Source organism: Kutzneria sp. NPDC051319, from assembly GCF_040682195.1.
In the GTDB taxonomy this organism is placed as follows: domain Bacteria; phylum Actinomycetota; class Actinomycetes; order Mycobacteriales; family Pseudonocardiaceae; genus Kutzneria.
Map to the genome: position 1 here is coordinate 1 of NZ_JBFBAM010000064.1, position 52,133 is coordinate 52,133.

The 52,133-nt window shown below is 69.8% G+C and carries 57 protein-coding genes and 1 pseudogene; 34 read left to right on the forward strand and 24 right to left on the reverse strand.

Going from position 1 to position 52,133, the window contains the following annotated elements; translation table 11 throughout:
- Positions 1–32: 32 nt before the first annotated feature.
- Both AB0M73_RS38590 and AB0M73_RS38595 read right to left on the reverse strand, forming a co-directional pair.
- On the reverse strand, positions 33–1,133 hold the full coding sequence (locus AB0M73_RS38590) for an RICIN domain-containing protein (protein ID WP_363902071.1): 1,101 nt from the start codon (positions 1,131–1,133) through the stop codon (positions 33–35).
- Between the two features lie 94 nt (positions 1,134–1,227).
- Positions 1,228–1,989 (reverse strand): glycoside hydrolase, encoded by a 762-nt coding sequence (locus AB0M73_RS38595; protein ID WP_363902074.1) that lies wholly within the window; start codon positions 1,987–1,989, stop codon positions 1,228–1,230.
- A gap of 487 nt (positions 1,990–2,476) precedes the next feature.
- On the opposite strand from AB0M73_RS38595, the gene AB0M73_RS38600 reads away from it, so the two are divergent.
- Positions 2,477–4,339: a glycoside hydrolase family 44 protein gene (locus AB0M73_RS38600; RefSeq protein ID WP_363902077.1), complete on the forward strand. Its 1,863-nt coding sequence runs from the start codon at positions 2,477–2,479 to the stop codon at positions 4,337–4,339.
- A gap of 99 nt (positions 4,340–4,438) precedes the next feature.
- Here AB0M73_RS38600 and AB0M73_RS38605 read toward each other — a convergent pair whose 3' ends face one another.
- Positions 4,439–5,530 (reverse strand): glycosyl hydrolase, encoded by a 1,092-nt coding sequence (locus tag AB0M73_RS38605; protein WP_363902080.1) that lies wholly within the window; start codon positions 5,528–5,530, stop codon positions 4,439–4,441.
- 92 nt (positions 5,531–5,622) lie between these two features.
- Complete coding sequence (locus AB0M73_RS38610; RefSeq protein ID WP_363902083.1) at positions 5,623–6,939, reverse strand: cellulose binding domain-containing protein; 1,317 nt, start codon at positions 6,937–6,939, stop codon at positions 5,623–5,625.
- 284 nt (positions 6,940–7,223) lie between these two features.
- Here AB0M73_RS38610 and AB0M73_RS38615 point away from each other — a divergent pair, with 284 nt between their 5' ends.
- Positions 7,224–8,555 (forward strand): RICIN domain-containing protein, encoded by a 1,332-nt coding sequence (locus AB0M73_RS38615; protein WP_363902086.1) that lies wholly within the window; start codon positions 7,224–7,226, stop codon positions 8,553–8,555.
- Between the two features lie 64 nt (positions 8,556–8,619).
- A complete protein-coding gene (locus AB0M73_RS38620) occupies positions 8,620–9,639 on the forward strand; it encodes a YncE family protein (protein ID WP_363902089.1) in 1,020 nt (339 codons plus the stop codon).
- Between the two features lie 102 nt (positions 9,640–9,741).
- Here the strand turns inward: AB0M73_RS38620 and AB0M73_RS38625 are convergent, their stop codons facing one another.
- The 3 genes from AB0M73_RS38625 to AB0M73_RS38635 all read right to left on the reverse strand — a co-directional run bounded on the left by AB0M73_RS38625 (position 9,742) and on the right by AB0M73_RS38635 (position 12,699).
- Positions 9,742–10,287, reverse strand: coding sequence for a TetR/AcrR family transcriptional regulator (locus tag AB0M73_RS38625; RefSeq protein WP_363902092.1), 546 nt, complete (start codon positions 10,285–10,287; stop codon positions 9,742–9,744).
- Positions 10,280–11,293: an agarase gene (locus tag AB0M73_RS38630; protein WP_363902095.1), complete on the reverse strand. Its 1,014-nt coding sequence runs from the start codon at positions 11,291–11,293 to the stop codon at positions 10,280–10,282. The genes AB0M73_RS38625 and AB0M73_RS38630 overlap by 8 nt, the downstream gene beginning before the upstream one ends.
- A gap of 131 nt (positions 11,294–11,424) precedes the next feature.
- Complete coding sequence (locus tag AB0M73_RS38635; protein WP_363902098.1) at positions 11,425–12,699, reverse strand: PHB depolymerase family esterase; 1,275 nt, start codon at positions 12,697–12,699, stop codon at positions 11,425–11,427.
- A gap of 193 nt (positions 12,700–12,892) precedes the next feature.
- Between AB0M73_RS38635 and AB0M73_RS38640 the strand changes: the two genes are divergently transcribed.
- From AB0M73_RS38640 to AB0M73_RS38720, 17 genes and pseudogenes are all read left to right on the forward strand, one after another.
- Complete coding sequence (locus AB0M73_RS38640; protein ID WP_363902101.1) at positions 12,893–13,717, forward strand: PaaX family transcriptional regulator C-terminal domain-containing protein; 825 nt, start codon at positions 12,893–12,895, stop codon at positions 13,715–13,717.
- Positions 13,718–13,849: 132 nt separating this feature from the next.
- A complete protein-coding gene (locus tag AB0M73_RS38645; protein ID WP_363902104.1) occupies positions 13,850–15,712 on the forward strand; it encodes an ABC transporter ATP-binding protein in 1,863 nt (620 codons plus the stop codon).
- Entirely contained in the window at positions 15,705–17,543 is a 1,839-nt protein-coding gene (locus AB0M73_RS38650; protein ID WP_363902107.1) for an ABC transporter ATP-binding protein, read from the forward strand. Before AB0M73_RS38645 ends, AB0M73_RS38650 begins: the two co-directional genes overlap by 8 nt.
- Positions 17,544–17,643: 100 nt before the next feature.
- Complete coding sequence (locus AB0M73_RS38655; RefSeq protein ID WP_363902110.1) at positions 17,644–18,207, forward strand: hypothetical protein; 564 nt, start codon at positions 17,644–17,646, stop codon at positions 18,205–18,207.
- Positions 18,207–18,440 carry a helix-turn-helix transcriptional regulator gene (locus AB0M73_RS38660; RefSeq protein WP_363902113.1) on the forward strand — a complete coding sequence of 78 codons (234 nt, stop codon included), beginning with the start codon at positions 18,207–18,209 and terminating at the stop codon, positions 18,438–18,440. The genes AB0M73_RS38655 and AB0M73_RS38660 overlap by 1 nt, the downstream gene beginning before the upstream one ends.
- A 128-nt stretch (positions 18,441–18,568) precedes the next feature.
- On the forward strand, positions 18,569–19,438 hold the full coding sequence (locus tag AB0M73_RS38665) for a class II glutamine amidotransferase (RefSeq protein ID WP_363902116.1): 870 nt from the start codon (positions 18,569–18,571) through the stop codon (positions 19,436–19,438).
- Positions 19,439–19,684: 246 nt separating this feature from the next.
- Entirely contained in the window at positions 19,685–19,960 is a 276-nt protein-coding gene (gvpO, locus tag AB0M73_RS38670) for a gas vesicle protein GvpO (RefSeq protein WP_363902119.1), read from the forward strand.
- A complete protein-coding gene (locus AB0M73_RS38675) occupies positions 19,957–20,211 on the forward strand; it encodes a gas vesicle protein (protein ID WP_363902122.1) in 255 nt (84 codons plus the stop codon). The genes gvpO and AB0M73_RS38675 overlap by 4 nt, the downstream gene beginning before the upstream one ends.
- Entirely contained in the window at positions 20,150–20,827 is a 678-nt protein-coding gene (locus AB0M73_RS38680; RefSeq protein WP_363902125.1) for a GvpL/GvpF family gas vesicle protein, read from the forward strand. The genes AB0M73_RS38675 and AB0M73_RS38680 overlap by 62 nt, the downstream gene beginning before the upstream one ends.
- The gene (gvpJ, locus tag AB0M73_RS38685; protein WP_363902128.1) at positions 20,824–20,979 is read left to right on the forward strand and encodes a gas vesicle protein GvpJ; all 156 of its coding nucleotides are present in this window, start codon (positions 20,824–20,826) and stop codon (positions 20,977–20,979) included. The genes AB0M73_RS38680 and gvpJ (AB0M73_RS38685) overlap by 4 nt, the downstream gene beginning before the upstream one ends.
- A complete protein-coding gene (locus tag AB0M73_RS38690) occupies positions 20,976–21,206 on the forward strand; it encodes a gas vesicle protein K (RefSeq protein ID WP_363902131.1) in 231 nt (76 codons plus the stop codon). The genes gvpJ (AB0M73_RS38685) and AB0M73_RS38690 overlap by 4 nt, the downstream gene beginning before the upstream one ends.
- Positions 21,203–21,400: pseudogene (gene gvpJ, locus AB0M73_RS38695) on the forward strand (gas vesicle protein GvpJ); the annotation flags it as partial. The gene AB0M73_RS38690 and the pseudogene gvpJ (AB0M73_RS38695), both read left to right, overlap by 4 nt.
- Before the next feature lie 98 nt (positions 21,401–21,498).
- Positions 21,499–22,179, forward strand: a complete 681-nt coding sequence (locus AB0M73_RS38700) for a GvpL/GvpF family gas vesicle protein (protein WP_363902134.1) — start codon at positions 21,499–21,501, stop codon at positions 22,177–22,179.
- A gap of 252 nt (positions 22,180–22,431) precedes the next feature.
- Positions 22,432–22,803: a metalloregulator ArsR/SmtB family transcription factor gene (locus AB0M73_RS38705; protein WP_363902137.1), complete on the forward strand. Its 372-nt coding sequence runs from the start codon at positions 22,432–22,434 to the stop codon at positions 22,801–22,803.
- Between the two features lie 36 nt (positions 22,804–22,839).
- The gene (locus tag AB0M73_RS38710) at positions 22,840–23,049 is read left to right on the forward strand and encodes a hypothetical protein (protein WP_363902140.1); all 210 of its coding nucleotides are present in this window, start codon (positions 22,840–22,842) and stop codon (positions 23,047–23,049) included.
- 5 nt (positions 23,050–23,054) lie between these two features.
- A complete protein-coding gene (locus AB0M73_RS38715) occupies positions 23,055–23,795 on the forward strand; it encodes a hypothetical protein (RefSeq protein WP_363902143.1) in 741 nt (246 codons plus the stop codon).
- Positions 23,796–24,101: 306 nt separating this feature from the next.
- Positions 24,102–24,431: a hypothetical protein gene (locus AB0M73_RS38720; RefSeq protein WP_363902145.1), complete on the forward strand. Its 330-nt coding sequence runs from the start codon at positions 24,102–24,104 to the stop codon at positions 24,429–24,431.
- A 96-nt stretch (positions 24,432–24,527) separates the two neighbouring features.
- Here AB0M73_RS38720 and AB0M73_RS38725 read toward each other — a convergent pair whose 3' ends face one another.
- The 5 genes from AB0M73_RS38725 to AB0M73_RS38745 all read right to left on the reverse strand — a co-directional run bounded on the left by AB0M73_RS38725 (position 24,528) and on the right by AB0M73_RS38745 (position 28,225).
- Positions 24,528–25,478: an NADP-dependent oxidoreductase gene (locus AB0M73_RS38725; RefSeq protein ID WP_363902148.1), complete on the reverse strand. Its 951-nt coding sequence runs from the start codon at positions 25,476–25,478 to the stop codon at positions 24,528–24,530.
- Positions 25,479–25,594: 116 nt separating this feature from the next.
- Positions 25,595–26,083, reverse strand: a complete 489-nt coding sequence (locus tag AB0M73_RS38730; protein ID WP_363902151.1) for a hypothetical protein — start codon at positions 26,081–26,083, stop codon at positions 25,595–25,597.
- Between the two features lie 105 nt (positions 26,084–26,188).
- Positions 26,189–27,022, reverse strand: a complete 834-nt coding sequence (locus tag AB0M73_RS38735; protein ID WP_363902154.1) for a helix-turn-helix transcriptional regulator — start codon at positions 27,020–27,022, stop codon at positions 26,189–26,191.
- Between the two features lie 14 nt (positions 27,023–27,036).
- Entirely contained in the window at positions 27,037–27,543 is a 507-nt protein-coding gene (locus AB0M73_RS38740) for a MarR family transcriptional regulator (RefSeq protein ID WP_363902157.1), read from the reverse strand.
- 163 nt (positions 27,544–27,706) lie between these two features.
- Positions 27,707–28,225 carry a DinB family protein gene (locus AB0M73_RS38745; RefSeq protein ID WP_363902160.1) on the reverse strand — a complete coding sequence of 173 codons (519 nt, stop codon included), beginning with the start codon at positions 28,223–28,225 and terminating at the stop codon, positions 27,707–27,709.
- Positions 28,226–28,424: 199 nt separating this feature from the next.
- Here AB0M73_RS38745 and AB0M73_RS38750 point away from each other — a divergent pair, with 199 nt between their 5' ends.
- The 5 genes from AB0M73_RS38750 to AB0M73_RS38770 are packed head-to-tail and all read left to right on the forward strand — an operon-like array spanning position 28,425 to position 33,289.
- Positions 28,425–29,249, forward strand: coding sequence for an SDR family oxidoreductase (locus AB0M73_RS38750; RefSeq protein ID WP_363902163.1), 825 nt, complete (start codon positions 28,425–28,427; stop codon positions 29,247–29,249).
- Positions 29,249–30,454: an aminotransferase class I/II-fold pyridoxal phosphate-dependent enzyme gene (locus AB0M73_RS38755; protein ID WP_363902166.1), complete on the forward strand. Its 1,206-nt coding sequence runs from the start codon at positions 29,249–29,251 to the stop codon at positions 30,452–30,454. Before AB0M73_RS38750 ends, AB0M73_RS38755 begins: the two co-directional genes overlap by 1 nt.
- Before the next feature lie 8 nt (positions 30,455–30,462).
- On the forward strand, positions 30,463–31,383 hold the full coding sequence (locus AB0M73_RS38760; protein ID WP_363902169.1) for a diiron oxygenase: 921 nt from the start codon (positions 30,463–30,465) through the stop codon (positions 31,381–31,383).
- Positions 31,383–32,132, forward strand: a complete 750-nt coding sequence (locus AB0M73_RS38765; RefSeq protein WP_363902172.1) for a tryptophan 2,3-dioxygenase family protein — start codon at positions 31,383–31,385, stop codon at positions 32,130–32,132. Before AB0M73_RS38760 ends, AB0M73_RS38765 begins: the two co-directional genes overlap by 1 nt.
- Complete coding sequence (locus AB0M73_RS38770) at positions 32,129–33,289, forward strand: RNA polymerase subunit sigma-70 (protein WP_363902175.1); 1,161 nt, start codon at positions 32,129–32,131, stop codon at positions 33,287–33,289. Before AB0M73_RS38765 ends, AB0M73_RS38770 begins: the two co-directional genes overlap by 4 nt.
- A 75-nt stretch (positions 33,290–33,364) precedes the next feature.
- Here the strand turns inward: AB0M73_RS38770 and AB0M73_RS38775 are convergent, their stop codons facing one another.
- Complete coding sequence (locus AB0M73_RS38775; protein ID WP_363902178.1) at positions 33,365–33,931, reverse strand: dihydrofolate reductase family protein; 567 nt, start codon at positions 33,929–33,931, stop codon at positions 33,365–33,367.
- 1 nt (position 33,932) lies between these two features.
- Between AB0M73_RS38775 and AB0M73_RS38780 the strand changes: the two genes are divergently transcribed.
- Positions 33,933–34,085: a hypothetical protein gene (locus AB0M73_RS38780; protein WP_363902181.1), complete on the forward strand. Its 153-nt coding sequence runs from the start codon at positions 33,933–33,935 to the stop codon at positions 34,083–34,085.
- 27 nt (positions 34,086–34,112) lie between these two features.
- Here AB0M73_RS38780 and AB0M73_RS38785 read toward each other — a convergent pair whose 3' ends face one another.
- Both AB0M73_RS38785 and AB0M73_RS38790 read right to left on the reverse strand, forming a co-directional pair.
- Positions 34,113–34,589, reverse strand: coding sequence for an ATP-binding protein (locus AB0M73_RS38785; protein WP_363902184.1), 477 nt, complete (start codon positions 34,587–34,589; stop codon positions 34,113–34,115).
- A 189-nt stretch (positions 34,590–34,778) separates the two neighbouring features.
- Positions 34,779–35,777: a WYL domain-containing protein gene (locus tag AB0M73_RS38790; RefSeq protein WP_363902186.1), complete on the reverse strand. Its 999-nt coding sequence runs from the start codon at positions 35,775–35,777 to the stop codon at positions 34,779–34,781.
- A gap of 187 nt (positions 35,778–35,964) precedes the next feature.
- Here AB0M73_RS38790 and AB0M73_RS38795 point away from each other — a divergent pair, with 187 nt between their 5' ends.
- A complete protein-coding gene (locus AB0M73_RS38795; protein WP_363902189.1) occupies positions 35,965–36,336 on the forward strand; it encodes a nuclear transport factor 2 family protein in 372 nt (123 codons plus the stop codon).
- 97 nt (positions 36,337–36,433) lie between these two features.
- Here AB0M73_RS38795 and AB0M73_RS38800 read toward each other — a convergent pair whose 3' ends face one another.
- Genes AB0M73_RS38800 through AB0M73_RS38810 form a run of 3 tightly spaced genes read right to left on the reverse strand, consistent with a single transcriptional unit; the run spans position 36,434 to position 39,799 of the window.
- Positions 36,434–37,732 carry an FAD-dependent oxidoreductase gene (locus AB0M73_RS38800; protein ID WP_363902192.1) on the reverse strand — a complete coding sequence of 433 codons (1,299 nt, stop codon included), beginning with the start codon at positions 37,730–37,732 and terminating at the stop codon, positions 36,434–36,436.
- Positions 37,722–38,576, reverse strand: coding sequence for an alpha/beta hydrolase-fold protein (locus AB0M73_RS38805; RefSeq protein WP_363902195.1), 855 nt, complete (start codon positions 38,574–38,576; stop codon positions 37,722–37,724). Before AB0M73_RS38805 ends, AB0M73_RS38800 begins: the two co-directional genes overlap by 11 nt.
- Entirely contained in the window at positions 38,573–39,799 is a 1,227-nt protein-coding gene (locus tag AB0M73_RS38810; RefSeq protein WP_363902198.1) for an amidohydrolase family protein, read from the reverse strand. Before AB0M73_RS38810 ends, AB0M73_RS38805 begins: the two co-directional genes overlap by 4 nt.
- Before the next feature lie 81 nt (positions 39,800–39,880).
- Between AB0M73_RS38810 and AB0M73_RS38815 the strand changes: the two genes are divergently transcribed.
- A complete protein-coding gene (locus tag AB0M73_RS38815) occupies positions 39,881–40,477 on the forward strand; it encodes a TetR/AcrR family transcriptional regulator (protein WP_363902201.1) in 597 nt (198 codons plus the stop codon).
- Between the two features lie 97 nt (positions 40,478–40,574).
- On the opposite strand, the gene AB0M73_RS38820 is transcribed toward AB0M73_RS38815, so the two are convergent.
- Both AB0M73_RS38820 and AB0M73_RS38825 read right to left on the reverse strand, forming a co-directional pair.
- On the reverse strand, positions 40,575–41,147 hold the full coding sequence (locus AB0M73_RS38820; protein WP_363902204.1) for a GNAT family protein: 573 nt from the start codon (positions 41,145–41,147) through the stop codon (positions 40,575–40,577).
- Positions 41,148–41,329: 182 nt separating this feature from the next.
- Positions 41,330–42,328 (reverse strand): sigma-70 family RNA polymerase sigma factor, encoded by a 999-nt coding sequence (locus AB0M73_RS38825; protein WP_363902207.1) that lies wholly within the window; start codon positions 42,326–42,328, stop codon positions 41,330–41,332.
- 107 nt (positions 42,329–42,435) lie between these two features.
- Between AB0M73_RS38825 and AB0M73_RS38830 the strand changes: the two genes are divergently transcribed.
- Positions 42,436–43,884 carry a DHA2 family efflux MFS transporter permease subunit gene (locus tag AB0M73_RS38830; protein WP_363902232.1) on the forward strand — a complete coding sequence of 483 codons (1,449 nt, stop codon included), beginning with the start codon at positions 42,436–42,438 and terminating at the stop codon, positions 43,882–43,884.
- 3 nt (positions 43,885–43,887) lie between these two features.
- Here AB0M73_RS38830 and AB0M73_RS38835 read toward each other — a convergent pair whose 3' ends face one another.
- From AB0M73_RS38835 to AB0M73_RS38845, 3 genes are all read right to left on the reverse strand, one after another.
- Complete coding sequence (locus AB0M73_RS38835; RefSeq protein ID WP_363902210.1) at positions 43,888–45,495, reverse strand: GMC family oxidoreductase N-terminal domain-containing protein; 1,608 nt, start codon at positions 45,493–45,495, stop codon at positions 43,888–43,890.
- A 142-nt stretch (positions 45,496–45,637) separates the two neighbouring features.
- Entirely contained in the window at positions 45,638–46,651 is a 1,014-nt protein-coding gene (locus tag AB0M73_RS38840) for an NAD-dependent epimerase/dehydratase family protein (RefSeq protein WP_363902213.1), read from the reverse strand.
- A 44-nt stretch (positions 46,652–46,695) separates the two neighbouring features.
- Positions 46,696–47,529: a DUF998 domain-containing protein gene (locus tag AB0M73_RS38845; RefSeq protein WP_363902216.1), complete on the reverse strand. Its 834-nt coding sequence runs from the start codon at positions 47,527–47,529 to the stop codon at positions 46,696–46,698.
- A gap of 58 nt (positions 47,530–47,587) precedes the next feature.
- On the opposite strand from AB0M73_RS38845, the gene AB0M73_RS38850 reads away from it, so the two are divergent.
- Positions 47,588–48,172, forward strand: a complete 585-nt coding sequence (locus tag AB0M73_RS38850; RefSeq protein WP_043714533.1) for a TetR/AcrR family transcriptional regulator — start codon at positions 47,588–47,590, stop codon at positions 48,170–48,172.
- Positions 48,173–48,477: 305 nt separating this feature from the next.
- Here AB0M73_RS38850 and AB0M73_RS38855 read toward each other — a convergent pair whose 3' ends face one another.
- Positions 48,478–48,636: a colicin D domain-containing protein gene (locus AB0M73_RS38855; RefSeq protein WP_363902220.1), complete on the reverse strand. Its 159-nt coding sequence runs from the start codon at positions 48,634–48,636 to the stop codon at positions 48,478–48,480.
- Positions 48,637–48,779: 143 nt separating this feature from the next.
- Here AB0M73_RS38855 and AB0M73_RS38860 point away from each other — a divergent pair, with 143 nt between their 5' ends.
- The 4 genes from AB0M73_RS38860 (at position 48,780) to AB0M73_RS38875 (ending at position 51,944) form a co-directional block, all read left to right on the forward strand.
- A complete protein-coding gene (locus AB0M73_RS38860) occupies positions 48,780–49,523 on the forward strand; it encodes a DinB family protein (protein WP_363902235.1) in 744 nt (247 codons plus the stop codon).
- A gap of 143 nt (positions 49,524–49,666) precedes the next feature.
- Complete coding sequence (locus AB0M73_RS38865; RefSeq protein ID WP_363902223.1) at positions 49,667–50,095, forward strand: hypothetical protein; 429 nt, start codon at positions 49,667–49,669, stop codon at positions 50,093–50,095.
- 1,024 nt (positions 50,096–51,119) lie between these two features.
- Entirely contained in the window at positions 51,120–51,449 is a 330-nt protein-coding gene (locus AB0M73_RS38870) for a helix-turn-helix domain-containing protein (protein WP_363902226.1), read from the forward strand.
- A gap of 321 nt (positions 51,450–51,770) precedes the next feature.
- Entirely contained in the window at positions 51,771–51,944 is a 174-nt protein-coding gene (locus AB0M73_RS38875; protein ID WP_363902229.1) for a hypothetical protein, read from the forward strand.
- Positions 51,945–52,133: the final 189 nt, after the last annotated feature.

Below are 52,133 nucleotides of genomic sequence, written 5' to 3' on the forward strand. Positions count from 1 at the left end.
CACGAGCCCGTGATGCCGGCGGCCGAGGCCGGTCAGAACGCCGATGGTTGCGTCCACCGCTGGTTGGCCTGGCCGTTGCACGACCACAGGATGATCTTCGTGCCGTTCGCGGTGCCCTGTCCCGACGCGTCGAGGCAGAGTCCGGACTGGACGCCGCTGATGGTGCCGCTGGAGTTGACCCGCCATTGCTGGTTGGGCTGCCCGTTGCAGTCCCACACGACGACCTGGGTGCCGTTGGCGGTGCCCTGGCCGTAGGCGTCAAGGCACTTGCTCCCGTAGACCGACAGCTGCCCGCTGGACGTGACCGTCCACAGTTGACTCGCCCGGTTGGCGCAGTCGGCCAACTGCGCCTGTGCGCCATTGGTGTCCTGCACGTCCACGCACCGGCCCGACTGGGCGCCGACGAGCTCCCGGCCCGATGGCACGACGGGATCGCCGATGCTGCCGGGCACCGAGCGCAGCGCGGTGAACCAGACCGTGGCCATCTTGTCGTAGCCGGCGGCGGTGGGGTGGATGCCGTCGACGAGGTCCGCGGCGGTCAACGCCGAGTGCATGTCCACCAGGTGCACGTGCTTGCCCGCGGCCGCCTTGCTCTGCACGATGCCCGGGATCGCGGCGTTGTACCTCTGGACGGCCTGCTCCTGCCCGGAGTTGGCGAGCGGGATGATCGTCGCGACGAACACCTCGGCCGTCGGTGCCGTCGCGGTGATGTGGTCGATCAGCCCGGACAAGCGGTTGGGTGCGTTGGCCACGTCGTCGTTCTGGAGGATGTCGTTGGTGCCGATGTGCAGCAGCACGCTGTGCGGGGTGGTGTTGCGCAGCCAGGTGACGATGTTCGCGTCGATCTGGTCGATGCGCCACCCCGAGTGGCCCTCGTGGTCGTGGTCGCCGAGGGAGGCCGGGCCGTTGGACAGCGACCCGACGAAGTCCTCCCGGTAGCCGGCGGCCACGAACCGCTGCCAGAGTCCGATCCGGTAGCCGCCGGGGGTCTGGACGCCGTCGGTGATGGAGTCGCCCAGCGGCATGATCCGGACCCCGCCGTTGGATTCGGCGGCGGCGGTGCCGAAACCGAGCAACGCGCTGGTGGCCAGGGCCACCAGCGCCGCGGCCAGCAATCTGAGCCCTGTTCGCATTGTTTGTCCCCTCGGTGGTCACGAGATGACGTTGGTGGATCCGATGGTCCGGATGGCCGTCGTGGACGGCGAGCCGACCCGGACCCGTGGTGGGTCAGCTAACCGAGGTGCTGAAGGACTGCACACCGAGGCCGGCGCCGCCCTGCCAGGGCTCGAAGCCGAACTGGATGCTGGTGAGGTACCAGGACCGGCTGATCTTGCCTCGCCCCACCGAGTCCGAGGTGAACGCGCCGATGTCGACGTTCAGCGAGGTCGTGGGCGAGGTGCGGACGTAGCTGATGACGTTCCAGCCGGTGTTGCCGAACCAGACGTCCCAGTTCGCGCCGCCGATCGACACGGTGGCGATCTTGGAGCCGACCGGCTGCGGAGCGCCCTGGTGGTTGCCCCAGATCATCAGCTCGGCGCCGGTGTTCTGCCCCGACGGGTTCGAGTTCGGGTCGAACCAGATGTCGTACGCCGCATCCCACTGTCCGCCCGCGACGGTGTAGGCGACGGAGGAGCGCACCGAGTGGAAGTTGGCCACCTGGCGGGGAAGCCCGCTGCCGCTGGTGCAGTTGCCGTAGTGACAGCCGGCGTAGACGGACGGGTAGGACGCGGGTGCGCCGTTGGTCGGCTTGTTGTGGTTGGCCGTGGTGACCGTGAACCCGTCGTCACGGACGGAAAGGCACTGCGTGGTGTCGTCGCCCCACTCGTTGTTCTGCACGATGTAGCGGCCGCCCGACACCCGGACGGATCCGTACTTGTCGCAGAGCTGGGTGTCGGCACCGGCGGCTGACGTGGTCGTCAGGGTGGTCGCACCGGCAAGCAGGGCGGCCGCCCCGAGCACGACCGTCGTCCTCCACAGCCTTGACAACATCAACACTCCCTTGTGGTGGCGAGCAGGTATGGAAGCGCTTCCACACGGAGCGTGCCCAACCGTGGACGGTTCGTCAACCGGTCGAGCCGCACCACGACGACGGCGCCGCGCGATCGTTGCCGGCTAACGGCTTCCCCCGTGAAAGTTTCAGAGTCGGCACGTCCGACCGGCCGGCAGCCGAATCGGCCACCACGGCGAAACGACCTCACCGCCGTGCCCGGCGGGAAGGCGGCGCGTGGTGCGGTTGGCCTGCCCCTCTACGGCGACGGCTGCGGCGAAAGACACTGACACGCCGACGCGGCAACGGTTTTTCGATGGGGACGGTGGTCGTCGGCGACTTGACGGATGTCGCATGCGCTCAAGCATCCTGTCGCCAAGTCAACAATGTCCGCGCACAGGACCGGGTGGAGGCGTCGTGGTGGGTACTCGGCGATGGCGGAGGCGACAACCGGTGACGGCCGTCGGCCTGGCGACTGCTGTCCTGGCAATGATGTTCACGGCCCCGGCGGCAACGAACGCCGCGGCGGCCACCGGGCCCGCGCTGTCGATGGACGTCTCCGTCGCCCGGCACGCGATCAGCCCCGACATCTACGGCCTCAACGGCGGCGATCCGGCGTTCAGCGCCGAGATCGGCCAGTCGGTGGCGCGCTGGGGCGGCAACGCGGCCACCCGCTACAACTTCAAGAACCACACCTACAACACCGGCAGCGACTGGTACTTCGAGAACATCGTCGCCGACGACCAACACTCCGTCGAGGGCGTGGTCAAGTCCAACCTCGACCGGGGCATCAAGCCGGTCGTCACGGTGCCCCTGATCGGCTGGGTGGCCAAGGACTCGCCGGCGTCACACCCGTTCGCCTGCGGCTTTCCGGCGACCCGGTTCCCGCAGCAGGACGGTTTCGACCAGTGGGACCCGAACTGCGGCAACGGCCAGCTCAACCAACAGAAGCTCACCGGCGTGCCCACCGACACCTCGATCCCGCAGGACGCGTCGTTCGACGGCGAGATGGTGTCGCACCTGGTGAGCCAGTTCGGCACGGCGGCGCAGGGCGGCGTGCCGATCTACGAGCTCGACAACGAGCCGGTGCTGTGGTCCAGCACGCATCGCGACGTGCATCCCGAGGCGGTCTCGGACGACGAACTGGGCAACAAGGGCACCGCGGCCGCCGCGGCGATCAAGGCCGCCGACCCGAGCGCCGCGGTGCTCGGCCCGTCCGGCTGGGGATACTGCGAGTGGGTCGCGTCCGGGGTGGACGGCTGCGGTCCGGGCGCCGACTCGGCCGCGCACGGCGGGCTCAACCTTTCCCAGTGGTACCTCAAGAACATGAAGGACTACAGCGACGCCCACGGCCGGCGCTACCTGGACTACTTCGACCAGCACTACTACCCGCAGATCAGCGGCGACAAGGACCCCGCGTCCGACGCGTTGCGGCTGCGCTCCACCCGGTCGCTGTGGGACCCGACCTACGTCGACGAGTCCTGGATCGGGCCCAGCGGGGTCAACGCGCCGCCGCTGCAGTTCATCCGCACCATGAAGTCCTGGGTCGCCCAGTACAACCCGGGCACCAAGACCGCCATCACCGAGTACAACTGGGGCGCGCTGGACGACATCAACGGCGCGCTGGCCGAGGCCGACGTCCTGGGCATCTTCGGCCGTGAGGGCCTGGACCTGGCCACGTTGTGGGGCGAGCCCAAGCCGACCGATCCGGCGGCCTACGCGTTCCGGATGTACCGCGACTACGACGGCGCGGGCAGCCGGTTCGGCGACGTCAGCGTGTCGTCGAGCTCGGCCGACCAGGGGCAACTGGCGGTGTACGCGGCGCAGCGCTCGGCCGACAAGGCGGTGACCGTCATGGTCGTCAACAAGACCGGCGGCGACCTGACCTCGCCGTTGTCGGTGGCCGGGTTCGACAACGCCGGCACGGCGCAGCGGTTCACCTACAGTCCGGGCAATCTGGGCGCCATCGTGCGCGGCGGCGATCTCCAGGTGAGCAATGGTCACGTCGACGCGACGTACCCGGCGAACTCCATCACGCTGTTGGTCCTGCCGGCGGCCGGGTGCTCGGCGAGCCTGCACGTCAACGGCGACTGGAACACCGGACACGTGGCGACGGTGACCGTCACCAACGACCGTCGCACGGCGGTGACCGGATGGCGGGTCAGCTGGACGTGGCCCGGCGACCAGCAGGTCACCAACTCGTGGAACACCAGCCTGACGCAGAACGGCGCCACCGTGGTCGCCAAGGACGCCGGGTGGAACGGCTCGATCGGTGCCGGCGGCAGCACGACGTTCGGGATCCAGGCCACGGGGCCGGCGGCATCGCCGACGCTGACCTGCACCCCCACCTGAGCCGACCCACGCAGCGGCTCAGGTCCTGGCCACGGGACCGTGTCGGAGGGCCGCCGGCGCACAACGCCGGCGGCCTTCCGGCATGACGCGGGAGAAGGACTACTCGGGCAGTGGCCGGAAGGTGCGTGGCACCGCGGCCGCCGCACAGCCGGCCGCGGTCGCCCATCGCCGGTGGTCGCCGGAGCCGAGGAGCTCCCGGAGCCCGGGCAGCCCCGGGGTGAGCGACCAGCGTTCCTCCTTGTCGATGTCGAACCAGGTGAGCAGGCGCAGGTTGGGGAACCGGCCGGCGGTCAGCTCGGCGATCATCGCGGCGACCCAGTCGCGCTTGCTGCCGCCGTCCTCGCTGCTGGCGAACTCGGGCAGCATCACCGGTTTGCCGGGATCGATGGCGCGGGCCCGGGCGTAGGCCGCGGCGAAGGTGTCGACGAAGCTGGCCCAGTGGTCGACGTTCGGGTCCCAGGACGGGCCGAAACCCCAGTTGTAGCCGTCGATCCCGATCCAGTCCACGTATGCGCCGCCGGGATAGGCGAGCGCCTCGTCGTTCCAGTCGGCGGCGGGGCTTGCCCCGTTGTTGTAGGCCCAGCACCACTGGACGTTGTGCGCGCCCTGGGCACGCACGATGTCGTGCACGCGCCGGTAGGCCCGCACGAAGGCCCGCGGATCCTGGTTGTTGGTGGCGACCGCCCACGGATACCAGTTGCCGTTGAACTCGTGGCCCCAGCGCACGATCAGTGGTTTGCCGTACCGTGCGAACTCGCGGCCGCGCGCGGCGACGTAGTCGTCCCACTGCCCACTTGTGATGGCTGCCAACGTGATCTGCTTGGGGTCGGTCAGCGCGAGTGTCGGATCCCAGGGCTCCCAGGTGAAGTGCGGAAGCACGTTGCGCCGCCAGAGCGCCTCGGCCGTGGCCACGGGGAACGCGGCCCGACGGCCCCAGTTGTCGAACCACATGACGCTGGCGGGCACGGCGCCGTAGTCGGCGAACGCGCTGGCCGGCACGGTCGACTGGTCGGCTACTTCCCGGAACAGGCCGAAGTAGCGCTGTTGGTCAGGCAGCGGGCCGGCGACGGGACCGCGACTCGGCGCGGCGGCGTTGGCCACCGCCTCGGTGCCGGCGGCAGCCATGAGCGCGGTGATCGACGCCGTGCGGAGAAGTGCGCGTCGAGACAGGGGAAAGCCTGGTTCGGGCATCGGATCTCCGTTGCTCGGGGACGGCTGTGGGAGCGCTTCCATATATACCCCGAGCGGCTTCGTTCGGACAACGTTCGGGCGCCGGACAGGGCTCAGGCCGCCCGGCACGTCAGGTTGGTCAGCGCCTGATCGGCGCCGTTGACGGTCATGCCCCAGCTCGTGCTGCCGCCGGCCGCGATCGTGCCGTTGTAGCCGGCGTTCCTGGCGCTCAGCCGCGCACCGGACTGGGTGACGGTGGCGTTCCACGAGTTGACCAGGGTCTGGCTGCCGGGGAAGGCGCCGTCGACGGTCCAGGAGGTGGTCGGCGTCGTCCCGGTGTTGGTGACGGTGACGGCGGCCTGGAAACCGCCGGACCAGGTGCTGGTGATCGACTCGGTCGCCGTGCAACCGCCGGGCGGCGGCGTGGTGGACGAGGGCGGGGGAGTGGTCGTCGTGGTGCCACCACCGCCGTCGCCGGTGGTGTAGCTGACCTGTGTGTACGGTGCGGAACACTGCCCGGAGCAGGATGCCGGCAGCGAGAACGTGTACACCCGGCCGTTGTTGACCAGCGTGTCGTCGGCGTCCAGCACACGGATCTGGAACTGGCTGCCGCCGGAGGTGGTGGGGGACAGGACGTACGCCTGCCCCATGTCACCGTCCATCGCGGCGTTGGTCCACGCGCCGTTGGCGTAGTACTGCACGCCGTGGATGCCGTTGGGCAGGTGGGAGATCGCGGTCGCGCCCCACCAGGTCTGCGCGCCCTGCAGGAAACCGATCTGGATGTCGCCGGTGTAGTTCGGCGTCGGCACGAACTGCCAGGAGATGTGCCGGTTGTTCCAGTGGTCGGCCAGCCCGCTGCCGACCGGGGCGCCGTTCGACACGAACCGGCTCAGCGAGTCCTGGTGCAGGTCCAGGTGGTGCGGATCGTCGCGGCACCACGCGTTGGAGTCGGCGCAGCTGTCCGCGACCAGCATGGTCAGCGTGGCCCCGTTGTACCGGTCGCCGACCCAGGAGCCGTTGCGGCAGAACGGTTGGCTCTGCGCGCCGTCGTTGGTGCCGGTGCAGTAGTCGCCGATCGTGACCTGGACGTACCGGTCGCAGTTGAGGCCGTTGTCGAACATGCCCAGGATGCCGGACTGCGACGCCGGCACCGGGCGCGGGTGCGTGGCGTAGTCGCCGGGCGTGTTGAACACGTTGAGCGCCACGAAGTCCTGGCTGTCCAGGTTGGCCTGCGGCACCCCGCAACCGCCGTACGGCGCGCCGAGTCCGCTGAAGTAGGTGGCGTTGCCGGTGACCGGCGATGGCGTGCCGGTGACGTCGAGTGCGGCGGCGGGTGTCTGGAACAGCAGCAGTCCGACGACGGCCGCGAACGCCGTCGCCGGCAGCACCCTCGCGCCGAGCACGAGTCTGGTCCCGCGCGACCTGCCCATGATCACCCCTTCCGAACGTTGCTCGTCGGCGTTCATTGCGCGGCGCGGCCCCGGCGGATGTCAACGGCCGGGCGCCGTCGCCACGAAGAATCCCGGCTCACCGATGAAACTTTCCGGAACGACGCCGGTGGCCGGGGGCGATGGCGGCCGCGTCGAACGGATCGAAACCGGCGAGTGGCCAGCGGCGATCCGCGGCGGCGCCTCGCGCCGGTCGGCCGGCGTCGTTGATGTCGCGCAGGCGGTTTGTCACGCTCGGGGGAATGTCCGCGGCGGTGGAGGCGATCGTGCGAGGAAGCAGGAAGACGAGCCGGGTGACCGCGATCGTCGTGGCGGTCCTGGCCGTGGCGACCACACTGGCCGCGGGCGTGCTCGCGGCGCGGCCCGCCCTCGCCCAGGCACGGCACGTCACGGTCGGCAATCCGTACCAGCGGGGCCCCGATCCGACGGTGGCGATGATCGAGGCCAGGACCGGACCGTTCGCGACGGCGTCGGCGAGCGTGCCGGCGGGCTACGGGTTCAACGGCGGAATGGTGTACTACCCGACCGACACCAGCCTGGGCACCTGGGGTGCGCTGGCGATCGTGCCCGGCTATTCCGCGCTGTTCGCCAACGAGGAAGCGTGGATGGGGCCGTGGTTGGCCTCGTTCGGGTTCGTGGTGATCGGCGTGGAGACGACCACCCGCACCGACAGCGCCGACGCCCGCGGCACGGAACTGTTGTCCGCGTTGAACTATCTGACCACGCAGAGCCCGGTGCGCGACCGGGTCGACCCGAATCGGCTGTCGGTGCTCGGCCATTCCGCGGGCGGCGCCGGGGCGATGCTCGCGGCGCAGCGGCAGCCCACGCTGAAGGCCGCGGTCGGCCTCGCGCCCGGCTCGCCGGTCGGAAACCTGTCGCTGGCCACGGACACGGTGCCGACGATGGTGATCGGCGGCCAGAACGACAGCGTCGTCACGCCGTCCTACCTCAGCGGCCTCTACGCCACCATGCCCGCCTCGACCCAGAGCGCCTTCGCCCAGATCGCCGGCGCCGACCACGTCTACTACACGCGTCCCAACAACGTCGAGACGAAACTGCTGATCCCCTGGCTGAAAACCTTCCTGGACAACGACACCCGGTACGTGCCGTTCCTGTGCCCGGCGCCGCCCGATCCCAGCTCCCTGTCGATGTACGTCCCGAAGTGCCCGTACGTGCCCGGCGGCAGCGGACCGGGCGGCGGCGGGAACACCGGTGCGCTGCACGCCGTGGGCGCGGCCAAGTGCCTTGCCGCGCCGTCGTCCGGCACACCGGGCACGCAGCTGACCATCGGCACGTGCGACGGGCAGGCCCGGCAGACCTGGACGCGAACCGCCACCGACCAGCTGACCGTCACGACGGCCGGCGCCACGCTGTGCCTGGACGCCAGCGGCCAGGGCGGCAGTCCCGGCACCAAGGCGATCGTCTGGTCCTGCAACGGCCAGGCCAACCAGCACTGGAACGTCAATTCCAACGGCACCGTCACCAGTGCGCAGTCCGGGCTGTGCCTGGATGTCACCGGCGGCTCCGCCGCCGAGGGCGCGCCGGTCGAGCTGTGGACCTGCAACGGTGGCGGCAACCAGCAGTGGCATCTCGGCTGACGCCGGCCGCAGCCGGCGCACCGGACAGTTTCACAGCCCGTCGGCCCATTCCAACCATTACCGATTGCTTACCCGTTCGGCTGATCCACCGCCGGAGAGGGCAGGGTGGCGGGATGCGACGCGTGGTGGCTGGACTTGCCGTGACTGTGCTGCTCGCCGGCTGCTCGACGCCGGGCAACGGCAGTCGGCCGCGGAGCCGGCCGCCGCGCCCACGACCGACCGGCCACCGGCCGGCCGCGTCGTGCACGTCGGCGACCAGGCCGAGGGCATCGTGGCCGATGCGACGACACACGTGGTGGCGGTGGCCACCAGGAATCCGTACGAGCTGGTCCTGCTGGACGCGAACAGCGGCGACGTCGTGCACCGGACACCGCTGCCGGGCCAGCTGCGGCACCTCCAGCTGAAGGCCCAGGGCGGTCCGGTGCTGGTCCCGGACGAGGGCGCGGGGCGGCTGATCGAGGTCGCGCTGCCCGGTGGCGACGTCACCGCGAGCGTGCCGGTCGGCACCTTTCCGCACGACGCGACCGCCGCCGCCAACGGCACCGTGTTCGTCTCCAACGAGCACGGCCACAGCGTGGCGGCTGTGCGTGGCGGCAAGGTCGTGCAGACGTTCACCATGCCCGAGCAGCCTGGCGGCATCGAGACGATCGGCAATACCGTGGCTATGGTCGATGTCCGGGACGCGACGTTGACGGCCTACGACGCCGACAAGCTCACGCAGCTCGGCTCCGTGCCGGCCGGTGACGGCCCCACTCATATCGTCGCCGACAACGAGGGCCGTTTTGTTGTCGTGGACACGCGGGGCAACGCCCTGCTGGCCTTCAAGGATCTCAAGCCGGTCGGCTCGCTTGCGTTGCCTGGCACCCCGTACGGCGCGGCGTTCGACCGGGTCCGTGACCGGATGTGGGTGACGTTGACTGGCGCCAACGAGGTGGTCGGTGTCGATCTGGCCGGCGCGCAGCCGAAGGTCGCGGCGCGGTTCCCGACGGTCCGCCAGCCCAACACGGTCGCCGTGGACAGCGGCACCGGCCGGGTTTTCGTGGCCGGGGCCGCCGACGGTGTCGTGGAGATCATCGATCCGTGACAACCGCTCGCATGGGCCTGCTGGCGGCGTCTGCGGCAAACACCATCTAATCACTTAAGGGCACGGTATCCCGCTGCCGGTTCCGACCTGTGCAGGGTGCGCCTACCCGGCTGGATGTGCCAGTAGCGCTGCCGTCACGACCTTGTCGGCGAAGGCGTGGTCCACCTCGGCGTGGCCGGTGAGCAGGCGGTAGTGCAGGGGTGCGAAGACCAGGTCCAGCACCAGGTCCGGGTCGCCGGTGGTGATCAACGCTCGGAGGGGTTCGCGGCGGGGCAGGAACCAGTGCTCGCGCAGCGAGGCGGCGAGGTCGGGGTCGCTCTGGGCGGCGCCGAGGAGCTCGCACAGCAGGGCGCCGAGCCTCGTGCCGACGTAGAGGTCGACGAAGTGCCGGGCATGGGCGCGGAGTGTCTCGGCGAGGCCGGCGGGGGACCCGGGCGGCGGGGTGCTGCGGGCTCGGGCGAGGAAGGCCTCCAGGGCGACGGCGTTCTTGCCGGGCCACCAGCGGTAGATGGTGCGCTTGCCGACGCCGGCCTTCGCGGCGATGGCATCCACGCTGACGGCCGCCCAGCCGCCGGTCACGAGAAGTTCCCACGTGGCGTCGAGAACGGCCTGGTGCACCTGGGGATTGCGACGGGACTGGTCAGGCACGGCGGTTCACCTGCGTGACCCGCTCCACGAGCTCGGCGTACGGCTCGTCCCACGGATCCTTCAAACCGAAGCCCCGCTGGGGATTCTCCACGTAACCGCACCAGTGCCAGCCGAGTATCCAGTCCTCGGCGGCGAACGTCGTCGCCAGCAGCTCGTACGCCTCGGCGCGGGCCGCCTGGTCGGGTTCGCTGCCGGTCCGATGTGGACTCATCGTGGTCGGGCACCAGTTGCCGGTGTCGGCCACGAGCACCGGCAGGCCGGTCCGGTCGTGCCAGCGGGAGATGGTCGTCATGGCGGAATCCACCGCCCGGCCGGGAAAGGTCTGCACGGACAGCACGTCCACGTGCTCTGCCATGGCGTCTAACACCGGGTCCGGCGCGCCGGCACGCGTTCCGTAGCGATCCCCGAGGATCAGGTGGTTCGGGTCGTGCCGGCGGATCGCCTCGGTCGCCACCCGGTAGTAGGCGCGGGCGCTGTCCTCCAGCGGGCCGTCCCAGCCGGCCCCGGTCGAATGCCCCGACCACGCCGGGCCGTCGACCAGGAAGTACCCCAGCAGCAACGGGTCGTCCGGGCGGCAGGTCGTGCGGGCCAGGTGGTCGCAGTACTCGGCGAAATCCCGCGACCGCGGGTCCCGGTAGGCCGGATATCCGTTCCAGCTCTCGATTTCCGCCACCCGCAACGCCAGCGTGTACGGCATGCCGGCGTCGGCGAGGGCCTCGCCCGGGATGCCCGCCGAGTGCGGCAGGTCGACCGGCGCGCCCGAGGTGCCCAGGCCCGTGCCGCTGATGTACTCCGGGGTCCAGCCGATGGTGGTGAAGCCCCACGCCCGCAGGTCCGGCACGAGCCCCTCCCGCAGCCACCGCCGCCGCGAGCCGCCGTAGCGCGAGCGCCAGATCTGCCGGTTGTGCGGGTAGCGCAGGTTGGTGTCGTCGGCGTGCGAGATGCCGATGGATCGGAACGGCCGGCCGTCCGGCGAGGTCAGCCGTCCGTCGGTGAGCCTGAACATGGTCTGAGGATACGATCCGGTTCGTCTCTCTCGCAACTCGCGCCGGACCTCCGGACGCGGGCGTCACCCGGTGCTGAGCGCGCTAGGGGGCTGCCGGGCGGTGCGCCCGGCAGCCCCGCGTCTGGGACGGTTCAGGCGGCGGTGCAGGACATGCCGTTGAGGGTGAACGAAGCGGGTTTGCCGGTATCGCCGGTGTGGGTGGCCTGGAAGCCGATGGTGGTCGAGGTGTTCGGCGCGATCATCGCGTTCTGCGTGGCGTCACGCGCCGTCACCTGGCCCGATGATGGCGAGTAGGTGGCGTTCCAGCCGGATGTGATGGCCTGTCCGTTGGGCAGCGTGAAGACCAGGGACCAGCCGTTGATCGGGCTGGCGCCGGTGTTCGTGATGGTGATGTTCTCGGTCAGACCGGTGTTCCAGGCGTTCACCGTGTCCGTGACGCGACAGGTGCCGGACCCGGGTGGCGGAGTGCCGGAACCGGTCAGACCGAAGAACGCCACGGCGTAGGCCGCCATGCCGGCCGCCGGCAGGCTGTGCCCGGCGCCCTGGATGCTGTACGCCTCCACCTGGACGGCGCCGGCGGAGTCGGCGTAGCGACGGCGGTCCCAGCCGGACTGCGGGCTGTCCGTGGACGTCGGTGTCTGGCTCAGCCCGAACACATTGGTCCACTGCTTGATTTCCTCCTGCAGCAGTGAGTACGGCACGAGCGGGTCGGCGGTGCCGTGCCACAGCTGCATTCGCGGCCGGGGACCGGTGTAGCCGGGATACGCCTGCCGGACCGCGTCGCCCCACTGCTGTGGGGTCCGGTTCATGCTGCCGCCGGTGCACTTGCTGCTGCCGGGCGGAAAGTCGGCGGCGTTGGCGAAGCAGTTGAAGGGCACGCCCATGAACGCGGCGCCGGCCTTGAACACGTCCGGGTAGAGGGCGAGCATCTCGTTGGTCATCATGCCGCCGGAGGACGATCCGGTGGCGAAGACCCGGTTCGGGTCGCCGCCGTAGTGCTGCTCGACGTAGGTCACCATCGAGACGATGGAGACGGGGTCGCTGCCGCCGCCGCGGTGCTTGGCCGCGTCCGACCAGGTGTCGAAGCAGTTCCCGAAGCCGGCCTGCTGCTCGGCGCTCGGGTAGATGACGACGAAGCCGTACCGGTCGGCCAGCGCGGCGAACTCGCTGCTGGCGTAGAAGCCGGGTCCGGAGCCGCCGCAACCGTGCATGGCGACCACGACCGCCGGTGTGGCCGGGTGCGGGTTCGGCACGTAGACGTGCATGCGCATGCCGCCCGGGTTGCTGCCGAAGTTGGTCACCTCCAGCAGGGACGCGGCCGCCGCCCGTGGAGCGAGGGCAACGCCGGTGAGGGTGATCAGCAGGGCACTGACGAGCGTCACGAGCGCGGTTCTGGTTCCAGTCATCGTGGGCCCTCCGTCGGGGACTCGTCGCCGGGGACGTTAGGCACGGCGTTGACGGCCGTCAACGAAGTGCCGAACGTTGCCGCTGTGCCGCAGGCATTTCCCTGGTACTTCGCCGATCGTGCGCGGTAACTTTCATTGCCCGGCCCGGTGATGATCGCCGGCCCGCGGCGAACGGCAGGCGAGAGGAGTGGCGATGGTGGCGGCCGTTGCTCCTTCCGGCGGCGCGGCCGTGCGGCCGGAGGCACTGCTGCTCACCTTGTTCGGGGACTACGTCCTGGATCGCGGCATCGCCGTGTCGACCGGCGGTGTCATCGCCGTGCTCGGGCGCCTCGGCGTGAGCGAACGCGCGACCCGGGCGACGCTGAGTCGGATGAGCCGCCGTGGCCTGCTTCGGACGATTCGTCAAGGCCGGCAAGCGTTTCTCGGCCTGGCTGCGCACGGCGCCGCGGTGCTGCGCGACGGGCAGCGCAAGCTCGACGGCGACATCGTCGAGCGGCACTGGGACGGCCGGTGGACCCTGCTGACGTTCTCGCTGCCGGAAAGCCGCCGCGCCGATCGGCATGCCCTGCGGACCCGGCTGGGCTGGTTCGGCTTCGGACCGCTGCGCAGTGGCCTGTGGGTCTCGCCCTCGGCCGAGGACATCTCGGTGGCGCTGGCCGAGCTCGACCTCCTGGCGCACACCGAGGTGTTCCGGGCGGAGGCGTTCATGTGGACCGATCCGGCCCGCATCGCCCGGGAAGCCTGGGACCTGCCCGAGATCGCCGCCGGATACGACCGGTTCCGCCGGCGGTGGACCGACACGGCCGCCGAGGAGTTCGACGAACTGGCCCGACGGGTCCGGCTGGGCGCGGAGTGGTTGCTGCTGATCCGCCGCGATCCGGTGCTGCCAGCGGCTCTGCTGCCGGCGGACTGGCCGGGAGTGCGTGCCGCGGCTGTGTTCCGCACCCTGCGCCAGCAGTGGGCGGGTCCGGCCGACAGCCTGGCCCGAGCGATACTCACGGCAGTAGTGGACGAATGACGTCGCCGGGCCGGACGTGCGACGGGACTCCTGCGGTCTCGGCGCGAAAAAGCCGTTGCTCTTCGATTTCCTTCGATGCAAGCCTCGGTCCGTCCTGACCTCGCGATCGAAGTGCTTCGATAGGAATTCCCCTTGCCTGTCCGTGCCCGCCGCATCCGTCTGCTCCGCGCCCTGGGCGCCGCCCGACCACCGCTCATCGCGACCCTCTGCGCCGTCACCGTCCTCAACGCCCTGATCCCGGCGGCGACCGCGATCGCCACCGCGTTCCTCGTCTCCAGGATCAGCGGCCACGCGCCCTCGGGTCTGCTCGCGGCGGCCACCGTGCCGCTGCTCCTGTTCGCCGTCGTCATGGTGGCCGGCCATGCCGCCGAGGCGGTGGCCGTGCCGCTGGAGTTCCTGGCCAAGGCCCGGATCGACGGTGCGCACCGCGTCGATCTCGCGCAGTTGGCGGCGGGCGGTCCGACCGTCGACCGGCTGGAGAGCCCGCGAGTTCAGCAGCTCATCAGGATCGCGCGAGCCGATCCGAGCAACTGGACCGAGCGGACGCCCGGCGACGGGGCGGTCGGGCAGCTCCACTGGCTCATCGGGCTGGTCGGCGCGGCCGCCTCGTGTGGCGTGCTGGCCGGTTACGCGTGGTGGCTCGTGCCCGCGCTGCTCGTCCCCGCTGCCCTGAACGGTTTTCTCGGCAACAGGATGCATGGACGGTTCGTCGAGGCCTGGCGATCCGGAATCCCGCAAGGTGTGCACGGCGCCGCGTGGGAGGACGCCCTGGCCTCGACCGGCGAGGGCAAGGACATCCGCCTGTTCGGCCTCGAAGAATGGACCGTCGCGCAGATCAGGCGCCATCTGCGCGGGCTGCTGGAACCCGTGTGGCGCCTCGGCGCGAAGGCCTGGCGTGCGGACCTACGACGCTTCCTGTTGATCGCCGTCCCGTTGGCCGGCGTGTACGCGGCAGTGGCCGGCGGCACGGCGCACGGAGACGCGACCGTCGCCGTCGAGACCGCGGTGCTGGCGACCGGCTGGTCGCTGTTCCAGGCGTTCGGACTCGGCGAGGACGCCCGCAACATGAGCGCCGCGCTGGAGACGCTCGACGCCTACGACGAGGTGAGGGAGGCGCTGCGGCGAGACGAGCCCGACGAGGCCCGTGCGTCAGCCGGGCCGACGACCGGCCGCGCCACCGTCGTCCGCTTCGACGACGTCTGTTTCACCTACCCGGGCACGAATCGCCGGGTCATCGACCATCTCGACCTCGAGATCCGCCCGAACGAGCTCCTCGCGGTCGTCGGCCTCAACGGCGCCGGGAAGTCGACGCTGATCAAGCTGTTGTCCGGCCTCTACGAACCGACTGCCGGCCGGGTCACCGCCGACGGCGTCGACATCCGGCAGCTCGGCGCCGAGCGGTGGCGGCAGCGCATATCCGTCGTGTTCCAGGACTTCGTCCGCTATCACCTCACCGTCGCCCAGAACGTCGCGCTCGGCTGCGGCGACGTGCCGCTCGACCGTGACGCCCTCGAAGCCGCCGCGCGGGACGCCGGGCTCGGCGACGTCCTCGACCGTCTCCCGGACGGCTGGGACACGCCGCTGTCCCGGACGCGGACCGGCGGTGTCGACCTGTCCGGCGGCCAGTGGCAGCAGGTGGTGCTGGCGCGGGCGCTCTACGCGGTCCGCACCGGCGCGCGACTGCTCGTGCTCGACGAGCCGACCGCGCACCTCGACGTCCGCACCGAGTTCGAGGTCTTCGACCGGCTCGCGGCGCGCCGCGGCGAGACCAGCGTGGTGCTCATCTCGCACCGCCTGTCCACGGTGCGCCAGGCCGATCGCATCGTCCTGCTCGAGAACGGGCGCATCACCGAGTCAGGCACCCATGACGAGCTCGTCGCGGCCGGCGGCGCCTACGCCGCGATGTTCGCGATCCAGGCCGAGCGCTTCCAGCGCGGCTACGACGACGTGAGCGGAGCCGACGTGGACTCCGAGGAAGCGACTACTCATGGCTGACACCACGGGATCCTCGATCCCGACCACGCGCTACCCGATGCGGCGCTGGGCCGCGCTCTGGCGAGAACTGTTCGGCCTGGCCTGGCAGCGCATGCCCGGCATGGTCGTCTTCTACTTCGCGGCCAACATCGTCGTGCTCGGCGGCGTCGCGGGCACCGCACTGGCCCTGCGATGGACCATCGACGCGACGATCCGTGGCGACGCGGGCTCGGCCGCCCTGGCCGCGGCGCTCGCCGCCCTCGCCTACGCCGTCAACGTCGTCCTCGCCGACCTGGTCGCGACCCCGATCCCGCTCATCGACCAGCCCGCGATCCTCGGCCTGCTCCCGCGCGTCCTCAGCGACCTCGCGGCGATCGAGACCCTTGACCACCTGGAACGCAGCGACGTCCTCGATCGCGTCACGATCGTCCGCCGGTCCCCGTGGATGATCATGGCCGGGTTCTGGTCCTCGGTCGGCGCGGTCTTCGCCCTCGCGCAGCTCGGGGTGACGCTGCTGCTCCTGGGCACGGTCAGCCCCTGGCTGCTGCTCCTGCTCGCTGTCGCCGCGGTTCCGCTGTGGTGCGACCGGCGCGGCAGTCGCGCAGTGGCCGAGGCCGAACTCGCCACGGCCGAGACCTTCCGCCTCCAGCAGCACTTGTTCGGGCTGTCCACCAAACCCGCCGCCGGCAAGGAGATCCGCGTGGCCGGGTCCGCCGCCGAGATCGTCCGCCTGCAGGCGCGGGCCTGGCAGCAGACGATGAACGGCCGTGCCCGAGCCTCGGCGGTCGGCGCGGCCTGGAAGTTCGGCGGCTGGCTCGTGTTCACCGTCGGCTTCGCCGCCGGCCTCGCGGTCGTGGTCGACGGGACCGCCAACGGCGCCGGCACCGTCGGCGACCTCGTCATGGCGGTGACCGTCGCGGCCACCCTCCGCAACACCCTGCACGGCGCCGTCACGAGGACCGCGAGCGTCGCCCAGGTGTCTCGATTCGTCGAGCCGCTGTTCTGGATGCGCGACCACCTCGCCGCGGATCGGGCCCACCGGACGGGAACCCTCGTCGCACCACCGGTTCTCACCGACGGCATCACCTTCCACGACGTCGGTCACACCTATGCCGGCACCGACCGGCGAGCCCTCGACGGCATCAGCGTGCACCTGCCCGCCGGCTCGGTCGTCGCCGTCGTCGGCGAGTACGGCTCGGGCAAGACGACGCTGGTGAAGGTGCTGGCCAAGTTCTACCGGCCCGACGGCGGTCGGGTCACCGTCGACGGGGTCGATCTCGCCGACCTGGAGACCAGGGCCTGGCGCGCCCGCATCAGCGCCGCCTTCCAGGACTTCGGCCGCTTCGCCACGACCTTCGGGCAGAACGTCGGCCTCGGCGACCTGCCGCACCTGGACGACCGCGAACGCGTCGCGGCGGCGGTGCGGGAGGCCGACGCGGACCGCGTCCTGCGCCGCCTCCCGGACGGTCACGACACTCTGCTGGGACGCGACGTGGGCGGCTTGGAGCTGTCCGAGGGCCAGTGGCAGAAAACCGCGCTGGCGCGGGCCTCGATGCGTCCCGAGCCGCTGCTGTTCATCCTCGACGAGCCGACCGCGTCCCTGGACGCGCCGAGTGAGCAGGAGATCTTCCAGCGCCACATGGCCCGCGCCCGTGAACTCGGCGCGCGGACCGGTGCGGTCAGCGTCATCGTCTCGCATCGCTTCTCGACGGTGACCGGCGCGGACCTGATCCTCGTCCTCGACAAGGGCAGGCTCGTCGAGGCGGGGCCGCACGACGAGCTCATCGCCCTCGGCGGCCGGTACGCCGACCTGTACGGCATCCAGGCCGACGCCTACGCGGCGACGAGCTGAGTGGCCAGGGAGGGGTCATGGGGCGGAGGTGTCCATATCGAAACTCGATGCTATCGTTATTCGATACTATCGACAGTCGATGTGACGTGAGGAGTCGTCGATGCCGACGAAGCGGGGTCTGTTGCCGGTCCTGGCCGCCGTTATCCGGATCCTGACCTGGCTGGCCGGGCTGACCGCGCTGGTCGCCGTCATCGCGGCCGCGGGCGAGTTCGGCTGGCTGCCCACCACCACCGCCGGACCGACCTGTGTGGACACTGGCGCCCGGTTGGCTTGCACGGATCACCCGAGCCTGATTCAACGGCTGGCCGATGCCGGAGATCAGCTTCCGAGCCTGCTGTTCAGCCTCGGCGCGCTGTGGCTGCTGCTGCGCTTCCTGCGGACCGCGGCACAGGACGGCCCCTACGCTGGTGCGGTGCCCGGCCGCCTGGCTGCGTTCGGCTGGTTCACCTTGATCGGCGGTCCGGTCAGCAGCGCGCTGGAGGCCCTGGCCCGCACGAGCCTGCTCGGCAGCCTGGCGCCGGACGCGGCCACGTCGAACTGGATCGACCGTTGGCTGTCGAACTTCCCGGACTGGTCCGTGGTCGCCGGCGTCGCCGCGCTGACGTTCGCTCACATCCTGCGTATCGGCGTCGGTATGCGCGAGGACCTCGAAGGCACCGTCTGATGTCCATCTCCGTGCACCTGGACGAACTGCTGGCGGCGCGCGGGATGACGTTGAGCCAGCTCGCCAACGAGGTCGGCATCACCGTGGTGAACCTGTCTGTGCTCAAGAACGGCCGCGCGAAGGCCATCCGCTTCTCCACCTTGTCGCGGCTCTGCGAGGTCCTCGAATGCCAACCGGGCGACCTCCTGCGCCACCAGCCGAGTCGTGGGACACCGCGCCGTCGCACGCGCTGAGACGCAGACGTTTGTCGCCCGGGGCACGCGGGCAACCATCACCCAGCAGGGAGATGCGTTCACGGTGCCGACACGTCACAGGATCCTGGTCGGGCACGAAGATCCCCAGCGCCGGAGGGAAACTCGCGATGTGTCGATTGTTCGGTTTGTCGGCCGCCCCGCGACGCGTGCGGGCCACGTTCTGGCTACTGGAAGCCCCGGACAGCCTGGCCCAGCAGAGCCGGCGCGAGCCCGACGGAACCGGACTCGGCATTTTCACCGAGGACGGCGCCCCGGAGGTGGACAAGCAGCCGCTGGCCGCATATCAGGACGAGCAGTTCGCCCAGGCGGCACGGCAACGTGAGTCGACGACCTTCCTCGCGCACATCCGCTACGCCTCCACCGGAGGCGTGGACCCACGCAACACCCACCCGTTCGAGCAGCAGGGGCGGCTGTTCGCTCACAACGGCGTTATCGACGATCTCCCGGCCCTGGAGGCCGAACTCGGCGACCACCGCCGCCTGGTGGCCGGCGACACCGACTCGGAGCGGTTCTTCGCGCTGATCACCAAGCACATCGACGCCAACGGCGGCGACGTCGGCGCCGCGATCACCACCGCGGCCCGGTGGGTGGCCGACACGCTGCCCGTGTACGCCATCAACCTCATCCTGACCACCTCGACCGAGCTGTGGGCCCTGCGCTACCCCGACACGCATGACCTGTTCGTGCTCCAGCGCCCGGCCGGCGGCCCGCACGGCCGCCGACACCTCGAACACGCCAGCGCCGCAGGGCGGATCCGCGCCCGCTCCGGCGACCTGTCCAGTCATCCCGCCGTGGTGGTGGCCAGCGAGCGGATGGACGAGGACCCAGGCTGGCAGGCCCTACGCCCTGGCGAACTGCTGCACGTCGACAGCCACCTCGCGTGCACCCGGCAGATCGTGGTCGAGCGCCCGCCACGCCATCCGCTGTCCCTTGCCCAGCTCAACTCGCACGCTGCGGCGTCCCAATCAGGTACATGATCCCGCGCCGCGATGCCGCTCCCATCACCACCGGCCTGGTCGACACCCACTCCACGCCGACCCCGCTGCGGATGATCGCCACGGGCCAGCTGGACGTCGGCAGGTTCTCACCCTGGGTGAACCTCGCATTCCGGGACCGCCGAACGGCAGTCCGTGTCTGCTGCATTCGCTCGACATGAAATTACGGAGCCTGCCGCGCGAGAATGACGATATGGTCAACTCGATGAACGGGGCAGGTGAAGGCCGTTGTCGGAGCAACAGCCGCCGAACACGGCGGCGGCCGCCATGGAGTCCGCCAGAAGTCAATTCCACACGATGACCGGCCATGACAACTGCACGGCCACCGGAATCAAGGCGCGCCCCGAAGGCGGGTGGTCGGTCCTGTTCGACGTCGTCGAATTGGCCAGAATTCCCGCGTCGACCAGCGTGGTGGCGACCTATCGCGTCGACGTCGACGCGGACGGCGGCCTGTGCGGGTTCGAGCGGCTGCGGCGGTATACGAGAGGGGCGACCGACGGGTGACCGACGAGCTGGCGACCAGATCCGGCGGCTCCCTCGCCGACGTGCTGGAACGGGTGCTGGACAAGGGCATCGTGATCGTCGGCGACATCTCGGTGAGCGTCGTCGACGTCGAACTGCTGACGCTGCGGGTGCGCCTGTTCGTGGCGTCCGCGCAGACCGCACAGGAAATGGGCATGGACTGGTGGACCAATGATCCCTTCTTCTCACCCGGCCGTCGCCAACTCGCGGGCGACGGCGAGCCAAAACCCTGAGACTGCGGTTTACGCGTATACCATCACCCGCTGGCCGACCGCCGTTCCGGCGGCGCCGGTTCGCGCGTTGACGTACCGGGACATCGCTCTGGTCGTCGCCGATGTCGATCCGGCCGAATTCACCGATCCGGCGATGTTGCCGCTCGTGCGCCGGCACCACGACGTGATTGTCGAATTATTCGAAGGCGCCAGCGTGTTGCCGTTCCGTTTCGCCACGATGTTCACCGATGACGACGCGGCGCGCCAACTGCTCAGGGACGCTTACGACGAGGCCGTCACCGCTCTTGACGCGCTCGCCGGCCACCGCGAATGGGGCGTGCGGGTGCGGCGGCCGAAGGCTGTGCCACCGGACGGGCTCAGCGGCGCCGATTACCTGGCGCTGCGCCGTCGCGAACGCAGCGGCGGCGAGCAGCTGCACGAACGACTCGCGCGCCACGCCGGTCGGAGCACGATCCGCCGGTCCACCGCGGAGTTCGGACTCGACGCCGTATACCTCGTGCCGTTGGCCGGCGAGGGCGAGTTCCTCGCCGAGGCCGACCGGATCGACGGTCCGGTCGAGATCACCGGTCCCTGGCCGCCCTACTCGTTCAGCGACCTGCGGACGACGGCTCGATGACCGCCGACGACCTCGTCGAGGTGCTGGACCGCGTGATCACCGCCGGCGTGGTCGTCCACGGCGATGTGCTCATCTCGCTGGCCGGCGTCGACCTGATCCGGCTGGACCTGCGCGCCCTGCTGGCCGCCGTGGACACCCTGGAGGTCCGGTGACCGCCCCGCCCCGCCGGTTCGCCCTTGACGCCGGCCGCGGGCTCGGCGGGCTGGTCGTGGCCGTGCTGGACATCGTGCGCGAGCTGATCGAACGCCAGGTGCTGCGGCGGATGGAGGCCGGCACCCTCACCCCGGACGAGATCGAACGGCTCGGCCGGGCCCTGATCGAACTGGACCGGCAGTTCCGCGAACTGCGCACGCTCTTCGACGACGGAGGTTCGGTGTGACCAGCGTGATCCAGAGCCCCGGTGGCTCCACCAGCCTGGCCGATGTGCTCAACATCGTTCTGGACAAGGGCATCGTCATCGACGCGTTCATCCGCGTGTCGGTGATCGGCATCGAGTTGCTCACCATCGAGGCCCGTATCGTGATCGCGAGCGTCGACACCTACATCCGCTACGTCGAGGCCATGCAGCAGCTGGGCGCGCTGCCACGGCGCAGCACGCCGGCTCTGCCGGCCGCGGTGGTGTCGCCGGTGGCGGTGTACCCGCAGCAGCCGGCGCCGCCGGTGGCGACCACGTGACCCTGGCGCTGTACGGGATCGTCCGCGCCGATCACCCGCTGCCCGCCGGACTGCGTGCCGTCGTCCTCGCCGATCTGGCGGTCGTGGTTTCGGACCTCGGTTCCGGCGTCGAACTCACCGCCGAGGATGCGCGGTCCCATTTGGACGTTCTGTGCGCCCTCATGGCCGACGGCCCGGTGCTGCCACTGCGCTTCGGCAGTATCGGGCCGGACGACGACTCCGTGCGGGACAACGCGTTGCGTCCGGATCCCGAGGGACTGCGGCTGGCGCTGGACCGGCTGACCGGCCTGGTGGAGGCTCGGGTCCATCTGACCTTCGACGAGACCGCGGTGCTGGCGGCCTTGGCGGACGACCGGCCGACGCTGACCCGTCCGGTCGCCGGCTTCGAGGCGACCATCGAGCAGGGCCGGCGGATCGCCGATCAGGTCAGGGCCTGGATCGACCGGCGCGCCGGTGAGTTGCTCGCCGGGCTTGCCACGGAAACGGTGGCTCTCGGCGAGTCCGACGATGGCGGGCGCAGCTGGGCGCTCCTGGTGCGCGCGAACCAGCTCGATCGGATCGCCGCGGCCGTCGAGGCGCTGCCCGACACCGTCACCGCCAGGGTGCTTGCCCCGCTGCCGCCCTACAACTTCCTGTCTCTGCGGCCAAAACCGGTCTCGCGGTGGGGGTTCGGCTGAAGCACGGGCGGCGTGTCCTGCCGGTGCCGGCGTCGACACCGTCCCTGGCAGGCGGTCTGGAGCCCCGACGCAGCGACGACAGGTGGTCAGGGACCACGTTGGACGCCGTGCCGGCGGTGGAGTAACCTCTCGCGTTGTGAAGACTTGCATAGATTGGCAATTGTCGATTTTATGAAGGGCGGGTGTGCTCGGTCCTCCGGTGACAGGGGCAGGGGAGGATCACGTCATGACGACGAGGGCGGGGTGGTCGGCGTGAGCAGGCCGCTGTACCAGCTGAAGGCCGAGTTCTTCAAGACGCTGGGGCATCCGGCGCGGATCAGGGTGCTGGAGCTGCTCAGCCGGCGTGAGCACGCGGTCGCCGAGATGTTGCCCGAGGTCGGGATCGAGGCCGCGAACCTGTCGCAGCAGCTGGCGGTGCTGCGCCGGGCCGGCCTGGTGGTCACCCGCAAGGAAGGCTCGAACGTCTACTACTCGCTGACCAGTCCGCAGGTGGCCGAGCTGCTCGCGGTCGCCCGGTCGATCCTGACCGGCGTGCTGTCGGGCCAGATCGAGCTGCTGGAAGACCTCCGCACCGCCGTGCCCGGACCGGCGCCGGAGTCACACGCACCGGGCGGCAGAACCTGATGCCGCTGGGTCGGCGGCCGTGGGAGGGCGGATCCGATGGGTGAGTTCGTCGCGACGTTGCGCGGCCGCGTCCAGGACGTCCAACGCGATATCCGCCAGGCCGGGCGGGACGCCGATGGTTATCACGAGCAGTTGCACTCGGGTCGGCTGCTCGATCTGCTGGCGGTCGCCCGCCGGCACGATGTCGATGTCGCCGGGTGGGTGGATCCGGACATTCTTGTCACACTGCCCGAAGGGAACGGGTGACTGCGATGGGGCGGCCGCTGCGACTGGCTGTCATCGGGGATGCCGACAGCGACCTGCCCGGCGAGATTCCCGATCTGGAGATCGTGACGGCCTCGGCCGAACTGCTGTCCACGCCTCGTCCGCTCGGCGTCGATGCCGTCTACCTGTGCGGGGTGGACCAGATCCGGGCCCGGCGGTTGAAGGCGGAGTTCCTGGCGACGGCGGAGGTTCCGTGTCTGACCCGTGAGGAGATGACCGCCGTCGGACTCGCCAGTCGGGTGCTGGTGTTGCTGGCCAGGACCGGTCGCTCGCCGGCGACGGCACGGGTGGTCATCGTCGAGTCCACGGCGATTCCGACGATGTGCCCGCTGCTGCTGGCGATCGGGGTGGGCGACATCGTGTCCTGGGAGCCGACCGACGCCCTGAGCTATCCGCTGCGTCGGATCACCCATCGCTCCGACGCGGTCATTGATCCGCTGGGCGGCGGTGTGCCGGTCGTCCTGCCCTCCACCGAGGAGGGGCAGCCGCCGTTGATCGCCGCCGACGACCCGGCGCACCCCTTGCTGGCGTTACCCGGTCTGGTGCGGGCACTGCACGACAAGTCCGCCACTCGGGCCGACTTCGACACCCTGCGGGCCTGCGCCTACGCGTTGGCGGCCTGCACCGGTTCGGCCGGATGGTTGCCGGATCTGGACAATCCGGCATTGACGCCCACGGTTTTCGCGACGGCGAGTCGCGCCCTGGCCGGCGACCGCCCCGATCGCTGAGGATCGCGCTCGTCGATGACCTTCGTGCCGGCTTCGGGGACTTCGCCGCGTAGCCGGGCCTCGAATGCAGTGGTCCACATCGGACAGTTCATGCCCGCCGAACCCGCGTTGCTCGGCCTTCCGGGAGTTCGGTCGGACATCGCCAGTTCCGCTGAGGACGAAAGTGCCGTCACGCCGGGGGAACGCGTTCGCCGTCCATCCATTGTGGACCATCGTCGCCGATGGATGTCCGCCCGACATCGTCGTAGGCCGGATGAGCACAAACGGCGGCTGACAGCTCCTGGTGGCGCTGCTAGACCGGTAGCCATGTCCCGCAGAAACCATCGATATGTCCTGATCGCCGCCACCGTGGCCACGGTGATGAGCGGTGCCGTCGCCACGGCGGCACCCGCTCATGCCCTTGGCGGTCCCATCCAGACCTTCACCGCCACCTCGACCACGCTGACCGCCGTGAACGAGATCTCCTACTGGCCGTTGGGGCCGACTGTGCTGTTCCCCGTGTCGATCTCCCGGTTGGTCAACGGTGTCGAGCAGGTCGTGGCCAGCGGCAAGGGTTTTGTGCAGTACACGTGCAACGGCGCCGCGGTGAACACCTACACCGCTGTAGGCAAGGAACTCACGGTGCCCTGCGGTTGACCCGAGCCGACCTGGCCGGGCGAGTGGTCGCTGGTTGCGTGACCTGGAAGGTCATCGCCGTGGGTGGCCATGATCCAGGCACCACACCCGTCCTCGTCATCCGCTCGTGCCGAGAGTGGCGCCGGGGGCGACGAAGACGATCTTTCCGTTGACCGGGGCGGCGGCGACGTCGGCGTGCACCTGCGCCAGCCCGGCCAGCGGCACCCGCCGGGTCGCCCCGAGGTGCAGCTTGCCGGCGTCGAGCAAGGTCACCAACTGGGCGAGCTGTTCGGCGTCGGGCCGGAAGAAAAGATCGACTCCCCGTACGCCGCGGGCCTCGTCGGACGCGGCGGGCATCCACACGGTGGTGTTGACCAGCACGCCGCCGTCCCGGATCACGGCGGCCTGGGCGGCCATCTGCTCCGGGGCGATCGGGGCGAAGTTGAGCACGACGTCGACCGGCTCGGACAGCTGCGGGATGCCGGGGCCGTGGATCTCGTCGGCGCCTGCCGTCTTGGCCTGCTCGGAGCTGCGCGGGCCGGTCGTGGCGATCACGTACGCGCCGGCGTTCTTGGCCAGCTGCACCGCGTAGCCGCCGACGACGCCGCCCGCGCCGTTGATCAGCACTCGCCGGCCGGTGGTCAGTTTCGCGTGGTCGAACAGCGCCTGCCAGGCGGTGAGCCCGACCAGCGGTAGCCCGGCGGCGTCCACCAGTGGGACGCTCGTGGGGGCTGCCGCCAGGATCCGAACCGGGGCGACGACGTACTCGGCGGCCGCGCCGGTGCTGGTCAGGGGCAGGGCGCCGATCACCCGGTCACCGATGTCGAAGCCGGTCACGCCCTCGCCGAGCGCGTCGACCGTGCCAGCGAGGTCGATGCCGGGGGTGTGCGGCAGCTGGAGCGGGATGGGGCCCTGCATGACGCCGGCGCGGATGTTGCCTTCGACCGGGTTGAACGACGTCGCCGCCACCCGGATCCGAACCTCGCCGACCCCGGGGACCGGCTGGTCCACGTCTTCGTAGCGCAGGACCTCGGGGGCGCCGTACTCGTGGAAACGCACTGCCTTCATGACGAGCCTCTTCTCTCTGAATCCGCTGTGCTTCGAGTTCGAAGCATGTATGGGCGATGGCAAGCTTCGTTTTGAAGCGGGTTCGGTGTGGCCGGTGACAGCCGTCCTGGCCAGGGTCACCGCCGGTCGGCAGAACTCTTCTCACTGCTCGCGGCGGCCAGAGCATGCAGCTTCGCGTGGCTGGCGGAGCCGGGGACAGCCATGAAGACCAGCAGCGCCTGGCGCTCCGTCGGACAGGCCAGCAGGTGGCGATACAAAGCCACCCTGCCCAGTGCGACATGCCAATAGCACCTCGGGCGGCGCCGAACGGGGACACCCACCTCGACCAGGTAGCGTTCACGCGCCGACGGGTCGCTCAACCAGCGATCCACCAGGAAACGCGACGATCCGCCGGTCCGCGTGTAATCGCCGAACAGGGCGATCGCCGGACGGGTCTGCAGCAACACCTCGCCGAACCGGGAGAACACCGTCGCGGGGTACTCCGGCAGGCGCTCGACGATGAGCTCCAGCACCGGGCTGGCCCGGTGACCGGGCCGGCCGGGGACCGCCTCGTCATGGTGTTGCCGGAGAAAGTGCGCCAGCGTTTCCCGATCCACGTCGCTCACCGCCTTCCCGGTTCGACCACTCAAGCGTGGCGCGGAACGGGAGGCGGATGAACGTTCTCGTCATCCACGGTCTGACAGAGCATGGATAAGAACGTCAGGCTCGGCTCACGCCTCGCCATCGGTCATGGTGATCAGCCGCCGGAGCTTCGCCTCGCTCGGTGATCCGGGTTCGGCCATGAAGACCAGCAGCTCCTGGCCCTCGTCGGGCTCCACCAACCGCCGGCTGTACAACTCCAGCTCGCCCAGTTCCGGGTGCCGGTAGCGTTTGAGATCGTGGTGATGGGTGACGTCCACCTCGTGCCGCCGCCAGACTTCGGCGAACTCGGGGCTGACCGCCAGCAGCGCGTCGACGATCTCCCCGGCGGTGCCCGCCGGATCGGTCGTGTACGCCGCCCGCAGGTCCACGGTGAAGACCCGGGCGCGCACGTCATGGTCCTCGGGCGGGTAGATGGCCCGCTGGGCCGGGTCGGTGAACCAGCGATAGACCAGGTAGCGCGACAGGCCGTCGAAACGGGTGTAGTCACCGAACAACGCCACCGCCGCCGGGGTCTGCAGCAACGCCTCGCCGAACCGGGAGAACACGATCGCGGGCGTGTCCGAGAGCCGCTCCGCGATGGTCCTGACGGCCAGGCCGACCCGGTCGTCCGGCAGGACACGCCGCGGAGCCGCGTGCCCGCCGAGGGCGAACAGGTGTTCCCGCTCGCTCGGGCTGAGGCGCAGGGCCCCGGCCACGGCGGCCAGGATCTGCTCGGACGGCATCGGGCCGCGCTTCTGCTCAAGACGGCTGTAGTAGTCGGCCGACATGCCGGCCAGCACCGCGACCTCCTCGCGCCGCAGCCCACCGGTACGACGCCGGGCGCCCCGCGGCAGCCCCGCCTCCTCCGGCTGCAGTGCTTCCCGGCGAGCCCGGAGAAAGTCCGCCAGCAACGCGCGGTCCATCGCTCTTCCCTGCCTTAGTCGGTCTGGTTGCGCCGGGCGCGAGGCTTGGCGGAGCGGGGTGGAGCGGCGCGCATGTGGTCACGGATCCGGCCCAGAACGACGTTGAGGGCGGTGACGTCGTCACCGGTCAAGGGCTCGAACAACAGGCGCCGTACGCGGTCGACATGCCCCGGGAGCACCCGGGCGACCAGGCCGCGGCCGAGTTTGGTGACCGCCACCATGACACTGCGCTCGTCGTCCGGCGACGGCGAACGGGTGATCAGGCCGCGTTTGTCCAGCAAGCCCGCCTGGTAGGTCAGCCCGCTGCGGCTGTAGACGACACCGTCGGCCAGATCGGTCATCCGCAGCTTGCCCCCGGGCGCGTCGACGAGCCGGGCGAGGACCTGAAACTGCACATGGCTGAGGTCGCCGTCGACGCGCAGGTGCTCGTCCACCGCGTACTGGAGAAGGCCGCCGACCTCCACCAGAGCGAAGTACGCGCCAAGTTGCTCGGCGCTCAGGCCTGGCGCCGGTTCACTCATCCCGCGATCGTACATGCTTTGAATTCGAAGTTATCCACCGGAAGGCGTTCGATCCGTGCCCGGTTCGGCCCGGAGTGCGGCGGTGGAAGCTCAGGCGGGCAGGAACGCGTGTGCCGCATACGCGTCCTCCTGCTGGCCGAACCGTTTTGCGACGTCGTGTTCCTCAGCAGGCGTCCAATGTGAGCTGAGCGCGGTGGAAGTCGAAGTGCTGCGTCGGGAAGTGGTACACGTCGGCCAGCGTCATCACATCGCGGAAGAACGGGTCCCACCGCGTCGGGTAGTGCATGCTCCTCGCCAGCGTCGCCTCGGACTCGCTGTCGAGCCGACGATGCAGTGCCGCGATGACGCCGTCGAACAGGCGGAGCAGCATTCGACGCGGCAGCACCGTCCCCGCCAGCCACGCCCCGGCGAAGTTCACCACGTCGAACGGCACCGTGACCGCGTTGAGCACCCGTGCATAGGTCCGCCCGGCTGGCTCCGGAAGCCGGCTGACCACCACGACCAGGTTCCGCAGCGCGCGGATGATCAGGTAGCCGAGGAGCATATGGAACAACAGCTGCTTGTTCGACCACCGCGTCCCCGCCGACCGACGGCGCAGATCGTCGTCGGAGGCGCCGTCCAGCAGCTCGTGAAACGCCGTCCGCGCTCCATCGAGTTCGCGGTGCACCGCCTGCCGGTCCATGCCGGCAGTGTGCGCCTCGCCGGCTGAGCCGGCACTCAGCTGATCACGCGCTCGCACCTGCCGAAGCCGGTACTGAGCGTGCCAGCCGTCGGACCCATCTCCTCGCCCGGATCCGGGCGACGGGGGACAGCTGCCGGACGATCACACGGAGTGCCGGCGTCGCCGGCGTGGATGGGGCGGGCGGGCACAGAATCGAGGCATGGCAAGGCACGGCGTGCTCATCACCGGCGGCTCCACCGGCATCGGTCGGGCGCTGGTCCGTCGCTTCGCACTCGGCGGTCACCGGGTGTGGTTCACCTACCGCTCGAACCGTGCGGCGGCGGAGGCACTCGTGGCCGAGCTGGGCGGCGCGCGGACGCGAGCGTTCGAGTTCGACCAGGGGGACCGGGAGAGCCATCGGCGGCTGCATGAGCAGCTGCCCGAACCGGTCGACATCCTGATCAACAACGCGGCCGTCGGGTCGAAGACGGTGCAGCGCTACGTCGAGGGCTCGCCGGAGGAGTGCGACGCGGCGTTCCTCCAGGTGAACAGCATCGGGCCGCTGTGGCTGGCCCGGGCGGTGCTGCCGAGCATGCTCGACCGCGGCCACGGCAAGATCGTCAACGTGGCGAGCGTCGGCGGCGGGGTCGCCACCTTCCCCGACTTCCACATCGCCGACGGCATGAGCAAGGCGGCGCTGGTGTACCTCACCAAGCACCTGGCCGCCGAGCTGACCCACGAGCCGGTGGACGTGTTCGCGGTCTGCCCGGGCGCGGTGCGGACCCCGATGCTGCAAGCGAGCCTGCTCGACGGGCTGGCCGGCGCCGAACTGGACGACCTCGTCCACCGGCTGCCGGGCCGGCGGCTGATCAACCCGGAGGAGGTCGCCGAGCTGATCTGGTGGCTGTGCCGGGAAGAGGCCTCGCTGCTGCACGGCGCCGTGCTCGACGCGTCGCTCGGGCTCGGCGTGCACCCGGGGCTGCTCACCGGCCCCGGCGCCGCGATGGGCCACGCCAGCAGCACGACCGCGAGGAGCGTGGCCTGATGGTGTCCAGGCGCGCCGCGGCGCTGACCGCCCACGCCCCGGCGATCGCGGCCGCCCACCTGCGGGTCGAACAGGATCCCTATGACCCACAACATAATCCGGCCGGCTACCTGAATCTCGGCACGGCGGAGAACCGGCTGGTGTGGGATCTGCTGTCGCCCAAGCTCGCCGCAGCGCGGGAAATCGGCCCTCGGGACGTTCGGTACGGCCCACTGCACGGATCGGTGCGGCTTCGCACCGCGACCGCGCAGCTGCTGTCCGGGACCTGGCGCACACCGGTGGACCCGAACCAGCTGGTCGTGGTGAGCGGCGCGAGCGCTGCGCTGGACGTCATCGCGAGCGTCCTGTGTGACCCGGACGAGGCGATCGTCGTTCCCGCGCCCTATTACAGCGCGCTCGATGTGCTGCTCACGGGCCGGTCGGGAGCCAAGTTGAGACCGGCGCCGTTGTCTCCCGCGAACGGCTTCGCCCTGGACGCCTCGGCCATCGAACGGGCGATCGTGCAGGCCCGCAAGGATGGCGTCACCGTGCGGGCGGTCGCGATCACCTCGCCGTGCAACCCGACCGGGAACGTCCATCCCGCGGCGGCACTCAGGGAGGTGTTGGCGGTCGCGGAGCGCCACGACGTGGATGTCATCGCCGACGAGATCTACGCCAACTCCGTGTTCGGCGCCCGGCCGTTCGTCAGCGTGCTGGATCCACTGGTACGAGAGGGAAGCCGGGCCCGGCTGCACGTGATCTGGGGATTTGCCAAGGATTTCGGGCTGTCCGGTCTCAAGGTGGGCGTGTTGCGCACCGAGCATCCGGAGGTCCTCGCGGCGGCGACCGCGCTGGCCTACTTCGCCCCGGTCTCCACCCACACGCAGGCATTGCTCGCCGGTCTGCTCGATGACCAGGACTGGGTCGCCGGCTTCCTCAAGGAGAATCAGTCCCGGCTCGCCGACTCCTACGACCACGCCGCCGGCTGCCTCGCCGACTGCGGCATCCCCCATGTGCGGCCGGGGGCCGGCTTCACGATCTGGGCCGACCTCGGCCGGCGGCTGCCGGAGCACCAGCTGTGGCAACGAATGCTGGACGAGGCCAGGGTGAACCTCATCCCCGGCACGGCGTTCGGCGGCCCGGAGCCCGGCTGGTTCCGACTGTGCCACACCACGGACCCGGGCCACGTCCGGGAAGCGCTGCGCCGCATCGGCGGGCTGTCGTGACCGGCCCGATGGACCGATGGCACGACCTGGCCGGCGTGCGCACCGGCGTCCGACGGGTCTTCCACGAGGAGGCGGAGGCGGGCAGGGTCTTCTTCCCGGAACGGCTGGTGCCCTACCTGTCCCACGAGGCCGTGCGTGAGCTGCCCGACGAGCGGCGGCGCGAACTGACGGTGCGCCATCTCTACCAGTTCCTGCTGTCCACCTCGCACCTGGAGACCCGCGTCGTCAATCGGGGGGCCGAGCTCATCGCCAACGGCCGCAGCGGGATCGAGCTGCCGCCCGCCAGCCGGCTGGCCGCGTTCAAGGTGTACTGCGACGAGGGCTACCACGCCCTGTACAGCCTGGACCTCGCCGACCAGATCGGCGCCGTGACCCGGGTGGCCGTGCCGGGCTGGGACTACGGCGGGTTCGTCGGCCAGCTGGCCGACGCCGCCGCCCTGACCCTGCCCGACCATCCGCGGCTGGCCGTCCTGCTGCAGGTGGTCGTGTTCGAGACGCTGATCACCGCCGTGCTGCACGAGATTCCGAACGACGACACGGTGGTCGGCGCGGTCCGGGAGACCGTCCGCGACCACGCGTTGGACGAGGGGCGGCACCACCGCTACTTCACCGGGTTCTTCCACGAGCTCTGGCGCCAGCTGGACGAGCCGACCCGGGCTCGCGTGGGGTTCGCGCTGCCTGCGCTGATCCGCGGCTGCCTGCTCTGGGACGTGGAACCGGTTCGCTCGTCACTCCGGTTGGCGGGCCTGGACGACTCCACGGCGACCGCCGTCGTCCGCGACTGCTACGGCGGCGACGCCGGCGACGAGCGGATCAGAGCCATCTGCCGGGCCAGCCTCCGCATGTGCGAGTCGGCCGGCGTGTTCGCCGTGCCCGGTGCGGTCGAGCAGTTCGCCGCGCACGGTCTGATCGACGGGAGTGCACCCTGATGCCTGCCTACGGCGCCTATCTCCAGCTGCCCGCGTTGTTGGAGAACCAATGCCCACACGCCGGTCCCGACGCGCACGACGAGCTCATGTTCATCACCGTGCACCAGGTTTTCGAGCTGTTGTTCAAGCAGTTGCTGCTGGAACTGGGCGACGCGCGGGATCGGATGCTCGGCGGCGAGAGCTACCTGCCCCGCAAACGGCTGGAGCGCGCCGTGGTCATCCAGCGGGCGTTGCTGGCCCAATTCGACGTGCTGGACACCATGGAGCCGCAGGACTTCGCTGTCTTCCGCGGCGCGCTCGGCGCCGGCAACGGCGGTCAGTCCGCCCAGTTCTGGGAGCTCGCGCTGCTGTCCGGCTCGCGGGACGACACCTATCTCGACCGGCCGTGGTACACCGAGCAGGAACGCTCACGGCTTCGCCGGCGGTTCGAGGAACCCTCGCTGTGGGACGGTTTTCTGGCCCTGCTCACCGACGCCGGCTTCGACGTGGCGACGACGTCGCACCGGGCTGCCGCCTGCCGCCGGCTCGCCGCGCGCACCGACCAGCACCGTCAGCTCTGGGACCTCGCCGAGGCCCTCATCGCCCACGACCAGGCGTGGGCGTCCTGGCAGGGCCGGCACCTGCTCACCGTCCAGCGCCAGATCGGCCGCAGGCGCGGCACCGGCGGCACTGCCGGGGCCGCCCACCTCAAATCCCGTCTGGACGACCGGTTCTACCCGGAGTTGTGGGAACTGCGCGCGTCGCTGTGAGCGCCACAGGCCTGACGGTCGACGCGTCGTCGACGGATTGGCCGGGCGCCACGGACGAGGCCGGCGAGCTCGTCGGCTTCACCGATGAGAAATCCTCCGCCGTGTCGTCGGTTCTGGTGGCCCTCGCACCGGTGGAAGGATCGACGACCATGACCGACGGCAGACCTCTGGGCCCCGCAGAGGCCACGTTCATCGCGGCGGCCCGCTCGGGCGACACGGCGCGGTTCGCACTCATCACGGAGCGCCACCGGCGTGAGCTGCAGGTGCACTGCTACCGGATGCTCGCGAACTACGACGACGCCCAGGACATGACGCAGGAGACGTTCCTGCGAGCGTGGCACAAGCGGGAGTCGTTCAACGGCCACGCCACGCTGCGGACCTGGCTGTACCGGATCGCGACGAACGCCTGCCTCGACTTCCTGGACAAGCGCAATGACCGGACACCCGTGCCGTCCGGGCTGTCCGACCCTGGCTCCGAATTGCCGTACCTGCAGCCCTACCCCGACCGGATGTTCCCCGAGGACCCGCAGGAATCGGTGGTGGCGCGGGAGACGATCGAGCTGGCGTTCATCGTCGCCGTCCAGCACCTGCCGCCACGGCAGCGGGCGGTGCTCATCCTGCGCGACGTCGTCGGCTGGCCGGCGTCGAAGGCCGCCGACGCCCTTGAGCTGACCGTCGCGTCGGTGACCAGCGCACTGCAGCGGGCGCGCGTGACGATGCGCGAGCAACTGTCCGACCACCGGCTGGACTGGCGCAGCCCCGCCACGCACGAGCTGTCGGACGAGGAGCGCGGCGTGGTGAAGTCCTACATCGACGCCCACGAGCGCAGCGACCTCGGAGGGCTGATGGCCCTGCTGCGCGACGACCTGCGCTTCGCGATGCTGCCCGATCCGGGCACCGTCATCGTGGGGGCCAAGGACTCGGTGGACGGCTGGGTCTCCGGCGGGCTCTTCCAGCCCGGCCACGACGACTGGCGCTGTGTCACGACAACCGTCAATCACATGCCGGCCGCGGCGCTGTACCTGCGCACCCCCGACGACCCGGCGTACCGGCTGTTGAACATCGCGGTCCTGCACATCGCCGACGGGAAGATCGCCGAGCTCACCGGATTCGACGCCACCGACAAACCATGGCTGGGCCTGCCTCCGACACTGTGACCACAAGGATCCGGCATTGCCGACGTGGCGTCTTCACGCCCGTCGGCAACGCCGACCCGAGCTGCCGGCCTGTGCTCATCGCCTCGTCTCGTACCGGGCCATGACCACACCGTCTGGGAACGTCCGCGTCTCCACCAGGCTCAGGTTCGTCCAACTGTCCAGCGCGGTGAAGAACGGCGTGCCGGCGCCGACCAGGACCGGGTGCGTGACGATCGCGTACTCGTCGATCAGCCCGGCCCGCATGGCCGCCCCGCCGAGCGTCGCGCCGCCGATGGTCATCGGGCCGCCGTCCTCGGCCCTGAGCCGGGTGATCTCGGCGACCGCGTCGCCGGTGACCAGGCGGGTGTTCCAGTCGACCTTGTCGATCGTCGAGGAGAACACCACCTTCGGCGTGTCCCGCCAGTTCCGCGCGAACTCGACCTGCGCCGGCGTGGCGTCGGGCTGCTGGTCGCCGGTCGGCCAGTAGGAGCTCATCGCCTCCCACAGCTTGCGGCCGTACAGGGACAGTTGGCTGGCCCGCTCGTGGTCGAGCCACCACTGGAACAGCTCGTCGCTCGGCGGTCCGCTCCAGCCGATGTCGTCGCCGGGCGCGGCGATGTAGCCGTCCAGGGTCACGTTCATGCCGAAGATCAATTTCCGCATCGTGGCAGCCTCTCGTGAGTCGATCCCACACGTGCAGACGGGCGCGATGCGGAAACCTAATCGGTGCTCCCCGTATCCGCTGAACCACGCCGACCGCGTGCTGGCCGACCTCGCCACCGATCGCGTGAACGGCGCCGCCGTGCTCGTGCCTTGACGGCTCGCTACTGCCTGTAGGCGACGCTCATGAGCGGCGATCTTCATCGGTTTTGTGAGGCTCGGGCGACTGGCATGGCACGCGCTCCGCACCGGAGCAGGAGATGACGGCCCACACGGACTTGCCCTCACCGGCGGGCTCGTCTCGTACGCCCCACTCGCCGGCCAACCGGTCCAGGATGATCAGGCCGCGGCCCCGTACCTGGTCAGCCCGGCCATGTCGAGCCATTCTCGGACGTTCTCGACTGTTGTCCTCGACCTCGATGCGAACCCAGCAGGGCTGACGTGAGTGACTCAGCCGCACCTGCCGAGCCCCGCCGCCGTGGTCGTAGGCATTGGCCAGCAGCTCCACTGCCGCCAGGAGAACGTCATTCAGGTGGGGTTCGCCGATCTGCGCGAGTGCCCTGCCGCACCAACGCCGGACCGCCACTATGGGCGGGAGTGCGGCGTCGTCTAGGTCCAACGTCCAAACGTTGCCATCACTCGGCGTGTCTGAATCTGGCATGAGGTATCCGTCTCCGGCCGGCGTCCTCGCTGCTGAAGGCGCTCGGCGCAGATTGCCCACAACGGACGGTCGGGAAACAGCACGTATTCGGCGGCGCGAGGTCGGTCCAGCCGAGGGCGAGCTGGGCGGCGGCGGCCGAACGGTTGACCCCGGCTCGACTTTGCTTCGGGTCGATCTCGCGGACCAGGCTCACTGTCCTGCGGCCGGCAGTTCGTAGCGCGCCACGATCGCCGCGGCCAAACGGGCCAGGACTTGGCGCGCCTCGTCAGGCGTGAGGACTTCGACGTCGGGGCCGAAGGCGAGCAGAGTCTGAGTGGCGAACAGGGAACGGAAACGCAGTTCGACGGTGGTCCACCCGGTTTGTGTCGCGGGCGGTGGGGAGTCGACCTGGTCGGGGTCGGCGAGATCGGCTTGATGGACGCGGAGGAACAGGGCCAGCGTGTCGTCCCGCACCCGGACGGTGACCGCCAGCGGGGCGGGAAGGTCGTCGATGCGCCGGCGCAGGATCTCCCAGGTCCCGGCCAACTCCACACCGTCACGTCGCCGCACCGGCTCGGTCAGCACGGTCACCGACCGAGCGCGGTCCACACGGTAGAGTGCGGGTTCGCCTTTGTGGTCGGCGACGAGGTACCAGACGCCGGCCTTGTTGACCAGCCCGTACGGGTCGACGGTGTAGGTGCGCACGCGGTTGTCGCGGCCGTGCCGGTAGCGCAGCCTGAGCCGCCAGTCCGCGAAAACGGCCCGTTGAAAGGCATCCAGGTCCGGACCGACACGGTCAGGGCCGGGGGAGCCACGCCAGCGGACAGGGTCGATCAGGATGCGGCGGCTGGTCAGGTCGGCGTCGAACCGATATGGGGCGGGCAGTGCCGCCATGACCTTGCGCAGCGCGGAGCCGAGGGCGTGGCCGAGCCCGAGGTCGACGTGGGCGGAGCCGGACAACAACACGAACAAGGCTCGGGATTCGTCGGCCGTCAGGCCGGTCACGTCGGTGTGATAGCCGGGCAGCAGGGCGATGCCGCCCTGGGGACCGCGGACGGTGTAGACGGGAACTCCGGCCGTGGACAGGGCTTCGACGTCGCGCATGATCGTGCGGGTCGACACCTCCAGGCGCTCGGCCAGGGTCGCGGCCGCCAGCTGTCCGTGTGTCTGCAGGAGCAGCAGGATCGAGAGCAGGCGGTCGGACTTCATGCCGCGAGTCTCCTCCTATAGGTCACTCGATGACATATATGCGCTCGGACTGCGTCGCGCGGGCGTGACGGCGATCACGCCCGAGCGACCGTCCCTATATGACGGCGGCTGTCATGTATGAGGGCGAAGGATGACGTCATCGGCCGCGGACACCGCGGACGTCACCTCAAGGAAGGATTCCTCAGTTATGACCGCCACCACCGGTGCCGCTCAGAAGATCGCCGACGCCTACGTCCGGGCCTGGACCGGCGGTGACGCCGAGAAGGCCCTGAGCCTGGTCGCCGACGACGTCGTGTGCGAGGCCCCCACCGGCCGGATCGAGGGCATCGAGGGCTACCGCCAGTTCCTGGCGCCGTTCGTGGGCATGGTCGTCAACGGCAAGGTTATCGACGTGCTGGGCCACGACACCCACGCGGCGACCGTCTACGCCGTCGACCTGCCCTTCGTCCAGAACCTGCACGGCGTGGAGTACCTCACCGTCACCGACGGCAAGATCAGCCACGTGATCAGCGTCTTCGACACCTCGCCCATGGTGCGGGCCCGCGCCGCTCAGGGCTGACCGGCCGGCGCTCGCGTGTGCTCCCCGACGCGAGCGCCGGAGCGTGGCGGTGTTGTCGATCCAGGCCTGGAGAGCATCGGCTCCTCCGAGTTCCGGCTCAGCCCATCACGGTGCCCGAGTTCGCGGTGTTTCGGTCGCGCTTACGAGAAAACGCGCCCAGGTCGATCTCCAGGCCGGTGCGCGGGGCCCGGAACCGGACGGGTGAGGCGTCGTGGTCGACGCCGTTCTCCACCTGGTTGATCAGCTCCGTCATCAGCTGCCCCACGACCGGCGCGTTCTTGAACTGGTTGCCGCTGGTTCCGATCGCGAGGTAGAAGCCCTCGAGTTCGGAGCGGTCGTAGATCGGAGTCCAATCGTCGGCGACGTCATACACGCCCACCACGCCGCGCGCCCGGTTGGGCACCGTCAGACCGGGCAACCGCCGCGCGGCCCGCGTCACCTGCGCCTCGAAGACCGCGGCCGTCGGGTGGATGTCGGCGGCGTCCGGGTCGTCGGTCCACCGCATCGGATCACACTCCGGTTCCGTTCCGCCGACGAGCAGGCCCCCTCCTACTTCACCGCGGAAATAGGTGCCCAGATCCATGTCCGCCACCACCGGTCCGCCATAGCCCTCGCGGACCGGCACGTGCGCTACTTCCTGCCTCAGCGGGCGCACCCCGACCGTGAAGTCGGAACCCACGCCGGCCAGCCGATTCACCACGCCCGACCACGGACCGGCCGCATTGACCACGACGGCACAGGGAATCCGGGCGCCGTCCGACAACCGCACCGACGTCACGCGCCCGCCGGCTTTCTCCACCGCTGTCACCGTGCTGCGAAAGCGGAACTCCGCCCCGCACGCCGAGGCCGCGGCGGCGAGGTTCACGGCGGCGAGGCTCGGGTCCGAGACGTAGCCGGCATCCGGGGTGTACACGCCGCCGAGCGTGTGGTGCGAGTCCTGCCAGAATTCCTCGTCGTCGAGCCGCTTCGGCGGCCAATAGCGGCCGACGTCCATGCCCGGAACGCGCTCGGCCAAGGTCGCGCTGTCCCATTCCTCGTAGGGGACACCGATCTCGTTGAACAACGGAAGCCACGACGTACGCGGAGCCGTCTCGACGTCCAGCATGACCAGCCCACTCTTGCGGAACATGGCGAGGTCGCCGACATCGTGCCCGAGGTGGCCGGCCCAGTCGAGCCAACCGAAATGCGCCTCCCACGACGTCGCCACCCCGGCGGTGGTGGAGAAGTTGAACCGGACGACCGCACTCGACGCCGAGGTCGACCCCTGTCCGGCTCCTGGGGCCCGATCGAGCACGATCACCCGGTGCCCTGCCCGGGCGAGCTCAAGGGCGATCGACGAACCGATCACTCCCGCCCCGATCACGACCACGTCGGCACCCAGGCACTTAGCGGCCACGGCAGGTCCTGAGGTAGCTCAGGAACGATGCCTGTAGGCCGGTCACGTGCGTTTCGCGCAGGACCGCGCTGGTGACGGCTGCGCCGCGGGCGGTCAGGCGGTGCAGGACGGTAGCCGTGTTCTTCGCGAGGTTCTGGTAGATGGCCAGGTCTCCAAGGAGCTCTTGGTCGTTGACGGTCAGGTGAAGCTTGGCGGCAGGCAGGTTTTCGCCCAGTTCTTCAAGCCGCGAGAAGATTTGGCTGTCCTCACCGGTGACGCCGGGACTGCCCGCTCCGATGCTCTCGAAGAGCGTGCAGCCGGTGAGCCAGGTGTAGAGACTGAAGAGACCGCCGTAGGAGTAGCCGAAAAGGCCGTGACCGCTCGTGGCTGTGCCGTAGTCGCGTTCGATCCGCGGGTGCAGTTCCGCGGTGAGGAAGCTCAGGAACGCATCAGCGTGGGTGTCGCGTAGTTCGGCGAGGTAGGCGTCGGATTCTTCACGTGTCCTCGCGCCCGTGCGAACTCCCATCTCCACGGCATCGACGAGCTCCTTGGCGATGGGCTCGCCCGGCGGCACGAGGTCCCTGTTGCGCAGCCGATCCCAGTGCTGTGCTTCCTCGCCTGCGTAACCGACGCTGACTTGGATGTAGGGCTGGATCTGGTGCATGGGGTCTTTCTGAGTGACGATGAGCGGAGCCGTCATGCCCACGGCCCAGTTGCCGTCGAGCACGTACACGGCAGGCGCTTGTGTCGTGGCGGGGTCGTAGCCCGGTGGCGTGGTGACCCAGACGCCGTAGTCGTGCCCTCCGCTGGAACGCAGCTCGAAATAGTCGGTGTCGGCGAGGCAGCCCTGCCACATGGTGCTCATCGAAGGTCCTTCACGACTCGGCCGGCCTTGAGAACGAGGACGGCATTGGCGGGATCGGCGAACAGCTCCGGGTCTTCGACCGGGTTGCCGTTCCACAACACGAGGTCGGCCTGCGCGCCGGGAGCGATGACGCCGACCTGGCCGGACAGGCCGAGGATCTCCGCGTTGGTCCTGGTGGCCGCGACGAGGGCTTCCATCGGTGTTTCGAGCTGTGCGCGCAGCCTGAGCTCCTCGCCCCGACGGTTCTGAGCCGGACCGATGAGATCGGATCCCAGCCCGATCCGCACTCCGGCCTCCTTGGCGGCAGCGAGCGCCGCGGTCATCCGCTCACGAACACCCAGCACTCGATCGCGGGTCGATTCGTCGAGGCCCGCTCCGGCGGTGTCGCGCAGCAGTTGCTCGACGACGGCGAACGTGGGCACGAGGGCCACCCCGCGAGCGGCCATCAGGGTGGCCGTGGATTCATCGAGGTCGGTGCCGTGCTCGACACAGCGCACGCCGGCCTCGACCGCGTTCCGGATGCCGTCGTTGTTGTGGGCGTGCACCGTCACGTAGGTGCCCCGCGCCGCGGCTTCCTGGACAGCGACGGCGATCTCCTCGACGGTGAACTGGGTGTCGGTCAGCCGGTCGTGCGCTCCGACCACTCCGCCGGTCACGCAGAGCTTCAGGAAGGAGGCTCCGCGACGGAAGGCCTCGCGCACGTTGCGCCGCAGCTCGTCCGCGTTGCCGGACATCATGGACAGGGCGCACAGGCCGGGCAGGTGGTGGCTGTCCCACAGCTCGGTGGGCTCCCAGTCGGCTCCGAAGTAGCCGTGCCCACCGATCTGGCACTGGACCGGTCCGCACGACAGGACGCGCGGCCCTCTGACCTTGCCCTTCGCGATCGTGGTGACGAGGCCGCCGTCGACCCCGCCGGTGTCCCGGACGGTGGTGAAGCCGGCGTCGAGCGTCGCGCCGGCCGTGGCGAAGATGTCCGCCGCGAGCTCGGCGGCGCTGATCCGGAACGAGAACTGCGGCTGGATCGGGCTCGACAAGCCCAGGTGGACGTGAGCGTCGATCAGGCCGGGCGTCATCGTCAGGCCTCCGGCGTCCAGGCGCTCGCCGCGTGCGCCGGAGGCGCCGACCTGGGTGATAAGCCCCTCGTCGATGCTGATGTCGACGTCGACGGGGTCGCGACCCGATCCGTCGACGACGGTCGCGCCGACCACTTGACACCGTTCCACGAGTCGCTCCCTCCGCAGGCTGCGACCATGTGCGGGCAACACGGCGTAGCCAGGTTCTTATCCAATGGATAAACTGTGGGAGTGATCCTGTCAAGCACGGAACGCAAGAGCGACGCACGCGAGCGTCTCCTCGCTCGGCTCCTCGACGCCTTCGGCGAGGACCTTCCCGCACCGGAGGTGTCGCTCCGTGAGATCGCCGCCAGGACCGGGACCAACCACGCCCACCTGCGATACCACTTCGGGTCGCTCCCGGGCGTCTTGGCGGCCATGCTGAAGGCACAGCGCTCCCGTGACAACGAGGCGCTTTTCGAGGCCGCCCCCGAGGGCACCTTCGACGACTTCGTGGTGTCGATCTGGCGCGCCTACACTCGCCCGCAGCAGCTGTCGCGTGTCCGTGGGTTCTTTCACGTCGTAGGACTGGCCGCGTACAGCCCGGAGGACTTTCGCGAGTTCATCGACTCGCTCGACGACCTGACCAAGATGCTGGCCTCGCTCGCGGAACGCGAAGGGCTCGACGCCAAGGAAGCGCCGGCTTTGGCCACCGTCACCGTTGCCGCGATTCGTGGCCTGCTCTTGCAGGAAGTTCTGACTCCGGCAGGCCACTCGGAGGACGCCGTCGCCTTGATCCTGCGCATGAGCAAAGGCCAATCCGTTCCAGGTGCACGCCCAGGGCCCTGAGCCCTCGCCGGGCAGGCGGTCGGCTGCGACGGCGTAGCTGGGCGACGATGTCGGCGGTGAGCCGAGGGGCGAGTGTGGTGGTCATCCAGTCGAGGACTCAGCGGGCTGGAACCGGCTCGGACGACGGCCGCCAGTCCCGCCTGAGCAGCCCGTAGACCCACGAGTCGGAGACCTCGCCGTTCACGACGCAGTCCTCCCGCAGCGTCCCTTCACGCACGAACCCGAGCTTCTCCAGCACGCGGGCAGATGCCACGTTGCGTGTGTCGGCTTCTGCCTGGACGCGATTCAGGTCCAGCGTGTCGAACGCCCACCGCAGCAAGACGCGCGCGGCCTCCGTCGCGTAGCCGTGGCCCCACGCCGCCTCGTTGTAGCAGTAGCCCAGCGACGCACTGCGGTAGTCCGGATTCCACCGACTCAGGGTGCACCAGCCGATGAAGGCGCCATCGGAGACACGATCCACGGCCAGCCGCGCCCCGGTGCCCTCCTCTGCCATCTGCCGGCACGCCGCGATGAACCGTTCGGAGCGCACGTGCTCGCTCCACGGCGGTGCGTCCCAGTAGCGCAACACGTAGGCGTTGCTGTGCAGTGCGAACAGGTCGTCCGCATCCGCGTCGTCGAACGGACGCAGTCGAAGGCGAGCGGTGTGCAGCGTGGGGGTGGGCAGCGACATGCCCGTCATCGTCCCTCCCGGCAATGGTGGTCGATCAACCGTGCATCTGATGGCGGCCACCCGCAACGGGTTTTCTCGGCCCGCGGGAGAGCGAGGCGCCCGCTCATCGGCGTAGCGGAGGTCGTGCTTATGACCGGCGGACGTTGCCCCGACAGCGTCCAGGTCCGGCGGCGGTGAGCACCCTAGTCGGGCAGTATTCGAGGCAGACCGAACCGGGGGAGCAGGTCCGCGCCGAGGAACGCGGTCATCCGGGTGATCCGGTCGCCGGCCAGGGTCAGCACGGTGATCCCGTGGGCGTGGGCGACGCCGGCGCGCGGATCACGGGCGTAGCGGCCGAACGCGGGTTGACCGTTGGCGTGGGTCGGGATGAGCCGGAACCGCCGGGTGCCGTGTGCGAAGGCGATGTCGGTGAAGAAGCTGCCAATGGCGTCGCGGCCCTGGTATTGCTGCGGCAGCGGCGGCATCGACATCCAGGCGTCGTCGGTGAGCAGCTTGACCATGGCCGGGACATCGCAGCGTTCGAAGGCGGCGACGAACATGTCGATGACGCGTCGTTCGGCCAGAGAGTTCGGCAACGGGGGATCGCCGGCGGGTTCGCGCATGGCCAGAGCGCCACGGGCTCTCTTCAGGGCGCCGGCGACGGCGTCCTCGGTCGTGTCGAGCATGTCGGCCACTTCGGCGCCCCGATAGCCGAGGACGTCCCGCAATATCAGGACGGCTCGTTGGCGCGGTGGCATCGTCTGCACGGCCGCCACGAACGCCAGCGACACCGCCTCACGACTCTCCACCCGCGCCTCCGGACCAGGCACTGGCGCGTCGAACTCCATCGCCGTGTCGGGATACGGCTCCAGCCACGGCACGTCGTCCAGCCTGCTCGGCTCGGGGAGGTGGTCCGCGGGCGGTGTGGCCGGCGTCGGCCGGTGACCGCGATCGCGGAGCGCGTTCAGGCAGCGGTTGGTCGCGATCCGGTACAGCCAGGTGCGCACCGAGGAGCGGCTGGCGAACCGGTCGATGCCGCGCCATGCCGCCAGCAGAGTCTCCTGGACCAGGTCCTCGGCATCGGCGACGGACCCGAGCAGCCGATAGCAGTGCACCTGCAGTTCCCTCCGGTAGGGCTCGGTGAGGCTGCTGAACGCCTCCGCGTCGCCTTGACGTGCGCCGGACAGCAATGTCTCGTCCACGGTCCCGTCCTCACCTCTGTGGTGAATCACTCGACATCTGTACCGACACCGGCGGCCCCGAAAACCGGTCGCGCCCGATTCCCTGCGCTGTGCGGGTCTACCTCACCATGCCCTCTCGAACGACAACCACCACGGACCAGCGGTGGACGCTCCCCCTGGCCGGCGTCGGGTCATTCCTGGTCGTCCTGGACCTGTTCGCCGTGTCTACCGCACTGCCCACCCTGCGGGTGGCCCTGCACGCGACCATCACGACGCTGGACTGGACGATCAACAGCTACACCCTCACCTTCGCGGCCCTGCTGATGACGGCCGCCGCGCTCGGCGACCGCTGGGGCCGTCGGGCGGTCTACATCGGAGGCTTGCTGCTGTTCGCCGGCGCCTCCGCGGCGTGCGCCCTCGCGTCCGACGGCGCCACGCTGGTCGCTGCCAGGGCAGTGCAGGGAATCGGCGCCGCGGTCACCATGGCGACGGCACTCGCGTTGATCAACGCGACCTTCCCGCCCGCACGGCGAGGGCGGGCAATGGGCGTGTTCGGCGCGGTCACCGGGGTCGCCACCGCCCTCGGCCCGATTCTCGGCGGGATCATCACGCAGGCCCTGTCCTGGTCGTACATCTTCTGGATCAACGTTCCCATCGGGGTGGCCGCCGCGGCCTGTGTCGCGCTGCGCATCCCTCGGGACCACGCCTCCAGCCGGCGATCGGTCGACCTACCGGGACTGGTCCTGGGCGGCGCGGCGGTGCTGACACTGGTGTGGGGCGTGATTCGCGCCGCGGTCCACGGATGGGACGACGGCCCGGTGATCGGCTCAATCGTGCTCGGCATGGCTTTGGTGGTGTCCCTGCTGCTGTGGGAGCGACTCGCGAGCCGACCGATGATCCCGTTGCGGCTGTTCGCCGACACCGCGTTCACGTCAGGCATCGTCGGTATCTTCCTGCAGTCGGCGTCATTGACCGCCGTGGTGTTCTTCACCGCACAGTTCCTCCAGAACGGACAGGGCGACAGCCCGTTGGCGGCAGGACTTCACCTGTTGCCGCTGGGCTTGGTCCCACTCGCGCTCGGGCCGCGGTCCGGCGCCTACGCCGACCGGGTGGGCACCTGGCCGATGATCATGATCGGCCTCACCCTGCAAACGGCGGGAACAGTGGTCATGGCCGTCTTCCCCGGCCCCGACGTGCCGTATCCCGTCCTCGGCGCGGCCATGACAATCCTCGCCGCGGGCTTCACCTTCGCTGTCCCCGCACTGACCAAATCAGTGGTCGGCTCGGTGCAGTCAGACGACATCGGCACGGCGTCCGGCCTGTTCACCACCGTCCGGCAGGTCGGCGCGGCATTCGGCGTCGCCGCAAGCTCAGCAGCCTTCACCGCCGCCGGCGGTTACAGCACCGCTTACACCGTAGCCACTGGCTACCGCGCAGCCATGGTCGTCGCCACGCTCTGCGTGGCAATCGCAGTCGCGACAAGCATCAGGTCTCGACGGGGACCAGCACCGGGATTCGCCGAAGGAAACGGTGGTGAGGCCACCGGAAGCCACGATGGCCTCACCGTAAGCGAATGATGCTCAATACTGGTCGGTTTCGGTGACGGCGTAGGTCTCGTCGAGGATGAGTTCCGCGCCGCGCTCGCCGATCATGATCGACGGTGCGTGCGTGTTCCCGCGCGGCAACGTGGGCATGATGGAGGCGTCGATCACCCGCAGGCCGGACAGGCCATGCACCCGCAGGGCCGGGTCGACGACGGCGTTGTCGTCCACACCGGACCGGCAGGTGCCGGCCGGGTGGTTGGTGGAGATCGTGGAGGCACGCAGCGACGCCAGCACCGAGTCGTCGTCGGTGGCGGTGGGGAACCGCGCCGGGCCGATCAGCGACTGCATGATCGGGCTGGCGCCCAGCTCCAAGGCAGCGCGGATGCCGGCGACGGCGATGCGGCGGTCGGCGTCGTCGCGGAAGTACGCGGCGTCGATGACCGGGTTGTCGGCGGGATCGGCCGAGCGCAGGCGAACCGTGCCCCGGCTCTCCGGCACGAGCAGGGTCACCAGGCACGACAAGCCGGGATCCTGCATGGTGAGCAGATCGATCAGCATGGGCGTGAGCTGGATGTCCGGCGCGAGCGCGTTGTCGCCGCAGCGCAGGAAAGCGCCGGCCTGGCCGATGGAGGCCAGCGCGCCGCGGCGCTGTTCGGCGTAGCGGGCCGTGCTCGCCGGCGTGTACGCGTCCAGCCACGTCGTGCCCCGGACCACCGGCCAGGACACCAGCGCCGAGGGGTGGTCCTGGAAGTTCGCGCCGACACCGGGCAGGTGGGCCACCACGTCGATGCCCAGCCGGCGAAGGTGGTCGGCCGGGCCGACACCGGACAGCATCAGCAGCTGCGGGGTGCGGACCGCGCCGGCCGACAGGACGACCGAATCCGCGTGCACCACGTGCGACGTGCCGGTGGTGTCGACGTACTCGACGCCGTTGACGGTGTCGCCGTCGATCGCCAAACGCCGCACGAAGGCCCGTGTGCGGACCTCCAGGTTCGGGCGGGTCATGGCCGGCCGCAGGTAGCCCCGTGCCGCGCTGTGCCGCTCGCCGTCACGGACGTTGCTGTACAGCAGGCCGACGCCGTCCAGCTCCGCGCCGTTGAAGTCCCGGTTCAGCGGCAGGCCGTACTCGACGCCGGCGGCGATGAACGCCAGCGACAACGGGTTGACGTCCTTGGGGGTGCCGACCGGAATGGGGCCGCCGGTGCCGTGCAGCGCCGAGGAGCCCAGTTCGTGGTCCTCGCTGCGGCGGAACGACGGCAGCACCTCCTGCCAGCCCCAGCCCTTCATGCCCTGGACGGCCCAGTGGTCGTAGTCGAGCGGGTGGCCGCGGTACCAGGCCTGGTAGTTGATGGCGCCGCCACCGCCGAGCGTGCGGCCGGCCGAGATCGGGATCTCACGGCCGTCGAGTTCGGGCTGGGCGACGGTGTCGTAGCTCCAGTCGAGTTCCCCGCGCAGCAGTTGGAAAACGCCGTGCGGGGGAGTGATGCCCGGGTCGGAGTCGGCCGGCCCGGCCTCCAGCAGCAGCACGCGGCAGTCCGGGTCCTCGGTGAGGCGGGCGGCGACCACGCAGCCGGCCGCGCCGCCGCCGACGACGATGTGGTCGAACGGGCGGCCGGATGCCGGCGCGTCATGGGTTGCGGTCATGGGTTTCTCATCCAGTCCACTTGGTACAGTCGAAGGAGGCGTCGCCGCTCGTGCGGACAACAGCGGTGGCCCGGGTTGCAATGGATGTGCCAGGACCCGGTGTCGGGGCGCACAGCGCCGCCTCGGCGGCACGGCCGAGCGCTCACCCGAGCCCGTGGCCGAGGAGGCTTTCCGCGCAGTCGACGACGGTCTGCTCGGCGGGACGAGGAGTCCAGTCCAGGATCCGTCGCGCCTTGTCCGTCGTGTGCCTGTTGCGGCGGCCGAGCGAGATGACGATCGACTTCAACGGCGGGCTGAACCTCGCCATCACCCGGACCAGGACGTTCGGCAGTTCCCGCGTGGAGACCTTCGCCGCCTTGTCGCCGAGACCGGCCTTGAGGGCACGGGCGATGTCGGCCATCCAGATGAACGGCCCGGTGCCCAGGAACCGCTGTCCGCCCGCGTCGGGTGCGGTCATGGCGCGAATGTGCAGGTCGACGAGGTCGCGGACGTCGACGACCTCCAGGCCGATCTTGGGGGCGCCGCGCATCTGTCCGCGCAGCATCCGCAGGATGATCGACGCCGTGCCGACGTTGTCCGGGGTGAGGACGGGGCCGAGCACCGCGCCGGGCAGCACCGTGACCAGCTCGGTCGGGCCGTCGTGGGCGGCCATGAAGTCCCAGGCCGCCTTCTCGGCGATCGTCTTGGATCGTCGGTACGCCGGCAGGGACGGGTCGTCGACCGTCCACAGTGTCTCGTCGGTGACCCCCTCGGTCGCGTAGGACATGGGACTGGCCGCGTTGGCGGCCGAGGTCATCACGACTCGTTTCACCTGCGCGCGGGTCGCCGCGCGCAGCACGCGCAGCGCGCCGTCGCGAGCGGGCACGATCAGCGCTTCGGGGTCCTTGTCGTCACCGCTGCCCAGCGGCGACGCGACGTGCAGCACGAAGTCGACGCCGGCCATGGCGGTGTCCCACCCGTCGTCGTCCATCAGATCGGCGTGCGCGAAGGTGAGCCGCCCGGCCGGATCGACCTCGGTGGACACCGCGTCGATCACCGCCTGCTCCCGGGACGCCGAGCGCACGGTCGCGCGCACGTCGTAGCCACGCTGGAGCAGGGCGACGATCGCCCAACCGCCGACGTAGCCGGTTCCCCCGGTGACCAGCACCTGGGCCATGTCGTGTCCTCACTCTCGTTGTTGGTGCCGGCTCGCCGGCGCCGCTAGCCGGCGACGGCGACCGGCTGGCGGCGTGAAGCCCGTCGTGCGGCGATGAGACCGCTGCCCAGGAGGACGTGGCCGATCATGATCGGGTAGATCACCGCGCGTTCGAACATCCCGATGTTCCACTGCCAGCCGGTGAACACGTCGGCCATGAACACCGGGAACGCGACCAGGCCGACGATGCCCAGCACGACGCTCGCCACGCGGCGGCCACGGCCGAGGCCGATCCTGGCCCCGGTGGCGCCGACGACGATCGCCATGATGTTCCCGGCGATCATCACGCCCTGCGCGCCGAACTGGTGGAAGGCGATCAGGCCGTTGGCCACGTTCGCGTTGGATCCCTGGAAGGTCCCCACGAGCGACACGCCGACGCCGGACAGGACGGCCAGCACGACGACGGCGATCGGCCGCGCGCCCCGGCGCAGGTCGAAGGACAGCAGCACGCCGATGATCAGCAGGGCGCCGTAGAGCACCCAGCCGGTGTCCATGACCGCGCCGAGCGGGGAGTTCCCCACCTGCCCGAACGCGACCTGGCTCGGGCCGGTCAGGCCTAGGTGGCTGACCCAGTTGTAGAACGGCGAGTAGTGCGGCTGCTGCCAGGCCGCCGCCGTGACGAACTCGGCCGCCCACGAGACCAGCGGGCCGACGAACAGCAGGACCGCGCCGATCCGGGCGGCCGCACCGGACCGAAGGATCGACCTCGCTTCGACGTCCTGCCCGGTACGGGCGCGGATCAGGTCGGCTTCGCCCGGTTCGGCGTCATGTCGATGGGCGGTGAGCGTGCGGCGCATGAGAGACCTTCCGGGATCCAACACGCGGACGATCCTCCGCATGTCGCCCCAAACTAGCGGAGGATTGTCCGCATGTCAAAGCGTGGGGCATCATCGAGGCATGACCGACCAGACGCCGAGCACCTACGGCACGCAGCGCAAGGCCGCCGCGCGCAACCGGGTCGCGATCATCGAGGCGGCCCACGAGCTGTTCGCGGAGAATCCGCTCGTGCCGCTGAGCGAGGTCGCCAAACGTGCCGGCGTCGGCGCCGGCACGCTCTACCGTCACTTCCCGACCCGCGAGGACCTGATCCTGGCGGCCTATCAGCACGACATCGACCGCCTGACCACCACCGCCGACGAGGTCCTGGCCCGGCACTCCTCGGCCAAGGCCGCCTTCGTCGAGTGGTTCGAGACGTTGTCGGCCTACATCCGTATCAAGCACGGCCTCGGTGACGCGTTGCACAGCGCCGCGGCCCAGGAGCTGATCGCGGCGTCCTGGGGGCCGACCACCGCCGCGGTGACGAAGCTGGTCGACGCCTGCGTGGCCGAGGGCGCCATCGCGCCGGGACACGACCCCGCCGACATCATCATGCTGATGAGTTTTCTGTGGCGGGTCGCGAACAACGACGACGGCGTGGCCCAGGGCCGGCGGCTGATCTCCGCCGTGTTCTCCGGCTTGAAGGAAGCGCCCCGACCGATCTGAGCATCCGTCGACCACCCCACTATCGTCGACGGCCACCGCCGAGAGCGCTCACTCGATTGCTGTCGGGGACGTCTGTGTCGGCGGTGGCCGAGGCCCGGTACCACCTCAGCTGTTGCCCACTGCTCGTAGCGCTCCAGCCAGGCATCGGCGGATCAAGCGTCGGCGAGTTCCTTCAGAGCCCGGCGCGCAACGTCGGCGACCTGCTCGTCGGTGAGGTCGCCGGGCTCGTGACGGAACCCGCGCCCCACCGCCTGCGGAACTCGGCCACCGCGTCGCCCACCAGAGGAATCCCTTGTGGACAATGTTCACGAACTGATTGTCACCCAACTGTCGTACCGATAGATCTTGGTGTCCTGGTCCGTCATGTGGTTCTTCGTGGCCTTCTCGAACTGAGCGAGGGTCGCGTTGCTCCGGTTGTCGGTGACGCTGAAGTCCGCGGCGTGAGCGTCGTACTTCTTGCTCATCGTGCCCTTGTGCGACAAGGCCGCCCTGGCCTTCCGCCGTCCCTTCGGACACGGCGTGTGTGCCGATCTCGACGCTGTTGCGTTCTTCGCGCTCGGGCAGGACATGGAAGGGGCCACATCAAGCGGGGGAGGCCAGCTTGTCGGTGCTCGGACCTAGTATGCGGAGCATGACACGGTATGTCGGCGAGGATCTGCACGGTGCGGAGTTTCGCGAGTGCGACCTGACCGGAGCACGCCTGATCGGCGTCGTCATGCAGGATGCCGTGATCGACGGGCTCATCACCAACCTCGTGGTGAACGGTGTCGAGGTCACCGGGTACGTCGAGGCAGAGCTCGACCGGCGTCATCCGGTGCGGGTGCTGATCCGCTCCGAGGACCCGGCCGATCTGCGCGAGGCATCGCGTCAGCTCAATGCCGGCTGGGCCGCCACGGTCGAGCGGGTCCGCCGTACGCCCGGCATCGAGCGCCGCAGCGTGAACGACGAGTGGTCGGCGGTGCAGACGATGCGCCACCTGGTCTTCGTCCACGACTCGTGGTTCCGCCGCTGCTGCCTGGGCTCGACGGAGCCGTTCACGCCGATGGGCATCGGGACGACCGTCGAGCCCTACCGTGGAGCACACGGGCTTGACCTCTCGCTCGATCCGACTCTCGATGAGATCGTGAGCGTGCGTGAAGCACAGGCCGCCGAGCTCGAGGCCTGGCTCGACGAGGTCACCGCTGTGCAGCTCGCAGCGCGAGCGCCGGTGCCCGACGACGATGTGTGGCCGCCGTACGCCCGCGGCCGCTCGGTGCGGCAGAGCCTCGGCACGGTGCTCAACGAGACCTTCGAGCACCGCGGCTTCTGCGTCCGCGACCTGGACCTGATCGAGGCACAGGACGCCGAGTAGGGCCGGCTGCAGATGACCAGCCGTCCACGGCAACTTCGCCGTTGGGCGCCGGCCGTCACCGTTGGCATCGGGTGGTGTCGGCGCCGTGGTGGCAGGATCCTCTGCCGAGGTCGAGGGGACAGGAAAGCCCGCGGGAGGAAATCATGGGTATCCGTTACACCGGTCCGTACGCGCAGCAGGTCGACGAGCACGAGGGTCATGCCGCGCGCAAGCTCGCCGATGGCACGGTCAGCGTGGAGTGGACCGAGGAGACCAGCTCGTTGCAGGGCTTTGTCGGGGCGTGTTCGTGCGGGTGGCGCGGGGATGGTGAACACCCGGCGACGGAGGCGGGCCGGGAAGCGGCGGAAGCGCAGTGGAACACCGAGCATCTGGGTCCGCTGATCGAGGCCGCCCGCGCCACGTGGGACAGCTGGCCCGAGGAGTTGGTCGGGTTGGCGCGGTATGTGCGGGACAGGGTGCAGGCGCAGGACGCGGCCGAGGCGTTGCGGGTTCTGGACCAGATGGTGGCCGATGTGGACTACCGCCGCCGGACCGTCACCCTGCTCGCGGCGCAGCAGGAGCCCCCGGCGTAGGAGCCGGTCGGCGTCTGCGCAGGTCAGCGGCGCGTGCGCCCGGTCGGGGCATACGTGGGTCATCCATCCGAGCAAATCTATGGTGACGGGGGTAGACATTCGGCCTTGGGTGTGTGTAGTGTTCTACCCAGCACGAGGGAAGAAAACGTCCGATGGCACGGGAGATGACGAACTACCCGTGAAGTACAGGCAAGACGGCCAGGCGTAGCGGAGCCGATCACGGTACGGGGTTCCGGTAGGTGGCCAAGGACCGGTAGTAGTGCTGGGCAGATACGCCAGGGCTCAGCGGACGGTCGCAAGCAAAGGGAAATGCAAGAGGGATCGACGCGGGAGATGACGAACTACCCGCGAGCAGTGGCTAGACGGTCAGGTGCGCCGGAGCCGGTCAGTGGAAGGGGTTCCGGCGGGTGACTGAAGCGTGAGCCGAAGGGGACCAGACTGTTCACCTGGTCCCGCGCGGTGATGGCAGTCAGAACGCACACGGCACGACAGCAGGACGCGGGCGATGTTCGACCCGTCCGCGAGACGCAAGTGAAGTGCAGGACGGTCAGGTGCGCCGGAGCCGATCAGTGGACGGGGTTCCGGTGGGTGACCAGCGGCGTCAGGTGCTGGGCCCAGTTCGGACAAGGGGTTCAGACGTGGTCGTCGCGAAAGGACAAGCACGACAGACACGCAGTAGTTCGGCAAGTGCAAGTCGCAGTTCAGCAAGTCGCAGTTCAGCAAGTCGCAGTATCCGCAGTACATGCAGTATCCGCAGTGTGTATGAGGTAGTCAGAGGAGAAGGGAAGGGTTACACGCCGTCGGATCGCCCGCTTCAGGTTGTGTCGCGCCGGGCGGGTACCGCAGTCCCATCGGAATGGAAGGTGGTCTTCGGTCACGCATATGCGATCCCCGCGGGTTCTGCCTCTCAGGCGGGCCACGCGGACAGTGTAAGCCGATCTTCCGATCGGTTGATGGTGATGAACCCAAACCCCTGGGGCCCCGGCGCTGTCTGCGCCGGGGCCCCTCATGATGTGGAGGCGCGATGATCCCTGGTCAGCGAGACGCGGCCGGTGCGAGTGCGGCCGACAAGTTCGACGATGAGCACTACCCGGCCTACACCATGGGCCGTGCCGCGGAGATGCTGGGCACCTCAGCGGGTTTCCTGCGGAGCCTGGACGAGGCCGAGCTGATTGAGCCGCAACGCTCGACCGGTGGGCATCGCCGCTACTCCCGCCACCAACTGCGGATCGCCGCCCGGGTGCGGGAGCTGGTCGATCAGGGCACGGCCCTGGGCGCGGCCTGCCGGATCATCACCCTGGAAGACCAGCTCCACGAAGCGCAGCGGATCAATGCTGGACACGAGCACGACTGATCAGACATCACGGACCCAGAGGTAACGGCGGCGGGGCTGCCGAACAGCGACAGACAGCCCCCTGCACCGCCGGATCGAACTCGCCTGTCGCGCTCCGGATTCTGGCCGCACCGCGGGCGCAGCCGCACTGTGAGCATCGCGTCGATGATTGATGCCTGATTGCTGCGAGCATCGGAGCGCCAGCGGGTATGACCGATGCTCGTCGTCGTCGCGGCCGCGTTGATGAACCGGGTGCCGGCACGGGATCGGCCCCGACGGCGTCGGGGCCGATGCGGGAACCGGTGCCGATCAACCCGGATAGTGGGAGTTGATGGCGCTGGTGTGCACGGCTGGGAAGTTCACCGCCGGGGCCGCCGCTCACCACCCATCGGCCAGCCGGTCGAACTGCTGGGCGCGCAGACGGCGCGTGAGCTGCTCGGGCCCATCGACGGCACGCTGGCGGAGCGACGGCAGGCCGTACTGGACGCGGAACTGCTGTTACGCCAGGCGGTGTGAGATGGCTTCCGGCGTGCCGAGCATGACTGGATCATCGCAAGGCGCTCGTAGCGGCACGGCGAACAGGCTCACAGGCCGGCATCACGGGCTTGGGACGTCAACGAGCTCTACTCCAGCGTGCAGAGCTACGCTTGCGCGGGCATGGCCGACAAGACCTTCGGGGCCGGCGCCGCCCAGGTCGACCTGGGC

Excerpts from the sequence above, each read along its gene's own strand:
- AB0M73_RS38850 (WP_043714533.1), top strand. The coding sequence starts at position 47,588 with ATGACCGACCAGACGCCGAGCACCTACGGCACGCAGCGCAAGGCCGCC.
- AB0M73_RS38590 (WP_363902071.1), bottom strand. The coding sequence starts at position 1,133 with ATGCGAACAGGGCTCAGATTGCTGGCCGCGGCGCTGGTGGCCCTGGCC.
- AB0M73_RS38835 (WP_363902210.1), bottom strand. The coding sequence starts at position 45,495 with ATGACCGCAACCCATGACGCGCCGGCATCCGGCCGCCCGTTCGACCAC.
- AB0M73_RS38605 (WP_363902080.1), bottom strand. The coding sequence starts at position 5,530 with ATGCCCGAACCAGGCTTTCCCCTGTCTCGACGCGCACTTCTCCGCACG.
- AB0M73_RS38845 (WP_363902216.1), bottom strand. The coding sequence starts at position 47,529 with ATGCGGAGGATCGTCCGCGTGTTGGATCCCGGAAGGTCTCTCATGCGC.
- AB0M73_RS38600 (WP_363902077.1), top strand. The coding sequence starts at position 2,477 with ATGATGTTCACGGCCCCGGCGGCAACGAACGCCGCGGCGGCCACCGGG.
- AB0M73_RS38830 (WP_363902232.1), top strand. The coding sequence starts at position 42,436 with ATGCCCTCTCGAACGACAACCACCACGGACCAGCGGTGGACGCTCCCC.
- AB0M73_RS38650 (WP_363902107.1), top strand. The coding sequence starts at position 15,705 with ATGGCTGACACCACGGGATCCTCGATCCCGACCACGCGCTACCCGATG.
- AB0M73_RS38630 (WP_363902095.1), bottom strand. The coding sequence starts at position 11,293 with ATGTTCAGGCTCACCGACGGACGGCTGACCTCGCCGGACGGCCGGCCG.
- AB0M73_RS38660 (WP_363902113.1), top strand. The coding sequence starts at position 18,207 with ATGTCCATCTCCGTGCACCTGGACGAACTGCTGGCGGCGCGCGGGATG.
- AB0M73_RS38745 (WP_363902160.1), bottom strand. The coding sequence starts at position 28,225 with ATGGACCGGCAGGCGGTGCACCGCGAACTCGATGGAGCGCGGACGGCG.
- AB0M73_RS38805 (WP_363902195.1), bottom strand. The coding sequence starts at position 38,576 with ATGAGCACCATGTGGCAGGGCTGCCTCGCCGACACCGACTATTTCGAG.
- AB0M73_RS38865 (WP_363902223.1), top strand. The coding sequence starts at position 49,667 with ATGGGTATCCGTTACACCGGTCCGTACGCGCAGCAGGTCGACGAGCAC.
- AB0M73_RS38715 (WP_363902143.1), top strand. The coding sequence starts at position 23,055 with ATGGGGCGGCCGCTGCGACTGGCTGTCATCGGGGATGCCGACAGCGAC.
- AB0M73_RS38595 (WP_363902074.1), bottom strand. The coding sequence starts at position 1,989 with ATGTTGTCAAGGCTGTGGAGGACGACGGTCGTGCTCGGGGCGGCCGCC.
- AB0M73_RS38790 (WP_363902186.1), bottom strand. The coding sequence starts at position 35,777 with ATGAAGTCCGACCGCCTGCTCTCGATCCTGCTGCTCCTGCAGACACAC.
- AB0M73_RS38720 (WP_363902145.1), top strand. The coding sequence starts at position 24,102 with ATGTCCCGCAGAAACCATCGATATGTCCTGATCGCCGCCACCGTGGCC.
- AB0M73_RS38855 (WP_363902220.1), bottom strand. The coding sequence starts at position 48,636 with ATGAGCAAGAAGTACGACGCTCACGCCGCGGACTTCAGCGTCACCGAC.
- AB0M73_RS38635 (WP_363902098.1), bottom strand. The coding sequence starts at position 12,699 with ATGACTGGAACCAGAACCGCGCTCGTGACGCTCGTCAGTGCCCTGCTG.
- AB0M73_RS38775 (WP_363902178.1), bottom strand. The coding sequence starts at position 33,931 with ATGCGGAAATTGATCTTCGGCATGAACGTGACCCTGGACGGCTACATC.
- AB0M73_RS38655 (WP_363902110.1), top strand. The coding sequence starts at position 17,644 with ATGCCGACGAAGCGGGGTCTGTTGCCGGTCCTGGCCGCCGTTATCCGG.
- AB0M73_RS38760 (WP_363902169.1), top strand. The coding sequence starts at position 30,463 with ATGGACCGATGGCACGACCTGGCCGGCGTGCGCACCGGCGTCCGACGG.
- AB0M73_RS38765 (WP_363902172.1), top strand. The coding sequence starts at position 31,383 with ATGCCTGCCTACGGCGCCTATCTCCAGCTGCCCGCGTTGTTGGAGAAC.
- AB0M73_RS38610 (WP_363902083.1), bottom strand. The coding sequence starts at position 6,939 with ATGGGCAGGTCGCGCGGGACCAGACTCGTGCTCGGCGCGAGGGTGCTG.
- AB0M73_RS38820 (WP_363902204.1), bottom strand. The coding sequence starts at position 41,147 with ATGTCGCTGCCCACCCCCACGCTGCACACCGCTCGCCTTCGACTGCGT.
- AB0M73_RS38640 (WP_363902101.1), top strand. The coding sequence starts at position 12,893 with ATGGTGGCGGCCGTTGCTCCTTCCGGCGGCGCGGCCGTGCGGCCGGAG.
- AB0M73_RS38840 (WP_363902213.1), bottom strand. The coding sequence starts at position 46,651 with ATGGCCCAGGTGCTGGTCACCGGGGGAACCGGCTACGTCGGCGGTTGG.
- AB0M73_RS38710 (WP_363902140.1), top strand. The coding sequence starts at position 22,840 with ATGGGTGAGTTCGTCGCGACGTTGCGCGGCCGCGTCCAGGACGTCCAA.
- AB0M73_RS38755 (WP_363902166.1), top strand. The coding sequence starts at position 29,249 with ATGGTGTCCAGGCGCGCCGCGGCGCTGACCGCCCACGCCCCGGCGATC.
- AB0M73_RS38795 (WP_363902189.1), top strand. The coding sequence starts at position 35,965 with ATGACCGCCACCACCGGTGCCGCTCAGAAGATCGCCGACGCCTACGTC.
- AB0M73_RS38665 (WP_363902116.1), top strand. The coding sequence starts at position 18,569 with ATGTGTCGATTGTTCGGTTTGTCGGCCGCCCCGCGACGCGTGCGGGCC.
- AB0M73_RS38725 (WP_363902148.1), bottom strand. The coding sequence starts at position 25,478 with ATGAAGGCAGTGCGTTTCCACGAGTACGGCGCCCCCGAGGTCCTGCGC.
- AB0M73_RS38735 (WP_363902154.1), bottom strand. The coding sequence starts at position 27,022 with ATGGACCGCGCGTTGCTGGCGGACTTTCTCCGGGCTCGCCGGGAAGCA.
- gvpJ (WP_363902128.1), top strand. The coding sequence starts at position 20,824 with ATGACCGCCGACGACCTCGTCGAGGTGCTGGACCGCGTGATCACCGCC.
- AB0M73_RS38750 (WP_363902163.1), top strand. The coding sequence starts at position 28,425 with ATGGCAAGGCACGGCGTGCTCATCACCGGCGGCTCCACCGGCATCGGT.
- AB0M73_RS38680 (WP_363902125.1), top strand. The coding sequence starts at position 20,150 with ATGATCCCTTCTTCTCACCCGGCCGTCGCCAACTCGCGGGCGACGGCG.
- AB0M73_RS38785 (WP_363902184.1), bottom strand. The coding sequence starts at position 34,589 with ATGCCAGATTCAGACACGCCGAGTGATGGCAACGTTTGGACGTTGGAC.
- AB0M73_RS38870 (WP_363902226.1), top strand. The coding sequence starts at position 51,120 with ATGATCCCTGGTCAGCGAGACGCGGCCGGTGCGAGTGCGGCCGACAAG.
- AB0M73_RS38740 (WP_363902157.1), bottom strand. The coding sequence starts at position 27,543 with ATGAGTGAACCGGCGCCAGGCCTGAGCGCCGAGCAACTTGGCGCGTAC.